Source organism: Gaetbulibacter saemankumensis DSM 17032 (genome assembly GCF_000425645.1).
GTDB lineage: Bacteria > Bacteroidota > Bacteroidia > Flavobacteriales > Flavobacteriaceae > Gaetbulibacter > Gaetbulibacter saemankumensis.
This window is the reverse complement of the sequence record NZ_AUDV01000006.1, coordinates 115,343-173,013: the sequence shown is the minus strand read 5'-3', so window position 1 is coordinate 173,013 and position 57,671 is coordinate 115,343. Positions and strand designations below refer to the sequence as shown.

Annotated in this window: 47 protein-coding genes and 1 tRNA gene (2 of these 48 running past the window's edge); 32 read left to right on the top strand and 16 right to left on the bottom strand. The window is 35.0% G+C overall.

Translation table 11 applies throughout. From position 1 onward, the window contains the following. The 4 genes from rpoB to H611_RS0103025 form a co-directional block, all read left to right on the top strand. Positions 1–2,986, top strand: partial view of a DNA-directed RNA polymerase subunit beta gene (gene rpoB, locus H611_RS0103040; protein WP_027136959.1) — the 3' portion only. Its footprint begins 827 nt before the window's first position; the window shows 2,986 of its 3,813 coding nt (coding positions 828–3,813); its start codon lies off the left edge, out of view; the stop codon is at positions 2,984–2,986. Positions 2,987–3,059: 73 nt separating this feature from the next. Further along, positions 3,060–7,361, top strand: coding sequence for a DNA-directed RNA polymerase subunit beta' (rpoC, locus tag H611_RS0103035; protein ID WP_027136958.1), 4,302 nt, complete (start codon positions 3,060–3,062; stop codon positions 7,359–7,361). 99 nt (positions 7,362–7,460) lie between these two features. Beyond that, positions 7,461–7,778 (top strand): DUF3467 domain-containing protein, encoded by a 318-nt coding sequence (locus H611_RS0103030; protein ID WP_027136957.1) that lies wholly within the window; start codon positions 7,461–7,463, stop codon positions 7,776–7,778. Positions 7,779–8,179: 401 nt separating this feature from the next. After that, positions 8,180–11,494 carry a VPS10 domain-containing protein gene (locus H611_RS0103025; RefSeq protein WP_027136956.1) on the top strand — a complete coding sequence of 1,105 codons (3,315 nt, stop codon included), beginning with the start codon at positions 8,180–8,182 and terminating at the stop codon, positions 11,492–11,494. A 105-nt stretch (positions 11,495–11,599) separates the two neighbouring features. Here H611_RS0103025 and H611_RS0103020 read toward each other — a convergent pair whose 3' ends face one another. After that, the gene (locus tag H611_RS0103020) at positions 11,600–11,833 is read right to left on the bottom strand and encodes a (4Fe-4S)-binding protein (RefSeq protein WP_027136955.1); all 234 of its coding nucleotides are present in this window, start codon (positions 11,831–11,833) and stop codon (positions 11,600–11,602) included. A 128-nt stretch (positions 11,834–11,961) separates the two neighbouring features. Further along, entirely contained in the window at positions 11,962–13,548 is a 1,587-nt protein-coding gene (locus H611_RS0103015) for a peptide chain release factor 3 (RefSeq protein WP_027136954.1), read from the bottom strand. 179 nt (positions 13,549–13,727) lie between these two features. On the opposite strand from H611_RS0103015, the gene idi reads away from it, so the two are divergent. The 3 genes from idi to H611_RS0103000 are packed head-to-tail and all read left to right on the top strand — an operon-like array spanning position 13,728 to position 15,637. Beyond that, positions 13,728–14,255: an isopentenyl-diphosphate Delta-isomerase gene (gene idi / locus H611_RS0103010; RefSeq protein ID WP_027136953.1), complete on the top strand. Its 528-nt coding sequence runs from the start codon at positions 13,728–13,730 to the stop codon at positions 14,253–14,255. Further along, positions 14,252–14,662, top strand: coding sequence for a 6-pyruvoyl trahydropterin synthase family protein (locus H611_RS0103005; protein WP_027136952.1), 411 nt, complete (start codon positions 14,252–14,254; stop codon positions 14,660–14,662). Before idi ends, H611_RS0103005 begins: the two co-directional genes overlap by 4 nt. Before the next feature lie 3 nt (positions 14,663–14,665). After that, entirely contained in the window at positions 14,666–15,637 is a 972-nt protein-coding gene (locus H611_RS0103000; protein ID WP_027136951.1) for a type I phosphomannose isomerase catalytic subunit, read from the top strand. 37 nt (positions 15,638–15,674) lie between these two features. Here H611_RS0103000 and H611_RS0102995 read toward each other — a convergent pair whose 3' ends face one another. Further along, positions 15,675–16,046, bottom strand: a complete 372-nt coding sequence (locus H611_RS0102995) for a hypothetical protein (protein ID WP_027136950.1) — start codon at positions 16,044–16,046, stop codon at positions 15,675–15,677. A gap of 434 nt (positions 16,047–16,480) precedes the next feature. Between H611_RS0102995 and H611_RS0102990 the strand changes: the two genes are divergently transcribed. Then, positions 16,481–16,750 carry a hypothetical protein gene (locus H611_RS0102990; RefSeq protein WP_027136949.1) on the top strand — a complete coding sequence of 90 codons (270 nt, stop codon included), beginning with the start codon at positions 16,481–16,483 and terminating at the stop codon, positions 16,748–16,750. A gap of 60 nt (positions 16,751–16,810) precedes the next feature. After that, positions 16,811–16,884, top strand: a tRNA-Thr gene (locus H611_RS0102985). 68 nt (positions 16,885–16,952) lie between these two features. Here H611_RS0102985 and H611_RS0102980 read toward each other — a convergent pair. Further along, the gene (locus H611_RS0102980) at positions 16,953–17,648 is read right to left on the bottom strand and encodes a DUF4369 domain-containing protein (RefSeq protein ID WP_027136948.1); all 696 of its coding nucleotides are present in this window, start codon (positions 17,646–17,648) and stop codon (positions 16,953–16,955) included. Between the two features lie 715 nt (positions 17,649–18,363). Between H611_RS0102980 and H611_RS0102975 the strand changes: the two genes are divergently transcribed. Next, on the top strand, positions 18,364–18,972 hold the full coding sequence (locus H611_RS0102975; RefSeq protein WP_245574760.1) for a M15 family metallopeptidase: 609 nt from the start codon (positions 18,364–18,366) through the stop codon (positions 18,970–18,972). 40 nt (positions 18,973–19,012) lie between these two features. Here H611_RS0102975 and H611_RS0102970 read toward each other — a convergent pair whose 3' ends face one another. From H611_RS0102970 to htpG, 5 genes are all read right to left on the bottom strand, one after another. Further along, positions 19,013–20,254, bottom strand: a complete 1,242-nt coding sequence (locus H611_RS0102970) for a DEAD/DEAH box helicase (protein WP_027136946.1) — start codon at positions 20,252–20,254, stop codon at positions 19,013–19,015. Between the two features lie 33 nt (positions 20,255–20,287). Continuing rightward, entirely contained in the window at positions 20,288–20,668 is a 381-nt protein-coding gene (locus H611_RS14445) for a hypothetical protein (RefSeq protein WP_051238703.1), read from the bottom strand. A 55-nt stretch (positions 20,669–20,723) separates the two neighbouring features. Next, positions 20,724–21,356: an MOSC domain-containing protein gene (locus H611_RS0102960; RefSeq protein WP_027136945.1), complete on the bottom strand. Its 633-nt coding sequence runs from the start codon at positions 21,354–21,356 to the stop codon at positions 20,724–20,726. A gap of 126 nt (positions 21,357–21,482) precedes the next feature. Further along, positions 21,483–22,307: an FKBP-type peptidyl-prolyl cis-trans isomerase gene (locus tag H611_RS14980; RefSeq protein ID WP_169515976.1), complete on the bottom strand. Its 825-nt coding sequence runs from the start codon at positions 22,305–22,307 to the stop codon at positions 21,483–21,485. Between the two features lie 132 nt (positions 22,308–22,439). Next, positions 22,440–24,350, bottom strand: a complete 1,911-nt coding sequence (gene htpG, locus H611_RS0102950; protein WP_027136944.1) for a molecular chaperone HtpG — start codon at positions 24,348–24,350, stop codon at positions 22,440–22,442. A gap of 177 nt (positions 24,351–24,527) precedes the next feature. On the opposite strand from htpG, the gene H611_RS0102945 reads away from it, so the two are divergent. Beyond that, positions 24,528–25,538 (top strand): 3-oxoacyl-ACP synthase III family protein, encoded by a 1,011-nt coding sequence (locus tag H611_RS0102945; RefSeq protein WP_027136943.1) that lies wholly within the window; start codon positions 24,528–24,530, stop codon positions 25,536–25,538. 416 nt (positions 25,539–25,954) lie between these two features. Beyond that, positions 25,955–26,317 carry a CoA-binding protein gene (locus H611_RS0102940; protein ID WP_027136942.1) on the top strand — a complete coding sequence of 121 codons (363 nt, stop codon included), beginning with the start codon at positions 25,955–25,957 and terminating at the stop codon, positions 26,315–26,317. On the opposite strand, the gene H611_RS0102935 is transcribed toward H611_RS0102940, so the two are convergent. Then, on the bottom strand, positions 26,288–27,736 hold the full coding sequence (locus tag H611_RS0102935; RefSeq protein ID WP_027136941.1) for a sodium:solute symporter: 1,449 nt from the start codon (positions 27,734–27,736) through the stop codon (positions 26,288–26,290). The two genes, H611_RS0102940 and H611_RS0102935, sit on opposite strands and share 30 nt — an antisense overlap. A gap of 108 nt (positions 27,737–27,844) precedes the next feature. Between H611_RS0102935 and recR the strand changes: the two genes are divergently transcribed. The 15 genes from recR to H611_RS0102860 all read left to right on the top strand — a co-directional run bounded on the left by recR (position 27,845) and on the right by H611_RS0102860 (position 42,173). Continuing rightward, positions 27,845–28,465 carry a recombination mediator RecR gene (gene recR, locus H611_RS0102930; protein WP_027136940.1) on the top strand — a complete coding sequence of 207 codons (621 nt, stop codon included), beginning with the start codon at positions 27,845–27,847 and terminating at the stop codon, positions 28,463–28,465. 59 nt (positions 28,466–28,524) lie between these two features. Then, the gene (locus H611_RS0102925; protein WP_027136939.1) at positions 28,525–29,631 is read left to right on the top strand and encodes a glycosyltransferase family 2 protein; all 1,107 of its coding nucleotides are present in this window, start codon (positions 28,525–28,527) and stop codon (positions 29,629–29,631) included. Between the two features lie 85 nt (positions 29,632–29,716). Further along, entirely contained in the window at positions 29,717–31,036 is a 1,320-nt protein-coding gene (locus H611_RS0102920) for a dihydrolipoamide acetyltransferase family protein (RefSeq protein ID WP_027136938.1), read from the top strand. Between the two features lie 108 nt (positions 31,037–31,144). Beyond that, positions 31,145–31,921, top strand: coding sequence for a 3'-5' exonuclease (locus tag H611_RS0102915; protein ID WP_027136937.1), 777 nt, complete (start codon positions 31,145–31,147; stop codon positions 31,919–31,921). 32 nt (positions 31,922–31,953) lie between these two features. Beyond that, positions 31,954–32,565, top strand: a complete 612-nt coding sequence (locus H611_RS0102910; RefSeq protein WP_027136936.1) for a fumarylacetoacetate hydrolase family protein — start codon at positions 31,954–31,956, stop codon at positions 32,563–32,565. Between the two features lies 1 nt (position 32,566). Beyond that, positions 32,567–32,908, top strand: a complete 342-nt coding sequence (locus H611_RS0102905) for an Hpt domain-containing protein (RefSeq protein ID WP_027136935.1) — start codon at positions 32,567–32,569, stop codon at positions 32,906–32,908. Continuing rightward, positions 32,908–34,158, top strand: coding sequence for a competence/damage-inducible protein A (locus H611_RS0102900; protein ID WP_027136934.1), 1,251 nt, complete (start codon positions 32,908–32,910; stop codon positions 34,156–34,158). Before H611_RS0102905 ends, H611_RS0102900 begins: the two co-directional genes overlap by 1 nt. An 82-nt stretch (positions 34,159–34,240) precedes the next feature. Continuing rightward, positions 34,241–34,477, top strand: coding sequence for a 50S ribosomal protein L28 (rpmB, locus tag H611_RS0102895; protein WP_027136933.1), 237 nt, complete (start codon positions 34,241–34,243; stop codon positions 34,475–34,477). Positions 34,478–34,503: 26 nt separating this feature from the next. After that, a complete protein-coding gene (rpmG, locus tag H611_RS0102890; protein WP_007648529.1) occupies positions 34,504–34,686 on the top strand; it encodes a 50S ribosomal protein L33 in 183 nt (60 codons plus the stop codon). A gap of 42 nt (positions 34,687–34,728) precedes the next feature. After that, complete coding sequence (locus tag H611_RS14620; RefSeq protein WP_084158129.1) at positions 34,729–34,881, top strand: DUF4295 domain-containing protein; 153 nt, start codon at positions 34,729–34,731, stop codon at positions 34,879–34,881. A gap of 154 nt (positions 34,882–35,035) precedes the next feature. After that, positions 35,036–35,989: a signal recognition particle-docking protein FtsY gene (gene ftsY / locus H611_RS0102880; protein WP_027136932.1), complete on the top strand. Its 954-nt coding sequence runs from the start codon at positions 35,036–35,038 to the stop codon at positions 35,987–35,989. Positions 35,990–36,076: 87 nt separating this feature from the next. Then, positions 36,077–36,505, top strand: a complete 429-nt coding sequence (locus tag H611_RS0102875; protein WP_027136931.1) for an SRPBCC family protein — start codon at positions 36,077–36,079, stop codon at positions 36,503–36,505. Positions 36,506–36,666: 161 nt separating this feature from the next. Further along, positions 36,667–39,915, top strand: a complete 3,249-nt coding sequence (locus H611_RS0102870; protein ID WP_027136930.1) for a S41 family peptidase — start codon at positions 36,667–36,669, stop codon at positions 39,913–39,915. A gap of 202 nt (positions 39,916–40,117) precedes the next feature. Continuing rightward, entirely contained in the window at positions 40,118–41,422 is a 1,305-nt protein-coding gene (gene rimO, locus H611_RS0102865; protein WP_027136929.1) for a 30S ribosomal protein S12 methylthiotransferase RimO, read from the top strand. 61 nt (positions 41,423–41,483) lie between these two features. After that, positions 41,484–42,173, top strand: a complete 690-nt coding sequence (locus H611_RS0102860) for a peptidoglycan DD-metalloendopeptidase family protein (protein ID WP_027136928.1) — start codon at positions 41,484–41,486, stop codon at positions 42,171–42,173. Positions 42,174–42,307: 134 nt separating this feature from the next. Here the strand turns inward: H611_RS0102860 and H611_RS0102855 are convergent, their stop codons facing one another. The 6 genes from H611_RS0102855 to H611_RS0102830 form a co-directional block, all read right to left on the bottom strand. Then, positions 42,308–43,354: a heparan-alpha-glucosaminide N-acetyltransferase domain-containing protein gene (locus H611_RS0102855; protein WP_157515036.1), complete on the bottom strand. Its 1,047-nt coding sequence runs from the start codon at positions 43,352–43,354 to the stop codon at positions 42,308–42,310. An 85-nt stretch (positions 43,355–43,439) separates the two neighbouring features. Next, positions 43,440–46,793 (bottom strand): preprotein translocase subunit SecA, encoded by a 3,354-nt coding sequence (secA, locus tag H611_RS0102850; protein ID WP_027136926.1) that lies wholly within the window; start codon positions 46,791–46,793, stop codon positions 43,440–43,442. Between the two features lie 162 nt (positions 46,794–46,955). Further along, entirely contained in the window at positions 46,956–47,177 is a 222-nt protein-coding gene (locus H611_RS0102845; protein ID WP_027136925.1) for a DUF2795 domain-containing protein, read from the bottom strand. A 228-nt stretch (positions 47,178–47,405) separates the two neighbouring features. Beyond that, a complete protein-coding gene (locus H611_RS0102840; RefSeq protein ID WP_027136924.1) occupies positions 47,406–47,981 on the bottom strand; it encodes a cob(I)yrinic acid a,c-diamide adenosyltransferase in 576 nt (191 codons plus the stop codon). A gap of 402 nt (positions 47,982–48,383) precedes the next feature. Then, positions 48,384–49,157 carry an O-methyltransferase gene (locus H611_RS0102835; RefSeq protein WP_027136923.1) on the bottom strand — a complete coding sequence of 258 codons (774 nt, stop codon included), beginning with the start codon at positions 49,155–49,157 and terminating at the stop codon, positions 48,384–48,386. 9 nt (positions 49,158–49,166) lie between these two features. Beyond that, positions 49,167–51,029 (bottom strand): ABC-F family ATP-binding cassette domain-containing protein, encoded by a 1,863-nt coding sequence (locus H611_RS0102830; RefSeq protein WP_027136922.1) that lies wholly within the window; start codon positions 51,027–51,029, stop codon positions 49,167–49,169. 151 nt (positions 51,030–51,180) lie between these two features. On the opposite strand from H611_RS0102830, the gene H611_RS0102825 reads away from it, so the two are divergent. The 5 genes from H611_RS0102825 to H611_RS0102790 form a co-directional block, all read left to right on the top strand. Then, positions 51,181–51,933 carry a polysaccharide biosynthesis/export family protein gene (locus H611_RS0102825; protein ID WP_245574759.1) on the top strand — a complete coding sequence of 251 codons (753 nt, stop codon included), beginning with the start codon at positions 51,181–51,183 and terminating at the stop codon, positions 51,931–51,933. A gap of 3 nt (positions 51,934–51,936) precedes the next feature. Then, positions 51,937–54,390 (top strand): exopolysaccharide transport family protein, encoded by a 2,454-nt coding sequence (locus H611_RS0102820; RefSeq protein ID WP_027136920.1) that lies wholly within the window; start codon positions 51,937–51,939, stop codon positions 54,388–54,390. A gap of 1,789 nt (positions 54,391–56,179) precedes the next feature. Beyond that, positions 56,180–57,013 carry an ABC transporter permease gene (locus H611_RS13895; protein ID WP_051238702.1) on the top strand — a complete coding sequence of 278 codons (834 nt, stop codon included), beginning with the start codon at positions 56,180–56,182 and terminating at the stop codon, positions 57,011–57,013. A gap of 87 nt (positions 57,014–57,100) precedes the next feature. After that, positions 57,101–57,451: a four helix bundle protein gene (locus H611_RS0102795; protein ID WP_027136918.1), complete on the top strand. Its 351-nt coding sequence runs from the start codon at positions 57,101–57,103 to the stop codon at positions 57,449–57,451. Between the two features lie 142 nt (positions 57,452–57,593). After that, positions 57,594–57,671, top strand: the start of a protein-coding gene (locus H611_RS0102790) for an ABC transporter ATP-binding protein (RefSeq protein ID WP_051238701.1). The gene runs 1,152 nt beyond the window's last position; 78 of the gene's 1,230 nt are visible here — the first part of the coding sequence; its start codon is at positions 57,594–57,596; the stop codon falls past the right edge of the window.

Here is a 57,671-nt window from a genome sequence, read left to right as displayed (position 1 = left end):
AGATAAAGATAATATTGAGGAAATTCTTGACGCTGACGTTAAGACAATCCTTTTACATAAAGAAACTTCTGAGCAAGGTGATTATGCTATTATTCATAACACACTTCAGAAAGATCCAACAAACTCAGAAAAAGAGGCTGTTGAACATATCTATAGACAATTACGTAATGCAGAACCGCCAGATGAAGAAACGGCACGTGGTATTATAGATAAATTATTCTTTAGTGACCAACGTTACTCTTTAGGAGAAGTGGGGCGTTATAGAATGAATAAAAAATTAGGTCTTGATATAGAAATGGATAAGCAAGTGCTTACCAAAGAAGATATCATTACAATTATAAAATATTTAATCGAGCTTATCAACTCTAAAGCAGAGATTGATGATATTGATCACTTATCTAACCGTCGTGTACGTACAGTAGGTGAGCAATTATCTCAACAGTTTGGTGTTGGTCTAGCACGTATGGCACGTACTATTCGTGAGCGTATGAATGTTCGTGATAATGAGGTGTTTACTCCAATCGATTTGATTAATGCAAAGACTTTATCGTCTGTAATTAACTCATTCTTTGGAACAAATCAGTTGTCTCAATTCATGGATCAAACAAATCCATTAGCTGAGATTACTCATAAACGTCGTTTATCAGCCTTAGGACCAGGAGGTCTTTCAAGAGAGCGTGCTGGATTCGAGGTACGTGACGTTCATTATACGCATTACGGTCGTTTATGTCCTATTGAAACGCCAGAGGGACCAAACATTGGTCTAATCTCTTCACTTTCGGTTTACGCTAAAGTGAATGCTATGGGATTCATCGAAACGCCTTATAGAAAAGTTACCGATGGTGTTGTAGATATTCAAAATGCACCAACTTATTTAAGTGCTGAAGAGGAAGAAGAAAAGTTAATCGCTCAAGCTACTGTAAAAGTAGATGACGATGGTAAGATCTTGCATGATAAGGTTATTGCGCGTATGGAAGGTGACTTCCCGGTAATTGACCCTGCAGAATTACATTATACCGACGTTGCACCTAACCAAATTTCGTCTATCTCAGCATCTTTAATTCCGTTCTTAGAACATGATGATGCGAACCGTGCCTTGATGGGATCTAACATGATGCGTCAGGCCGTACCATTATTACGTCCTGAGGCTCCAATTGTAGGAACTGGTTTAGAGCGTCAAGTGGCATCTGATTCACGTGTATTAATTAATGCAGAAGGAAATGGTACTGTAGAATACGTTGATGCTAACGAGATTAAAATTAAGTACGAGCGTACGGAAGATGAGGCAAAAGTAAGCTTCGATAGTGAGATTAAAACTTATCAATTAGTTAAGTTTAGAAAAACCAACCAAGGGACTTCTATTAACTTGAAACCTATCGTTAAGAAAGGCGATACAGTTACTAAAGGTCAGGTTTTATGTGAAGGATACGCAACGCAGCAAGGAGAGTTGGCACTTGGTAGAAATATGAAAGTGGCCTTCATGCCTTGGAAAGGATATAACTTTGAGGATGCAATTGTAATATCTGAAAAAGTGGTTCGCGAGGATATCTTTACATCTATTCACATCGATGAGTATTCTTTAGAAGTTAGAGACACGAAATTAGGTAATGAAGAGTTAACTAACGATATTCCTAACGTTTCTGAAGAGGCTACTAAAGACTTAGATGAAAACGGAATGATTCGTATCGGTGCTGAAGTGAAGCCTGGCGATATCTTAATTGGTAAAATTACTCCAAAAGGGGAAAGTGATCCAACTCCCGAAGAAAAATTATTACGTGCTATCTTTGGTGACAAAGCAGGTGATGTAAAAGATGCTTCATTAAAAGCTTCACCATCGTTAAATGGTGTTGTTATCGATAAAAAATTATTCTCTAGAGCTGTTAAGGATAAACGAAAAAGAGCTCAGGATAAAGATGATATTATTGCTTTAGAAGCTATTTATGATAGAAAGTTTGATGAGTTAAAAGATGTTTTAATTGAGAAACTTTTCAACATTGTAAATGGTAAAACAGCGCAAGGTATCTATAATGATTTAGGTGAGGAAGTATTACCAAAAGGTAAAAAATTCACACTTAAAATGTTAAACGCTGTTGATGATTATGCGCATTTAGTGTCTGGAAAATGGACAACAGATGATCATACGAATCAATTAGTTGCCGATTTAATTCACAACTACAAAATCAAAGAAAACGATTTACAAGGTTCATTACGTCGTGAGAAGTTTACTATTTCTGTAGGTGATGAGTTACCATCAGGTATTATAAAACTGGCTAAAGTTTACATTGCTAAGAAACGTAAACTTAAAGTGGGTGATAAAATGGCGGGTCGTCACGGTAACAAAGGTATTGTTGCTCGTATCGTTCGTCAAGAAGATATGCCATTCTTAGAAGATGGAACACCAGTTGATATTGTATTAAATCCACTAGGGGTACCATCACGTATGAACATTGGTCAGATTTATGAAACGGTTCTTGGATGGGCTGGTAAAGATTTAGGACGCAAATTTGCTACTCCTATCTTTGACGGTGCTACTATAGATCAGATTAACGAATTAACTGATGAGGCGGGTATTCCACGTTACGGACATACTTATTTATACGATGGTGGAACTGGAGAGCGTTTCGATCAGCCAGCTACTGTAGGTGTGATTTACATGTTGAAGTTAGGTCACATGGTTGACGATAAAATGCACGCACGTTCTATCGGACCTTACTCATTAATTACGCAACAACCATTAGGTGGTAAAGCACAGTTTGGTGGTCAGCGTTTTGGTGAAATGGAGGTTTGGGCACTTGAAGCATATGGTGCATCTAGCACATTAAGAGAAATCTTAACCGTAAAATCTGATGATGTTATTGGTAGAGCCAAAACTTATGAAGCCATTGTAAAAGGTGAACCAATGCCAGATCCTGGACTACCAGAATCTTTCAATGTATTAATGCATGAGTTGAAAGGTCTTGGATTAGACATAAGATTAGAGGAATAATATATTACACACCGTTTGAGTCTTTCAAACGGTGTGTTAAAAGTTTACAAATAATTCGATAGCACCATATATTATGGCAAGAAAACAAGATAAGAATACAGTAAAGAGATTTAATAAAATCTCCATTGGTTTAGCGTCACCAGAGTCTATTTTAGCAGAGTCTAGAGGTGAGGTTTTAAAGCCAGAAACTATCAATTATCGAACTCATAAACCTGAAAGAGATGGTTTATTCTGTGAGCGTATTTTTGGTCCTGTAAAGGATTACGAATGTGCTTGTGGTAAATATAAAAGAATTCGCTACAAAGGGATCGTTTGTGATCGTTGTGGTGTAGAAGTAACAGAAAAGAAAGTACGTCGTGATAGAGTAGGACACATTAACTTAGTTGTGCCAATCGCTCACATTTGGTATTTCCGTTCGTTACCAAACAAAATAGGTTATTTATTAGGCTTACCTTCTAAGAAATTAGATATGATTATTTACTACGAGCGTTACGTAGTAATTCAACCTGGTATTGCTAAAAATGAAGAAGGGGAGCCATTACAAAAAATGGACTTCTTAACAGAAGAAGAATACTTAAACATTCTTGAAACTCTTCCGCAGGATAACCAGTATTTAGATGATTCAGATCCAAACAAATTCTTAGCAAAAATGGGAGCTGAGTGTTTGATCGAATTATTAGCTAGAATTGATCTAGAATCTCTATCATACGAATTACGTCATAAGGCAAATACAGAAACGTCTAAACAACGTAAAACGGAAGCCTTAAAGCGTTTGCAGGTGGTTGAGTCTTTACGTGAATCGAATAAAAACCGTGAGAATCGTCCAGAGTGGATGATCATGAAGGTCATTCCTGTAATTCCACCAGAATTACGTCCGTTAGTACCTTTAGATGGTGGTCGTTTCGCAACGTCTGATTTGAATGATTTATACCGTCGTGTTATTATCCGTAATAACCGTCTTAAGCGTTTAGTTGAGATTAAAGCACCTGAAGTAATTTTACGTAACGAAAAGCGTATGTTACAGGAATCTGTAGATTCGTTATTCGATAACACACGTAAATCTTCAGCTGTAAAAACAGATTCTAACAGACCATTAAAATCACTTTCAGATTCATTAAAAGGTAAACAAGGACGTTTCCGTCAAAACTTACTTGGTAAGCGTGTAGATTATTCTGCTCGTTCGGTAATTGTTGTAGGACCTGAGTTGAAACTATACGAATGTGGTTTACCAAAAAATATGGCAGCCGAGCTTTACAAACCTTTTGTAATTAGAAAATTAATTGAAAGAGGTATTGTAAAAACCGTAAAATCTGCAAAGAAAATTATAGATAAAAGAGAGCCAGTGGTTTGGGATATCTTGGAAAATGTTCTGAAAGGACATCCAGTATTATTAAACCGTGCTCCTACGCTTCACAGATTGGGTATTCAAGCTTTCCAACCTAAATTAATTGAGGGGAAAGCGATCCAGTTACACCCATTAGTATGTACGGCATTTAACGCCGATTTTGATGGTGACCAGATGGCGGTTCACTTACCGCTAGGTCCTGAAGCAATCTTAGAATGTCAGATGTTAATGTTGGCATCACACAATATTTTAAATCCAGCAAATGGTTCTCCGGTAACTGTACCTTCTCAGGATATGGTACTTGGTCTTTACTATATGACCAAGCACCGTATATCTACACCTGAAGTGCCAATTAAAGGTGAAGGATTAACATTCTATTCTCCAGAAGAAGTGGAAATCGCTTTTAATGAGAAGCGTGTTGATTTAAATGCTGGTATTAAGGTAAGAACATTAGATATCAATGAAGATGGTAAGTTAGCTCCAACCATTATAGAAACTACTGTTGGTCGTGTATTATTCAACCAATACGTGCCTCAAGCAGCTGGTTATATCAATCAGGTACTTACTAAAAAATCTTTAAGAGATATCATTGGAAATATCCTAAAATATACATCAGTTCCTGAAACAGCAGATTTCTTAGATGCAATTAGAACATTAGGGTTCAAATTTGCATTCCAAGGTGGTCTGTCGTTTAGTTTAGGTGATATTATTATTCCACCAGAAAAACAAGGAATGATTGATAAAGCTAACGGATTAGTTGATGGTATTACAGGTAACTATAACATGGGACTTATTACCAACAACGAGCGTTATAACCAGGTAATTGATATTTGGACATCAACCAACGCTGAGTTAACCGAATTGTCTATGAAGCGTATTCGTGAAGACCAACAAGGATTTAACTCGGTATTTATGATGCTTGATTCTGGAGCCCGTGGTTCTAAAGAGCAGATACGTCAGCTTACAGGTATGCGTGGTCTGATGGCAAAACCAAAAAAATCGAATGCTGGTGGTGGTGAAATTATTGAAAACCCAATTCTTTCTAACTTTAAAGAAGGTCTTTCAATTTTAGAATACTTTATTTCTACCCACGGTGCTCGTAAAGGTCTTGCGGATACGGCTCTTAAAACGGCCGATGCAGGTTACTTAACACGTCGTTTAGTAGACGTTTCTCAAGATGTTATCATCAACTCTGAAGATTGTGGCACGTTAAGAGGTGTAGAAGTTGAGCCATTAAAGAAAAATGATGAGGTTGTTGAAACACTTCAAGAACGCGTTGTTGGTCGTGTATCATTAAATGATGTTTACGATCCTTTAACTGAAGAGCTGTTAGTAGCTTCGGGTCAATTAATCGACGATAAAATTGCTAAGCGTATTGGAGAATCTCCATTGGAAACTATGGAAGTGCGTTCGCCATTATCTTGTGAAGCATTACAAGGAATTTGTGCTAAGTGTTACGGACGTAATCTTGCAACAGGTAAAATGGTGCAGCTTGGTGAAGCCGTTGGTGTTGTAGCAGCGCAGTCTATTGGAGAGCCAGGTACTCAGTTAACGTTACGTACCTTCCACGTAGGTGGTATTGCAGGTAACATTTCTGAAGAAAATAAACTTGCTGTTAAATTTAACGGTATCGCTGAAATTGAAGATCTTAAAACTGTAAAAGGTCAAGATTCTGAAGGTAATGAAGTTGATATTGTTATCTCGCGTACGACCGAAATTAAATTAATCGATAAGAAAACAGGTATTACTTTAAGTACCAATAATATTCCTTACGGATCTACATTGTTAATTAGCAATGGTGATGAGCTTAGTAAAGGAGATGTTGTATGTACTTGGGATCCATATAACGGTGTAATTATATCTGAATTTGCAGGTAAAGTTAAATTCGAAAACATCGAGCAAGGGGTAACGTACCAAGTAGAAATTGATGAGCAAACAGGTTTCCAGGAGAAAGTAATTTCTGAATCTAGAAACAAAAAGCTTATTCCTACTCTTCATATCGAAGATTCGAAAGGAGAAACAATCCGTTCTTATAACTTACCAGTAGGATCGCACTTAATGATTAACGATGGTGATAAAATTACTGTTGGTAAGATTTTAGTTAAGATTCCTCGTAAGTCCGCTAAAGCAGGGGATATTACAGGTGGTCTTCCACGTGTAACTGAGTTATTCGAAGCACGTAACCCATCAAATCCAGCTGTGGTAAGTGAAATAGATGGTGTTGTATCGTTTGGTAAAATCAAACGTGGTAACCGTGAGATTATCGTTGAGTCTAAATTAGGAGATATTAGAAAGTACTTAGTTAAATTATCTAATCAAATTCTTGTTCAAGAAAACGATTATGTAAAAGCTGGTATGCCATTATCTGATGGTTCTGTAACGCCTAACGACATCCTGAATATTAAAGGGCCTGCTGCGGTTCAGCAATATTTAGTAAATGAAGTACAAGAAGTATACCGTTTACAAGGGGTGAAAATTAATGATAAGCACTTCGAGGTTGTTGTAAGACAAATGATGCGTAAAGTTAGAATTATTGATTCTGGTGATACTTTATTCTTAGAAGATCAATTAGCTCATAAAGCAGATTTCATTCAGGAAAACGATGATATCTTTGGAATGAAAGTTATTGAAGATGCAGGAGATTCTACAAATCTTAAAGCGGGGCAAATTATTTCGCCACGTGAATTAAGAGATGAGAACTCTATACTAAGAAGAGAAGATAAACAATTGGTAGTGGCTAGAGAAGCAAGACCTGCAACGGCAACACCAATACTTCAAGGTATTACAAGAGCATCACTTCAAACAAAATCGTTTATTTCTGCTGCTTCCTTCCAGGAAACAACTAAAGTACTTAACGAAGCTGCAGTAGCAGGTAAAGTTGATTCTTTAGAAGGCTTGAAAGAAAATGTAATTGTTGGTCATAGAATTCCTGCGGGTACAGGTATGCGTAAATACCAAGACATTATCGTTGGTTCTAAAGAAGAGTTCGATGAAATGATGCAAGTAAAGCAAGAATTAAATTATAATTAAAACAAAGGTTTTTACTTATGTAGAAATCTATAAGATAAAAGATCCCGCTAATCGTTATTGGCGGGATTTTTTTGTTAATTTTATAAAAATTTTAAAAACATGTCAGACGAAAAAGATAAGCCAAAACAAGGGCAAATTAATATAGAATTAGATGAAAAGGTAGCCGAAGGAACTTATTCCAATCTAGCAATAATAAACCATTCGGTATCTGAATTTGTGGTTGATTTTGTAAATATCATGCCTGGTGTTCCCAAAAATAAAGTAAAATCCAGAATTATATTAACACCACAACATGCTAAGCGCTTACTCAAGGCATTGGGTGATAATGTGGCCAGATTTGAAAACGCCCATGGGGAAATTAAAGATTACGAGCAACCACCAATACCATTAAATTTCGGTCCAACGGGCCAGGCCTAAAAGGATAGGATCGGTAGGGTTTTTGCTTGAAATAGTTTTCCAAAGCAACCATCAATACCACTAAACCTTGGTTCGACTGGATAGGTATAAAGTGTTAATATAATATTAATTAAACTAACTACTGACCTCTTTAATATTATTAATTTGCTGATGTTAAATAAGAATGACCTTAATTAAATAATGATTGGAATATGGGGGAACATTGAACATCAAAATATTGAATAGGTCTTCAAAATTGATGCGTTTGTGGTTAATATTACTATTTTTTTACTGGGCTGTGATTTTTACCACGCTTATTCATTAATTTATCCACCCTTTTTTATTATATAATCTATAACTTTGTATTGGTTGCTTATCAAAGAATTTGGTTTAAATTATAACTAAAAGCGAACTATTAAAAAATGAAAATTGCTAAAAAATACAGGATTAAGTTTATTATCTTCCCTTTAATATTAGGGTTTATTTTGTTCTCATCTTCTTTTGCTAATGCGCAAAAGTATAAAAGAATGATGTACGATAATAGTGTGAACTTTTATGAGGTTGTTAAAGAAGCTGAAAAGTATTTTAACGGCTTGTCAAAAGAGGAAAAATCCGCAAAAGGTTCTGGTTGGAAAGGATATCAAAGGTGGTTATACAATAACGAATTTAAGTACTATCCATCTGGGGACAGAAGTGGTGTCGATCCTTTTTTCATTAGCAAATCATTCAAAAAAAATAAAAAGGAACATTTAGAAGTGTCTCAAAAACTTGCGGCACAAGGTAAAATGTTAAATACTACGGGCTGGGAAGATTTAGGTCCCTACTATGTCGGTCAGGTTACAGGGCATTATGCAGTTGGTTTAGGAAGGGTAGAAACTTTTTATGTAGACCCAAATAACGACCAGCGTATTTATCTGGGGTCTAGAAGTGGTGGTTTCTGGAAAACATTAGATGGCGGTACAACTTGGTCTGGAGGTTCTACCGATTTTCTTGATGCCAGCGGTGTTAATACGATGGCTGTTTCTCCTACAAATCCTGCCAATATTTTAATAAATGTCAATAATTCTCAAAACCAGTTATCTCATGGTATATACAGATCCAATGATTCTGGAGACAATTGGAGTATAACTAATTTTAACCCCTCAAATCTAGGTTGGGGAGGATTGGGATCCGATGGAAGAATATATCAAATACAATACCACCCAACAACACCAAACATGGTTTTTGTGGGAACAAATAAAGGTTTGTTTCGTTCTACTGATGATTTAGCAACATGGACAAAGGTGGCTAATTATTGGGTAACTTCAATTTTATTTCATCCAACCAACCCTGATATTATATATGCCACAAAGCGAACTGATGCGAACAATATACTTGTTTCAACTAATGGAGGTGCCACTTTCTCTCAAAAAGCGTTTACAGGAAATACTTCTGAGAAGCTTCATTTGTCCGTGAGTGCAGATTGCCCAAATTGTGTTTTTCTATCAACCTCAGATGGGATATGGAAATCAATGGATAGCGGTAATACTTTTTCTAAAGTATCTACACCAGGAATTGGTAATTATGGAGGTTTTGTGGTATGTGATACAAACAGTGATGATATATTATTGGGTAGTATAGATACACATATGAGTACCGATGGCGGAATTAATTTTACAAAGCGAACCAATTGGGGTCAGGGCAATGCCAATTATAAAAATAATAGTAAATATGTACATGCCGATAATAGAGTAGCCAAAAGTATTAATGGTGTTTTTTGGATAGGTACAGATGGTTTCTTATGTAAAAGTACAGATAAAGGAATAAACTGGGAGCGTTTTGAAGGGCAAGGTATTAGGGAGAATTACGCTTTAGGTGTTAGTCAATCCAATAGCGACAGAACTATTACGGGTTCTCAAGATAATGGGACAAGTATTAAAACAGAAACCGGCTGGGTTGAGTTTTATGGCGGTGATGGTATGGAAGGCATTATTCATCCATTGAATGATGACTGGATGATAGGTAGCTATCAAGAAGGAGGTAGAAGAAAAACGCAGGATGGAGGAATTACTCAAAGTAATGCTACACCTGCTGGTCAAACCGGAGCATGGGTTGCGCCCTTAGCATACGACCCTAATAACCATATGAGAGTTTATCATTTTGGAAGTAATGTTTACAGAAGTGAAGATTTTGGCAGTACTTGGACAAATGTTGGTGCGCCTAATTTTACAGGAGTTATATGGAACGCTGCAATTGCTCAAAATAATTCACAAATCATGGTTGTAACAAAAGGTGTAAATATTGAAAAATCTACCGATGGCGGCGCTACCTTTAATAGTATAAGAAGTAATTTACCTAATTATCAAATTACAGATGTTGCTTTTGATCCTAATGATGATAACGTTATTGTGGTTACCTACGGTCGTTATCATGATGATAATGCCAAAGTGTATATAACTACTAATCAAGGAGTATCATGGTCTAATATAACATACAATCTTAATAACATGCCAATTCGATCTGTAGTGATAGACCATACAGATGCGTCTAATATATATTTGGGCGCAGAGATTGGTGTTTACAAAAAAGCCATGGCAGATAATACTTGGACGTTATATAATCCAGGACTTCCAAATACTTCTATCAATGAGTTAGAAATAGTTTATGGCTCAAATACATTAAGAGGTGTCTCTTGGGGCCGTGGGATGTGGCAACATCCTTTAGATGGAAGAGCAAGTTATCCAGCAATAGTTGAAACACAAATTACGCAACAACCAACGGAAAATTTACCAATAGTTGATGTCGATCAGTATGTTACATCTACAATTACATATAATGGCACTTTAACAAACGTATATGTTGCTTGGTCAAAAGATAATCCAACCTTTGAGAATACCATTCCAATGTCTAATATATCTGGAGATGTTTGGGAATCCAACACCCCTATACCTAACTACCCAGAAGGGACAAAAGTTTATTTTAAAGTTTATGCAGAAGGGGCTAATAGCGATATTAGTGAGACCTATAAATTTATGTACACTGTTAAACCTCTTTCATATTGCTCTGCTTCAGGAACCAGTGGTACAGGTGGTGATTATATAAATAGGGTTCAATTGGGCAATTTTGAAAATGGCTCAGGGCAAAGTCTGTATAGCAATTATGATAACTTAGGTCCAATTGCCATAGAAACAGGTCAACAATATACTTTAGAAATTGAATTGGCAGCTGTTTTCAGTCCAGATAAAGCGGGTGCTTGGATAGACTTTAATAGAGATGGCGATTTCGATGATCCTAATGAAGCTATAAGTATGTCTGCGTATAGTAATAGGGTATCAACAGGAACTTTTACGGTTCCAGCTTCCGCACTAACCGATATACCTCTGAAGCTTCGCACAAGAAACACGTATAATGCATCAGTACTGCCCTGTGGTAATGCTTTTGGAGAGGTTGAAGATTATCTGGTTACAGTGAGTTCCCCTTTAAGTATTGACGATACAAAAATTTTAGACAATATTGTATACCCTAATCCCGTTTCCCAAACCTTATATATAGAGTATTCTTCGGTAAACAATGAACCCGTGGAAGCATTTCTATATAGCGCTACTGGGCAATTAGTTAGAAAAGGTAAATTAGGGCAATATAAATATGGAAGTAAAAGTTTTGATGTTAGCAGTTTACTTGATGGCTTGTATTTTTTAAGAATGAAAAATAGCCAGGGATTATTCCTTAAAACAAAGCGTGTTATAATTAAAAATTAGCAAGTTTATTTGTTTCCTTATTCAGATTAATCAATATTGAATTGCTTTTTTTGAATTAAAAAAGGGATAACTAAATTTTAGTTATCCCTTTTTTGTTTAATTATGTTAGCTTGCTTTTTTTTGTTTATTAAGTCTATATTTTAAGGCTCCAGACGGACATTTTTTAATTTGTTCAATAACAGCTAAAGTTTCTGCTGCTTCTAAGTCAATCCAGGGAATAATCGAAATTCTGAAAACATCTGATAATTCTTTGGCACATCGGTCGGCATGGATACAAACACAAGGCTCATATGTTACTGTAATCTCTTGATTACTAAATTGGTTTTTTAGTGTTTCCATAGCGCTTCATATTTGGGGTTATGATTATTGCTAATAGATAATTAAGTTAAACATGCTGTTTATTTCTTAATTATCTACTATAAATTTTATGAATATTTTATTTAATACCAAATATAACCGATAATTTGTTAAAATTCCGAGGTGAAATGGAATTTGATACTTGGATAGGTCTGCTGGGTCATTTGTAAAGAAAATGCAGAATCGGCTAAAAATACCAATTGATCTTGTTTGTCTTTGGCTAAATAACGTTGCTTTACACGTAAGAACTCTTTGTATTCGTCATTCTTAGGATCTGCAGGTTCTACCCAACATGCCTTATGTACATTTAAATTTTCATAGGTACATTTTGCACCATACTCATGCTCTAAACGGTATTGAATAACTTCATATTGAAGTGCACCAACAGTACCAATAACTTTACGGCCATTAAGTTCTAAAGTAAATAATTGAGCTACTCCTTCATCCATTAATTGGTCGATACCTTTGTATAATTGTTTCGATTTTAATGGATCGGCGTTGTTGATATATCTAAAGTGTTCTGGAGAGAAACTAGGTATCCCTTTATAGTTTATATTTTCTCCTTCCGTAAGGGTGTCACCAATTTTAAAGTTACCTGTATCATGGAGCCCCACAATATCACCAGGATATGATACATCTACAATTTCCTTTTTCTCTGCGAAGAAAGCATTCGGACTAGAAAATTTTAATTTTTTATTATTTCTAACATGTAAATAAGGTTTATTTCTTTCAAATTTACCTGAAACTATTTTAATGAAGGCCAGACGGTCACGGTGATTAGGATCCATATTCGCGTGGATTTTGAAAACAAATCCAGTGAATTTATCTTCGTTTGGCTCTACCAAACGTTCTTCACTTTGTTTAGGACGTGGTTTAGGAGCTATTTCAATAAAGCAATCTAACAATTCACGTACACCAAAATTGTTTAACGCTGAACCAAAAAATACGGGTTGTAAATTTCCATCTAAATAGGCCTGTTTGTCAAATTCAGGGTAAATACCTTCTACAAGTTCTAGTTCGTCACGAAGTTGCTGGGCATATTTGTCACCTATTAATGTATTTAATTCTGGTGACTGTAAATCTGAAATTTCAATGGTTTCTTCAATGTTTTTTCTGCTATCACCACTAAATAGATTGATATTTTTTTCCCAGATGTTATAGATACCTTTGAAATCGTAACCCATACCTATTGGGAAACTTAAAGGAGATACTTTAAGACCAAGTTTTTGTTCAACTTCATCTAATAAATCGAAAGCATCTTTTCCTTCACGATCCAGTTTGTTGATGAACACAATCATAGGAATGTTACGCATTCTACAAACTTCAACTAACTTTTCCGTTTGTTCCTCCACCCCTTTTGCAACATCAATTACAACAATAACACTATCTACAGCAGTCAAAGTCCTGAAAGTATCCTCAGCAAAGTCTTTATGTCCTGGTGTGTCAAGAATGTTAATTTTAGTGTCGTTATATTCAAAAGCTAATACAGAAGTTGCTACCGAAATACCACGCTGACGTTCTATTTCCATAAAGTCACTCGTAGCACCTTTCTTAATTTTATTACTTTTTACAGCTCCAGCCTCTTGAATAGCACCTCCAAATAAAAGTAATTTTTCTGTTAAGGTTGTTTTACCAGCATCCGGGTGGGATATAATTCCGAACGTACGTCTTCTGTTTATTTCTTTTATAAAGCTCATAATTAATGTTACAAATGGGCTGCAAAGATACTATTATTAAAATATAATTTAATAAATCTTAACTAGGCATTTCTAGCCCATATATAGATGTTTTATAGCTATATTAAGAAGTTCTCATTTTATAAAAGAAGTTTTCAAAGATTAGCACAGCTCATTCTATTTTGTATTTTTGTTTTACTATGAAAGAAGAACAAGTAATTATTGTAAATGAGCAGGATGAGCCTATAGGAACTATGCCAAAAATGGAAGCTCATGAAAAGGCAGTCCTACATCGGGCTTTTTCGGTGTTTGTTTTTAACAAGAATAACGAATTAATGTTGCAGCAAAGAGCAGCACATAAATATCACACGCCTAATTTATGGACTAATACGTGTTGTAGTCATCAACGAGTTGGGGAATCTAATATTGAAGCCGGTAAACGTCGATTACAGGAAGAAATGGGGTTTGTAACAGACTTGGAAGAATCTATTTCTTTTATTTATAAAGCACCTTTCGAAAATGGTTTAACGGAGCATGAATACGACCATGTATTAATTGGGTATTTTGATGGCGAACCCAATATTAATCCAGATGAAGTAGGTGATTGGAAGTGGATGTCTTTAAATGCAGTTAAACAGGATATAAAGGATCATCCGGAATTATACACTGCCTGGTTTAAAATAATATTTGATAAATTCTACGAGCATATTAATATATTGGAGAAATGAGAGTAACGGTTAGTAGACGCGCACATTTCAATGCAGCACATCGATTGTATCGTAAAGATTGGTCTTTCGAAAAGAATGATGCTGTATTCGGAAAGTGTAATAACCCTCATTTTCATGGTCATAATTATGAACTCGTAGTAAGTGTTACAGGTGAAATTGATCCTGAAACAGGATTTGTAATCGACATGAAAATTCTCAAAGACATCATAAAAGAAGAGGTTGAAGACGCTTTCGATCACAAAAATTTAAATGTTGAAGTTGAAGCATTTAAAAACTTAAATCCAACAGCTGAGAACATTGCTGTAATAATTTATAATAAAATAAAACCACGACTTGAGGCTACTTTAGATTTAGATATTACACTCTATGAAACGCCTCGTAACTTTGTGTCCTATTCAGGAAAATAGCCTATGACGAATGCACTATACCCTTTAAAATTCACGCCCATTTTGAAAGATAAAATATGGGGTGGACAGAAATTAAAAACTATTTTAAACAAGGAAAGCAGCTTGCCAAATATTGGTGAAAGTTGGGAGATAAGTGATGTGGATGGAGACACCTCGATTGTTTGTAATGGGGAATTAAAAGGGCAATCATTAAAGGAATTGTTGAATGCCTATAAATCAGATTTAATAGGTAATAAGAATTATAAGGTCTTTCAAAATAAATTCCCTTTACTTATTAAGTTTATCGATGCTAAAGAAGATTTGTCAATTCAGTTACACCCTAATGATGAGTTAGCAGCTAAAAGGCACAATTCCTTCGGAAAGACGGAAATGTGGTATGTCTTTCAAGCCGATGAAGATTCTAATTTAATAGTTGGCTTTAATCAGGATATGACACCAGAAAAATATTTAGAACATCTTGAAAATAAAACGCTCACTAAAATTTTAAACTTTGATAAAGTTAAAACAGGTGACACCTATTTTATTGAGGTTGGCCGGGTTCATGCTATAGGAGCTGGTGTGATGGTTGCCGAAATTCAACAAACCAGTGATATAACCTACCGCGTATACGATTGGGATAGGGTAGACGATGAAGGCAATGAACGTGAATTGCACAACGACTTGGCAATTGATGCCATCGATTTTAATATGCCAGACAACTTTCGTATTTCTTATGCCAGAACACCAAATCAATCTAACCAGATGGTTAGCTGTCCTTATTTTACAACGAGTTATCTAGTCGTAAATACCTTGTTGCGAAAAGAAAATAATCACGATTCTTTTCTTATTTACATGTGCGTTGATGGTCAGGCAACTATTGTTGCTAATGGATTCAAAGAAAGAGTAAAAAAGGGAGAAACCATATTGATTCCGGCATCCATTAAGGAATACGAGATAAACTCTGATAATGCTACACTATTAGAAGTTTATGTTTAAAAGATAAAATCCCAAGTTATTGACTTGGGATTTTTAGTTAGCAAGCAGTTTTACTTTCTTCAATCTCTAATGATTCTGCTGGGAAGAGAAAAAATGCACTACAAATCATTTCTTGATGATTTAAGGTGTTTTTTTGTTTAGTAACAATAATATTTACTAAATAACCATTGGTGTTTTGTTTTACCAATTGAGCTTGAATAGTAAGTTTATCGTTAATAAATGCATTTTTATGCATTTTAAATTTGTAATCAGTAAAGTTTGGAATGTCCTGTGCATAAAAGCCTTTAACAGGAATTGACGCAATATGTTTTACTTCATTATAAAGTGTGCTTGGTAATAAAAATCCGTTAGCGTTACTTGTTTCTTTCGTTACTTTAAAAGGTGCGTTCGTATGTATTGGAGTACTCATAATATTTAAATTTTAAGGGTATAACAATAGGGGTGTGAGTCTGTAATTATTCGATGCATTTTGCGTATAACGAATGGCACATAAAAACTGAATCATTTTTTTGACTTTTTGAATAATGGTTTTCATAATTTTAATTTTTAGGGTTAAACAGATGTAAAAAAAAAGGTGCTTTTAAAAAAGCACCTTTTGGTTATATATAAATATTCAATTTATTTTAACTTGAGATGCACACGCGAGAATGTTTTTTTAAACATAGCAATAGCGACCAACTTCCACTGTTGTGAAATTCGGGTTGAATAGTGTTTATATGACATACATAATGTGCTCATCGATGTAAATTTAAGAATTAATTTTTAATTATAATTTAATAAAATAAAAATACCTGATTTTATTTAGGATTAATGTAATTTTGTAGCAAATAAATTTATTTAATTATGGCAAATGTAAGAGACCTAAAGAAAGACATTAATTATGTTTTAGGCGATATTATTGAAGCAGTTTATGTGTGGGAATTCGCAAACACAGATAAGGATACTAAGAAGAGTGAAGCAATTATAGATGAAGCTATCGCAACCTTTGATGAATTAATTGTAAAGGTTAATGAAAAAAATGTTGATAATGCAAAGGCACACTTTAAGTCTATAAATCAAGAACTTGAATCTAAGGGAAGGGCATTGATTGAAAAAATTAATAATTTAAGTTAATTTTTTTTTGATTAAAGGCTTGCAAATATAATTATACGTGTTATATTTGCACCCGCAATCGCCGATGTAGCTCAGCTGGCTAGAGCAGCTGATTTGTAATCAGCAGGTCGTGGGTTCGAGTCCCTCCATCGGCTCTTCAAAAGCAAAAAAAAAGACCTTCAATTTGAAGGTCTTTTTTTATACTTATATTTTAAGTGTTTTATTATTCTGATTTTTTTATATCCTCAATATAGGCTTGAAGTTTTTGACCGTATTTTGAGTTTTTTACATTATCTGTAAGCGAGTTGTTAATGGTGTCTAATAAATTAATTTTAGCATTGTATATTTCGGTTAAAGCTAAATAAGGAGCCACTTCACTGTCTTTATTGTTTAAAGCAAAATTTACCGTGAAAAGGTACTTTCTTTTTAAGAGACTCTTATATTGTGCTTGAATACTATCAACTTTAGAACTGTTATTATCCTTTTTAGCTTCAAACTCTGCTTTTATAAGATCTAAATTTTGATGATTAAATCGTGTCATCATTTTTTTGTATTGTGCCAATAGCTCTTGTTGCTTAGAACCGTTAATCTTGGCATCTCCTGTGAAGTTTTTAATCGATGTAGTAATCTCAGTAACTCCTTTGTCAGCAAAGAAAGCGATTCGTTCCGATTCACTAGAATTTTTATCTAAATCTAAAAAGAATATTTCTGGTGATTCAATAGGGCTATATAATTCTATTTGTGGATTTCCACTAACAACAACCGAATCAATAGTAATTAACGAGGTATCCTGCATTTTTTTTAGATATACGATACCTTTTTGTAATCCGGAAATATTTGTCTTTACGGTTAAATCGTGTTCTGTTTTGCTACAGGATATAATTAATAGGGTAAGGGTTAGAATTGATAATTTTTTCATGTATTGTAAATTGGTTTTAGGCTGACAAATATCTTATAATAATCTTTTAAAAGCTAACACCAAATTATAAATAATTTCATATTGAATATTTGGTTTTGGCACGGTAGTTGTGTGTAGTTATGAGATTACATTCTTAAAATTTAGTTTATAGAGTAGTTACCTTAAACTTTAGAAGTAATTCATATTTTTGGTTGGTTAGTTAGTTAAAAAGCATCCGCTATGGATGCTTTTTTTATTAGGTGTATTTATTTTTAAGTTTAGAGATGTTAAAATTGTAATTATTAATCTCAATTAAAAAGAAATTTAGTGATAATGTCACGAGTTTTTAGTGATTTTACACTTGTTTTTTGTCGATTAAAACATGTGTTTTAACCTAAAATGTTAAAAAAAGATGTATTTCATCGAATTATAGTGTTTTTTGTCGTTATGTATTGTTTAATAAATATATATTTGTGGTGTACTAAATAACATACTTTTTAGTTCAATGGATTAATTAATTAATATTTGCATTATGGCGTTGGTATAGAGACCCTAAATCTACATCATAATATAAAAAGCAAATGAAAGAAAGCCGAGTTTGAGGGAACTCGGTTTTTTTTATGCCTTGTTTTTTGCTTACTGTTTATTTTAGTTATTTTCGTTTTTTATAATAATTAACATGGGTCTTCTTTTTCGAATCTTTGTATTTTTTTTTATATCAAAATGTGTTGCTCAGTTGCCAGATAAATTTGTCTATGCAACTGAAGTTATTCCTAATTTAGATGTTGAATTAAGATATTATTCTACTGATAATTTCGTGGGCACATCTATAGAAGGCTATAATGCTAACCGGCTTATTTTGACTTATGAGGCGGCGGTAGCTTTAAAAAGAGTACAGGAAGAGTTAAAAAAGGAAAATTTATGTCTACGCGTATATGATGGTTACAGACCCCAGCGTGCTGTAAATCATTTTATTGACTGGGCTAAAGATTTAAATGATACTATTAATAAAGCTGTTTTTTACCCAGAATTAGGTAAGGAGTTTTTGTTCCAAGAAGAATATATTGCAACACGTTCCGGACATAGTAAAGGTAGTACAGTAGATTTAACTATAATCGATGGTAATACAGGTGAACCATTAGATATGGGGAGCTCCTTCGATTATTTTGGGGAAATATCAGGTATCTATTTCAATAATCTTACCAGTGCCCAAAAGCAAAATAGAAAAAAGCTTTTGAATATAATGCGTAAGCATGGCTTTAGAAATTATCCTAAAGAATGGTGGCATTATACTTTAAGACATGAGCCATTCCCAAGTACTTATTTCGATTTTCCTATTGAATAATGACTAATCTTACTCTGAAAATATTAGGGTTTAGAATTTCTTAATACCAACGCTTCTTTTTCTTTTTAGACCCTTCACTTTTGCGTCCCTTTTTGTGTTTGCTTCCTTGTTTCTTAGATTTATGAACTTCGGGTTTAGCTTTTGGGTTTAGAGGGTAGGGGTGATCTTCAATAACATCCAATTGTAATTGTATAAGTTGTTGGATAGTTTGTATGTATGACTTTTCATCGGCAGAGCATAGGGAATAGGCCGTTCCTGATTTACCAGCTCTTGCAGTTCTACCTATACGGTGCACATAGGTTTCTGGCACATTGGGTAAGTCAAAGTTTATCACAGCATCTAGTTCGTTTATATCAATACCGCGTGCAGCCACATCTGTGGCTATTAAAATATTTACATAACCGTTTTTAAATTTATTTAGAGCCTCTTGTCTTAATAGCTGGCTCTTATCTCCATGGATACTATCTGCTTTATAACCGTTTTTTATTAAAGTTTCTTCAAGTTTATTAACCCCAAATTTTGTGCGTCTGAAAATTAGAATACTCCCTTTAATTGTGTTTCTTAATAAATGTAAACAAAGTTCGATTTTGTTTCGTTTAGGCACATAATATAAGACTTGATTGATGTTTTTCGCTGTGGAAGAATTTTGTGAAACTTCAATACGCTCAGGATCTTTTAAAATACTGTTGGCAAGTTGTTCTACCTTATAAGGGATGGTTGCAGAAAACAGCAAGGTCTGTTTTTCGCGTGTACACAGGCGTTCAATTTTCTTAACATCATCAATAAATCCCATATCTAACATGAGATCGGCCTCATCTAAAACCAAGGTTTCTACATAATCTAAATTTACTATGTCCTGTTTATGCAAATCGAGTAAGCGACCTGGTGTGGCAATTAATATATCAACGCCTTTATTTAAAATGTCTTTTTGAGGTTCAATAGAAATACCTCCAAAAATAACCGCAGTTCTTAAATTAGTATATGTGCTGTAGGTTTTAAAGTTCTCACTTATTTGTAAAGCAAGTTCACGTGTGGGACTTATAATTAAGGCTTTAATTTTTTTGCCTTTTTTGGGAGCGTCCTGATAGTCGAAAAGTTGTTGCAATATAGGTAAGGCAAAAGAGGCTGTTTTGCCTGTTCCTGTTTGTGCCGATACAATGACATCTTTTTTATTTAGTATATGTGGAATAGTTTTTTCCTGTACTAAAGTTGGGTTGTCGTAACCAGCTTCGGCTACTGCTCTTAAAATTGGTTTATTTAATTGTAAGTCTTTAAATGACATATATGAAATTTATGCCACAAAGATAAGTATATTTTAAACGAGGATTTTTTTTATTTTAATGGCGTTCCATGTGTCGTCTACGGTAAATAGCTTAGTGGGTTTTAAGCGGTAATCGCCTAAGAAATCCCAATCGAATTCAATATGCAATTTTGATATTTCACTTATTGTTGTCACGTTGGGGTAGAATACCCAAATAACAGAGTTGTCTAGTAATCTAGGAAACAAGGTAAGCATTTGGTTTACAAAGTCTTCTTTAGTTTCTACAAATACAATGGCGCATTCTACACATGAGGTGGTAACTAAAGATTCCGAATAATCAGTTTCATCAAAAATTTTCGTAAAAGATTCCGGTTTATTTAAAATATAAACGTCTTTAAAATTTTTAAGTTTTAATTTACTCGGTAGTGTTCGCATAATCTAAATATACAAAAAAAATAAAAATGAAAAATGGGAATTTTAATAAAGCTTTTTATAAATATCGTTCTAAACTTTTTCGTTTTTTTAAAGGTAATGCTTCATTGTTAATTATTTTAGCAATTAGATGTTTGTTTTTAATTTCAGCATATAATAATTTGAAAAAATCTGCAATACTAATGCTGGATTCCGCTGATTTTATTAGGGTAAATGTGTCTCCTGTTTTTACGCTTCCGGGTTCTAGAACCTTCACATAAGTTCCAGGTTTACTGTGATTGATAAATTGTTGCAACACCTCCTGGGATTCAAATTTTATACCTAGTTTATAACAGGGTTCTCTAGGTTGTGTTATTTGTACTAAAGTCTCACCTAATTTATAGATATCTCCAATATGAATTTGAGTTTCATCCATATGGTCGATAGTAATATTTTCACCAAACATGCCATTGTTCCAGTCTAAGTTAGGGTAAAGGTTTCGCCAGTATTCGTAATTCGATTTTGAAAATAAGTAACATGCCTTAAATTCACCACCATGAACTTTTTTATCAGACACTTCATCATGTTTAACGGCATTCTTATCTAAGTAGATGCCATTTATGTCTGGGGTTTTATATATGCCCGTGGTAAGTTTTTTGTTATTCCAGATTATGGTTTTGGGTTGGCTAATATTGGTTGATACAACTTTCATGTTAACTTTTTATTAGACAGACTAAGTTAACATTAAATAGTGTTGAAAGCTATTATGTAGGAGTATTTATATAAGTAGGAAGTTAACCTCTTACTCCATAAAAAGTAAGAGGTTTTTTATTTGATATTATTGGATTGAAATTAAATTTATATCAAAAATAAGAACGGAACCACCCGGAATGCTATGAAAATCGTAATTGCCATAAGCTAAGTGGGCAGGAATGAATAATTTACCGGAACTACCTTCGTTAAAATAAGTAAATCCTTCTTGCCATCCTTCAATAACATTATTTAAGTAGAATGTTATATCTGATGTGCTTTCGTCAAAAACAGTGTCATCTAAAAAATACCCTTTATAAGTTACTGTAATGCGATCTGTTGATATTGGATATTCACCAGTTCCTGGAGTTTCAACAACATAATAGAGTCCAGACTCCGTTTTTTCGGCTTCAATGTTGTTTTCTGTCAGGTAGTTTTGAATAGCGATATCATTCTCTGTTTTAAAATTCACGTATACCAATTCAACGTCGAAAATCAACACGGAACCAGCTGGGATGTTATTATGTTGACTGCTGCCATAAGCTAAATGCGCTGGGATAATTAATTTGCCATGACCTCCTTCATTAAATTTTGCCATGCCCTCAGCAAAACCAGAGATAACATATTGCAGGATAAAAGAGGCACCTTCTTCAGAACTTTCATCAAAGACTTCTCCATTAGTGAAGTACCCTTTGTAAATTACTTTTACACGATCGGTTCCAATGGGTTTTTCTCCGGTACCTTGTTCGTTTATCACATAATAAAGACCTGAAGTTGTTCTTTGAGCGTTTAAATTGTTTTCAGCAATATATGCTTGAATTTCTTTTTCATTTTGTTCCGTGTAATCGACATATTCATCTTTACTACAAGAGGTAGCCAGAATTAGTGTTAATACAAATAAAATGTGTTTCATAGTTTCAGTTTTTTTGAACAAAAATAACATCTTAAACAGTAAATTTTAATTTTATGAATAAAAAAACCACTCTAATTATTAGAGTGGTTTTTACATTGTAAAGTATGCCGAATGGTTCAGCGCAAATATGCTTTATTTAATCATAGTATAACTACGCTTAATGAAGTTTGTTAACTCTTCACCTTTTAAAAGACCTTGAGATAAACGTGCTAAATCTAAGCTTTGATTAATTAAACGTTCTTGCTCTGCTTTATCACCTTTATTTAAAATGTCACTTACCAATTCAGAATTGGTGTTAACCACTAAATTGTACATTTCTGGCATATTACCAAACATGTTCATGCCTCCACCACCGGTAGCTTGCATTTCTTTCATACGACGCATAAATTCAGGCTGTGTAATAATGAATGGAGAGGCATCACTATCCATAGCTTCAAGTTGAACCATGAATTTTTCAGAAGGAATAACTTCTTTTAATAATTCATCTAATGCTTTCTTCTGATCTTCATCTAACCTGGAAACTGCGTTTTCTTCTTTTTTGATTAGGTTGTCGATATGATCTCCATCAACACGAGCAAAAGAAATATTCTCTTTGGTAGTTTCTAATTTTTGAATTAAATGAGAAACGATTGGAGAGTCTAATAACAACACTTCATAATTCTTAGCCTTTGCAGCTTCAATATAGCTGTGTTGCGCATCAGTATCGGAAGCGTATAGAATTACAAGTTTACCATCCTTATCGGTTTGATTGGCTTTAATTTTATTGTAAAGCTCGTCGTAAGTGTAATAGGTACCATCAACCGTTGGGTAAAGAGCGAAAGCGTCAGCTTTTTCGAAGAATTTTTCTTCAGAAAGCATACCATATTCGATAACCACTTTGATGTCGTTCCATTTAGCCTCAAAATCTTCACGGTTGTTGTTGAATAACGATTTTAATTTATCGGCTACCTTTCTAGTAATATAAGACGATATTTTCTTAACAGCACCATCAGCCTGTAGGTAAGAACGAGATACATTCAATGGAATATCTGGTGAATCGATAACACCACGTAACATCGTTAAGAACTCAGGTACGATACCTTCAACGTTATCGGTTACGAATACCTGGTTTTGGTATAGTTGAATTCTATCTTTCTGAATATTCATATCCTGTCCTAGTTTCGGGAAGTATAAAATACCGGTTAGGTTGAAAGGATAATCTACATTTAAATGAATGTGGAATAACGGATCTTCGAACTGCATTGGATACAATTCACGATAGAAATTCTTGTAATCTTCATCTTCTAAATCACTCGGTTGTTTCGTCCAAGCCGGATTTGGATTGTTGATGATGTTGTCAACTGTGATTTTTCGTTGAGGCTCTTTAGTTTCTTTACCGTCTTTGTCGGTAATGGTTGCAGGTTCGTGCTCAGGGTCGTTAATTTCCTTAGTTCCAAATTTAATTGGAATAGGCATAAACTTGTTATACTTAGTAAGTAAAGCACTTATGCGAGATTCTTCTAAAAATTCTGTCGAATCTTCGGCAATATGAAGGATGATCTCTGTTCCTCTATCTTCTTTAGTGCCTTCTTCTAAAGTAAATTCTGGAGACCCGTCACAAGTCCAGTGTGCTGCTGGAGCTCCTGTATGCGATTTCGTGATGATTTCAACTTTTTCAGCAACCATAAATGCAGAGTAGAACCCTAGACCAAAATGTCCAATGATTCCTGAATCTTTTGCAGAGTCTTTGTATTTGTCTAAAAATTCTTCTGCTCCGGAAAAAGCTACTTGGTTAATGTACTTCTCAACTTCTTCGGCAGTCATACCGATTCCTTGATCGATGATGTGAAGTTTTTTTCCTTCTTTGTCTATTTTAACTTCAATTTTTGGATCGCCATATTCGGATTTAGACTCACCAATGCTTGTTAAGTGTTTTAGTTTTAAAGTGGCATCTGTACCATTACTGATAAGTTCACGTAAAAAGATTTCGTGATCGCTGTATAAGAATTTTTTAATGAGAGGGAAGATGTTTTCTACCGATACATTAATGTTTCCTTTTGTCATGATATATTGTTTTATTATGTTTATAATTATATGGTTTCAGGGTATTCAACAAAAATGCCAACTCCAAAAAAGTGACAAACTGACATTGATAACTGTAAAAGCTTCAGAATTCTAATGTGTGAATTTGAAATTTAATTTAGATATCGTACTTTGTATTGCACAACTAAATTAAACCTTATGTACAATTCTAGAATTATTGGTCTTGGTAAATATCTACCGGATCGTATTGTAACGAATGCAGATTTATCAACAATGATGGATACTAACGATGCTTGGATTCAGGAACGTACAGGGATTCAAGAGCGACGTTGGGTGAAAGAAGATTCTAGCGACACTACAGCATCGATGGGAGTTGAAGCTGCTAAAATAGCTATCGAACGGTCTGGGATTAATAAAGATGATATTGATTTTATCATATTTGCTACATTAAGTCCCGATATGTATTTTCCGGGACCCGGGGTGCAGGTGCAACATGCTTTAGGTATAAAAACCGTGGGAGCTTTAGATGTTAGAAATCAGTGCTCAGGTTTTGTCTATGCACTGTCTGTCGCAGATAATTTTATTAAAACTGGTATGTATAAAAACATATTGGTTATTGGCAGTGAGTTGCATTCTAAAGGACTCGATAGAACAACTCGTGGTCGTGGTGTATCGGTTATTTTTGGAGATGGAGCAGGAGCAGCAGTCTTAACTCGCGAAGAAAATAATTCTAAAGGTATTTTATCTACACATCTACATTCAGAAGGAGAACATGCCAAAGAATTAGTATTGTTGGCTCCAGGTATGGGGACTCGGTGGGTTAATGATATATTAAAAGACAACGATCCTAATGATGAAAGTTATTTCCCATATATGAATGGGCAATTTGTGTTTAAAAATGCCGTTGTTAGATTTAGTGAGGTTATTATGGAAGGTCTTGTGAAAAACGGATTGGAGGTAAGTGATATAGATATGTTAATACCACACCAAGCAAATTTGAGAATCGCTCAATTTATTCAGAAGAAATTTAAGCTTAAAGATCAACAGGTGTTTAATAATATTCAGAAATATGGTAACACGACAGCTGCATCAATTCCTATAGCCTTAACGGAAGCCTGGGAAGAAGGCAAAATTAAGACGGGAGATCTTTTGGTTCTTGCAGCTTTTGGGAGTGGATTTACTTGGGGAAGCGTGGTTATAAGATGGTAGTTATTTAATACAAAAACCCCGAAATAAATTTCAGGGTTTTTCAGCTATTAATCAACTTCAACTAACACTTACTTCGTGAAGAATCATACTTATTATACGAGCGGAACTCAAAATTTAGTGTCGCTCATTATATATTTAACTTACTTTAACATAATTAACAAAAAACTCGGAGCCATAAACACCGAGTTTTTATGCTTATACAAATCTTTTGTGCGAAATTTTAAAATGTGAAGATGACTAACTCTAAATAATTATTTTTCGACTACGATTGTATATTGTATAGAACGTATAAAATAAATGGGTATTGTGTTAAAAATGAAGTTTTTTAAAATTTTAACATTTTGATACTTAAGTAAGTAGGTTGGTGTTGGTCGAAAATGTTTTTATAGTGTGAAATTTGAAAAAAATAATAAAATATGAATAAAAAGACATTGGTTCTAGGGGCATCATTGAGGCCTAATCGATATTCTAATTTTGCTATACAACAATTGTTGGCAAATCAAGTTGAGGTGGTTGCAATTGGAAATCGTTCGGGAGAAGTTGCTGGTATTATAATTGAAACCAAGCCAATTAAATTTAAAGATATTCATACGGTAACATTGTATTTAAATGCTAAAAACCAATTAGAATACTACGATTATATTTTATCCTTAAATCCATCCCGTGTTATATTTAATCCAGGGACAGAGAATCCGGAACTCCACCAACTATTAAACGCTAACAACATATATTTTGAGTCGGCCTGTACTTTAGTGCTGCTTTCTACGAATCAATACTAACCCTAAAAAGGTAAGTAGTCCGTTAATTAAAAGGATTTCAAAACCTATTTGATAACCATTTAAAATTTCAGCAGAATATTCATTAATTATGTAGGAAAGAATTGGAGCGGTTATACCAATAATCCAAACATATTTATCTTTTAATTCATTTTTAGTAAAAATTCCAAAAGCAAATAATCCAAGTAGCGGTCCATACGTGTATCCAGCAGCTTTAAATAATTCCCAAATAACAGAGACATCTTTAAAAATAGAATCGAAAAGGATAATTACAATAACCAGTAATATACTTATAAATATATGAGCTCGTTTTCGAACTTTTTTTTGTGCGGTTTTAGGCTTTTTATCAAGTTCAATTATATCGATACAGAATGAAGTAGTGAGCGATGTTAATGCAGAATCAGCACTGGAATAGGCAGCGGCTATTAAGCCTAATAGAAAAAATGATGAGGTTAGCATGCCTATTTCGGGCAGCATAGCTATTGCTGGAAATAAATCATCTTTCCTTGCGGTAATACCATTTTTAATGGCGTATTGTGTTAAAAGTAGCCCTAGTATGAGGAATAAAATATTCACGAAAATTAAGACAATACTAAAGGAAATCATATTTTTCTGGGCTTCCTTTAGATTTTTACAGGTTAGGTTTTTTTGCATCATGTCCTGGTCTAATCCTGTCATGGTAATAGTGATAAACATACCGGAAAGAAAACTTTTCACAAAGTATTGAGGATCATTTATATTGTCTAAAAAGAACAGTTTGCTCATGCTGCTGTCCTTCACATTTTGATAAATTTCCGATAAGCTATTGAGGTCTAGAGCTGATGCTAGAAAAGAAATAGTTACAACTACAGAAATCAGCATAAATGCCGTTTGTAGCGTATCGGTAAATATGATGGTTTTAATACCTCCTTTAAATGTGTATAGCCATATTAAGGCAATGGTAATAATAACAGTTATTGAGAATGGAATGTCGAACTGATTAAAAACTAAAAGTTGTAACACTTTGGCAACTAAAAATAACCTGAAGGCGGCTCCTACCGTTCTGGATATTAAAAAAGCAACAGACCCTGTTTTGTAGCTTGTATTACCAAAACGATCCCTTAAATAGGTGTAAATAGAGGTTAAATTGAGCTTGTAATAAATAGGAAGTAAAATGTAAGCTATGACTAGATAACCAAAAAAATATCCGAATACTACTTGCATGTAACCAAACTGCTTGGTTTCTACTGCACCGGGAACTGAAATAAAAGTTACTCCAGAAAGTGAAGCTCCAATCATACCGAAAGCAACCAGATACCAGGGAGCTGATTTATTAGCCTTAAAAAAGGCATCGTTACTATCTTCTTTTCCTGTGAAATAAGAAATTAATATTAAAACGGTAAAATAGGCTACAATGAGCAGAATGATCTGAGTGGCAGACATAGATATTTATTTGACTTGGCCAAAATACAAAATAAGTGTTCCGATTGAAAGTTATATTTAATTCATTAAGCAATGGATAAATTAATTTAAAAAATATAAATTCGCACCATGGAATTTTCATCAAAATTACTTGAGCGTGCAGTAAATGAAATGTCTCAGCTTCCAGGTATAGGAAAGCGGACTGCCTTGCGATTGGTATTACATATGCTTAAACAACCAAAGGAGCAAACATCTGCTTTAACAACGGCTTTGTTGAATATGCGTAACGATTTAAAATTCTGTAAATCATGTCATAATATCAGTGATATGGATTTGTGTGAAATATGTTCAAATCCAAATCGTGATGAAAATACTATTTGTGTAGTTGAAGACATTCGTGATGTTATGGCTATTGAAAGTACAAGTTCTTTTAAAGGATTGTACCATGTGTTGGGAGGGAAGATTTCACCAATGGATGGTGTGGGGCCTCATGAATTAAATATTACCTCGCTGATAGAAAAAGTTAAAGATGGTAAAATAAAAGAGCTCATTTTTGCGTTAAGTTCAACTATGGAAGGTGATACGACTAACTTTTATATTTATAAACAAATTCAGGGATTTAATATCATAACCTCTACTATTGCTCGTGGAATTTCGGTGGGTGATGAATTAGAGTATGCAGATGAAATAACTTTAGGGCGAAGTATTTTGAATCGCGTGCCTTTTGAAAATTCTTTGAAAAATAATTGATAGTTAGAAAAAAACCGGTCAATTCTAAATAACTAATAAAACAAACTGCCAACTCCCTTTTGAAACTCTCAATAATAATTTTAAATTATAATGTTCGATATTTTTTAGAACTCTGTCTAAATAGTGTTGTTGAAGCAACCAAAAATATAGAGGCCGAAATTATAGTGGTCGATAATCATTCCACCGATGCTAGTTGCGCTATGGTGAAATCGGTTTTTCCTCAAGTTATTCTCATAGAAAACCAGGATAATTATGGATTTTCCAAAGGGAATAACATTGGAGTTGCTAAGGCAAAAGGCGAATATATTTGTATTTTAAATCCGGATACGGTAGTAGCCGAGGATACTTTTGTTAAATTATTGCAATTTGCTGAATCTAAAGAAAATCTGGGTGCTATAGGCTGTAAATTAGTGAATGGTTCAGGTGAATTTTTACCTGAAAGCAAGCGAAATATTCCTTATGTGAAGGTTGCATTAAAGAAGATATTAGGTAACTCTGAAGATTATTATGCAGATCACCTGAAACCATCGGATATTGGGAAAGTTGAAATCTTAGTAGGGGCATTCATGTTTATGAAACAAGAGGTGTATAACGAAGTTGGTGGTTTCGACGAAGATTATTTTATGTATGGGGAAGATATTGATTTGTCTTACAGTTTAATTAATGCTGGGTACACTAATTATTATAATGGAGAAATCTCTGTTATCCATTATAAAGGAGAGAGTTCCTTGCGCGATAAAAATTATGCAAAACGTTTTTTTCAAGCTATGCAGATTTTTTATAAAAAGCATTTTAAACGAAATTTCATATTTGATTTTGTGGTTTGGATAGGTATTAAATTAGCCTATACTTTTAATCGAATTCCGAGGAAAAAAAGGAAGCAGAAAGAATTAAAGAATTATATTTTCATTTCAGATGAAATGAAAGATAATTTAAAAGAGGCTTTAGTGAAACCAGTTGTGCTAAGTTCTAAATTTGAAAATTTACAAAAAGGTGACGAAGTTATTTTTGATGCTAATTCAGTTGCATACAAAGATGTTATAGCCTATATGCAAAGTCAACCTTCTGAAGCACGATTAACTTATAAAATCCTTCCAAAAGGTGCGTCGTTTATTATAGGAAGTGAGAATGGAATGACCTGCGGAGAAATTATTGAATTAACTTAGTTTTATTGAAAATAATATAAAAAAATAAATGTTTTTTAAGTAATTTTGCAACGTAAAATTAAAATGTAAGTATTACTTTATAGATATGGCAAAGTTTGAACTTAAATTACCCAAAATGGGAGAAAGTGTTGCGGAAGCAACAATTACATCTTGGTTAAAAGAAGTTGGAGATACAATAGAATTGGATGAAGCAGTTTTGGAAATTGCGACAGACAAAGTCGATAGTGAGGTGCCGAGTGAAGTAGATGGTGTACTGGTAGAGAAGTTTTTTGAAGTTGATGAAGTTGTGCAGGTAGGACAAGTTTTAGCAATTATTGAAACCGAAGGAGAAGATACAAAGGTAGAAGTAACGACCGAACAAAATGATGATGATGAATCGGAAGAATTAGTTCAGGAAGTTGTTGAAAGCATTGATAAAGTAATAGAATCTATCGCACCAGTCGTATCTACAGACAACCGTTTTTATTCGCCTTTGGTTAAAAATATAGCCAAAGAGGAAGGCGTGTCTCAAGATGAATTAGATGCTATTTCTGGTACAGGAAAAGATGGTCGAGTTACCAAAAATGATATATTAGAATATATAAGTAATCGCGGGAAACAAGGGAAACCACAAAAAGTGGTTGTAAATAAAGCTGAAGAGACAAAAGCAGAACCCAATAAGCCAGCATCACAGCCTGCTCCTGTAATAGCAAGTGGAGAAGATGAAATAATTGAAATGACTCGTATGGGTAAAATTATTTCTCATCACATGATGGAATCTGTGAATACTTCTGCTCACGTACAGAGTTTTATTGAGGCCGATGTAACTAATATATGGAACTGGAGAAAAAAGGTGAAAGATGGTTTTGCGAAGCGTGAAGGTGAAAATTTAACGTTCACTCCAATATTTATGGAGGCTATTGCAAAGGCTTTACGAGATTACCCGATGATGAATATTTCTCTTCAGGGTGATACTATTATTAAGAAGAAAAATATCAATTTAGGTATGGCTGCGGCCTTACCAGACGGAAATTTAATAGTGCCTGTTATTAAAAACGCCGATCAGTTAAATTTGGTTGGTATGACTAAGCAGGTTAACGATCTGGCAACTCGAGCTAGAACTGGAAAGTTAAAACCAGACGATACTCAAGGGGGAACTTACACCGTAACTAATGTTGGTACTTTTGGAAGTATTATGGGAACACCAATCATCAATCAACCGCAAGTGGGTATTTTGGCTTTGGGAGCTATTAGAAAGACTCCTTCTGTAATAGAAACACCAGATGGCGATTTCATTGGAATTCGATATAAAATGTACTTATCACATTCATACGATCATCGAGTAGTTAACGGTGCTTTAGGTGGTATGTTTGTGAAGGCTGTAAAGGATTATTTAGAAGCATGGGACGTTAACAGAGAGATTTAAAATGATTATTCAATCAATATAATTTAAACCAACCTAGAAAAGGGTTGGTTTATGTTTTTAATACATAAGCTATTTAGTATATTTAGCACCTTTTTGAAACTTAAAATTATGCAACTTAATTTAGCAAAACCTATTTGTTTTTTCGATTTAGAAACCACAGGGGTAAATATTACAAAAGATAGAATTGTAGAAATAGCCATTCTTAAAGTGTTTCCAAACGGAAAAGAAGAAAATAAAACATGGCTAGTAAATCCAACTATTCCAATACCAAAAGAAGTTACAGCTATTCACGGGATTTCGGATGACGATGTTGCCGATAAACCAACTTTCAAAGAAATTGCTAAAGACGTTTATAATTTAATTAAGGATTCCGATCTGGGTGGTTTTAATTCCAATAGATTTGATATTCCTCTATTGGCAGAAGAAATGCTACGTGCTGAAGTAGATTTCGATATGAAAAATAGATTGGCGGTAGATGTTCAAACTATATTTCACAAAATGGAGCAAAGAACTTTAAGCGCGGCCTATAAATTTTATTGTGAAAAGAATTTAGATGATGCACATAGTGCCGAAGCCGATACCTTAGCAACCTACGAAGTGCTTAAAGCTCAAATAGCCAAGTACGACGATTTAGAAAATGACACCAGGTTTTTAGCTGAGTTTAGTTCCAGAAAGCAGTTTGCCGATTTTGCAGGTTTTATAGCCTATAATAAAAAAGGAGAAGAATGTTTTTCGTTCGGTAAGCACAAAGGGAAATTAGTGACCGAAGTTTTAGAACAAGAACCCGGTTATTTTGGTTGGTTATTAAATGCCGATTTTCCACTTTACACTAAAAAAGTGCTTACAGCAATTAAATTAAGAAGCCTGAATAATAAATTGGGTTAGGTTCTAATCTTTTCGAAATATAATTTTTAAGCATGAAAATAATTTGCATTGGTAGAAATTATACCGAACATATTGCCGAACTGGAAAATGAAAAGCCTACAGATCCGGTAGTTTTCTTAAAACCGGATACTTCTATTTTAATTAAGAAGCAACCATTTTTTATTCCTGATTTCTCGGAAGATGTTCATTATGAGGTAGAGTTGTTAGTGAAAATTAATAGATTAGGGAAATACATCGATAAGAAATTTGCCCATAAATATTATAATGAAATAGGTCTTGGCATTGATTTTACAGCGCGTGATTTACAAAGCAAACTAAAGGCTAAAGGACTACCCTGGGAAAAAGCCAAAGCGTTCGACGGATCGGCAGTAATTGGTCAATGGTTGCCAGTTTCAGAATTTAATGATGTAAATAACATTGAATTTTCCTTAAAAAAGAATGAAAAAATTGTACAATTAGGAAATACAAGCCACATGCTTTGGAAAATTGATGAACTTATAGAATATGTCTCAAAATATTTTACATTAAAGATAGGAGATATTATATTTACCGGAACTCCCTCTGGAGTCGGTAAAGTTGCAGTAAATGATAAACTAAAAGGATTTATTGGAGACAAAGAAATGTTTTCGATAACTGTTAAATAAGATGGAACAACATTACAAATTAGATAGAGTAAAGGAGTTAGCCGATAACGATCAGGATTTTATCGCAACCTTAGCCGAAACATTTTTAGAGGAAGTACCTGAAGATGCAGAGCGCCTTAAAAAGGCGGTAGCCGAAAAAGACTACCATACAGCATATCAGGCCGCTCATAAAATGAAACCTACAATCGATTTGTTCGAGCTTGGTGTATTGGATACACTAATTGAAGTACAAGATTGGGGAAAGTTTACGCAAACCGATATTGATATTAATCCAAAATTAGACATCGTTATTACAGCTGTTGATAATGCGGTGGCTGAAATAAAAGCCGACTTTAATTTGTAATGAATGCCGAAATAATCACCATAGGCGATGAACTTCTAATTGGTCAAGTAATTGACACAAATTCAGCATTTATAGCTAGGCAACTTAATAAAATTGGTATTTCTGTATTTCAGATAACTTCGGTACAGGATGATCGAGACCATATTTTAAAAGCTTTAGCCGATGCAGAATCTCATGCAGATGTAATTATACTTACGGGTGGTTTAGGACCTACAAAGGATGATATTACAAAAAAGACACTTTCAGAATATTTTGATGATGAGCTAGTTCCAGATGCTTCCGTGTTAAAAAATATTGAAGATATTTGGGCTTTGCATGTCCGAGGCGCTTTATTACAAGTGAATAAAGATCAAGCCATGGTACCCTCGAAGTCAAAAGTCTTAATGAATAAGTTGGGCACCGCACCAGGTATGTGGATGGAAAAAAACAATCGTGTGTTTGTGTCACTTCCAGGCGTACCTCATGAAATGCAGGCATTGGTAATTGATGAGTTAATTCCGCAATTAAAGAGTAAATTTAATTGTCCTTACATACTTCATAAAACCTTGTTGGTTTATGGTTTAGGTGAAAGTGCTTTGGCGGATCGTATCGAATCATGGGAAGAGGCTTTGCCAAGTACTGTTAAACTGGCTTATTTGCCAAGTTTAGGTAAAATGCGATTGCGTCTGTCTTCAAAAGGAATGAGCCAAACAGAGGTTATTAAGGGTGTTGAAGAGCAGATTCAGAAGGTTATTCCATTAATAAAGAATGAATTTGCTGGTTTTGAAGAAAACGAGGGTTCAGTTGAAGTAGTTATAGCAAAGCAACTTATTAAGCAGGCCAAGACTTTGGCTATTGCAGAAAGTTGCACAGGTGGAAAAATAGCCGAACAGTTTACCATACATTCCGGTGCATCATCATATTTTAATGGGGGCGTGGTAACCTATTCTACGCAGTCTAAAATAAATGTTTTAGGAGTTTCAAAACGTGATATTGATTCCTATTCTGTAGTAAGTGCTCAAGTTGCAGAGGCAATGGCTCAGAAAGCCTTAAAGTTATTTCAATCGGATTATGCTGTTGCAACTACAGGAAATGCAGGTCCTTCAAAGGGGGATTCTGATGCTGAAATAGGCACGGTTTATATTGCAATTGCAACTGAAGATAGCGTTTATTCTGAGAAATTTATGCTTGGAAATCATCGTGTAAAAGTAATTGATAAAGCTGTAAATAAAGCTTTAGAAATGCTATTGAAAGAAATTTTTAAAAATTGATAAAAATTAAGTTGTTGCATAGTAAAGATTTTGTATATTTGCACCTCGATTTTAAGCAACAAGAAATTTAAAGTTATAAATAATGTCAAGAGTTTGTGAACTTACAGGAAAGAAGGCAATGGTTGGTAACAACGTGTCTCATGCATTAAATAGAACTAAACGCAAATTTAACGCGAATTTAGTAAAGAAACGTTTTTACATTCCAGAAGAAGACAGCTGGATAACTTTAAAGGTTTCTACATCTGCATTAAAAACTATTAACAAAATAGGTATTTCAGCGGCAATTAAAGAAGCGAAATCTAAAGGATTCTTAAAATAATAGCTGCATTTATAAAAGTATAAGAAATGGCAAAGAAAGGTAATAGAATACAGGTTATATTAGAGTGTACAGAGCACAAAGAGTCTGGGCAACCAGGAACTTCACGTTACATCACTACTAAGAATAAGAAAAATACGCCAGACAGAATGGAGATTAAAAAATTTAATCCTATTCTTAAGCGAATGACTGTTCATAAAGAAATTAAATAATTTAGAATTTTACAGAAGCTAAAATTCCAAACACATTGAATCATGGCAAAGAAAACAGTAGCAACCTTACAAACATCTTCTAAAAGATTAACTAAAGCGATAAAAATGGTGAAATCACCAAAAACTGGCGCTTATATGTTTGTAGAGTCTATCATGGCTCCTGAGTTAGTAAACGACTTTTTAAAAGAAAAGTAAGAACTTAGGTTTTTAAGATATACAAAGCTGCTTTCTTATTAAGAGAGCAGCTTTTTTATGTTTATATTTGAATACTTTTCTCGTAAATATGGTTTTAATTTATATTTCGAGTTTAGTATTTTATACAGGCATTGGTAAAATTAAACTTTAAAGAATGAGTTTTTTTAAAAAAATATTTTCTTCAGAAAAAAAGGAAACATTAGACAAAGGATTAGAGAAATCTAAATCGAGCTTTTTTGGCAAATTAAGCAAGGCCGTAGCAGGGAAATCGAAAGTAGACGATGAGGTTTTAGATAATCTTGAAGAAGTCCTCGTAACAAGTGATGTAGGAGTAAATACTACTTTAAAGGTCATCGAACGTATCGAAGAACGGGTTTCAAAAGATAAGTATTTAGGAACTGATGAGCTTCACCAAATTTTACGTGAAGAAATTGCTGGTTTATTGAGTGAAACTAATATAGGAGAAGAGGTTGAATTTACGGTACCTAAAGATAAAAAGCCTTATGTAATGATGGTTGTAGGTGTCAATGGTGTTGGAAAAACTACTACCATTGGTAAATTGGCCTATCAGTTCAAGAAGCAAGGTCTTAAAGTGGTACTTGGTGCTGCCGATACCTTTCGGGCTGCGGCTATCGATCAATTACAGGTGTGGGCCGATCGTGTGGATGTACCTATAGTAAAGCAGGCCATGGGTAGTGATCCGGCTTCGGTAGCTTTCGATACTTTAAAGAGTGCGGTTAGTCAGGATGCCGATGTGGTGATAATTGATACAGCAGGACGTTTACATAATAAAGTAAATTTAATGAACGAGTTAACCAAGGTAAAACGTGTTATGCAGAAAGTGGTTGATGACGCACCTCACGATGTGTTATTAGTATTGGATGGATCTACTGGTCAGAATGCTTTCGAACAGGCAAAACAGTTCACCGCAGCCACAGAGGTTACTTCACTGGCTGTTACTAAACTGGATGGTACAGCTAAAGGAGGCGTTGTTATAGGGATTAGTGATCAATTTAAAATTCCTGTTAAATACATTGGTGTTGGAGAAGGTATTGAAGACTTACAGGTTTTCAATAAGTTTGAATTTGTAGATTCTTTCTTTAAATAGTCCATAAGAATTATAATTAATAATATTTACTTTTAGGATGCTTCAAAAAGATATGGGGCATCCTTTTTTATTGAGTACCTTTAGGAGATGGGGTATAATATTTATCATAATTTTGTTATTAATGTGCCGGCAAAAGCAGTATTCGATGCTGTGTCTTTACCTGATCATTTAGATAATTGGTGGACACTTAAAAGTTCTGGTATCCCTGTGTTGGGAGCAAAATATAATTTAAACTTTACTGATAATTATAACTGGTTTTGTAAAATTTCACAATTAGAAATTAATAGTTCTATTTTTTTTAAAATGACTAAATCTGACACCGATTGGGATTCTACAACCTTTGGGTTCGATTTAGAAGAGAAGCACGGGCAGACTTATGTTAGATTCAGTCATATCAATTGGCCAAAAGATAATGATCATTTTAAATATTCTTCTTTTTGTTGGGCGATGCTTTTAAACGGTTTAAAGAACTATCTTGAGAAAGGAGAAATAGTTCCTTTTCAAAACAGAAATTAGTTTTAACGGTTTTATAGTTTACTTTTTGAATGAGGTCTATTTGAATGAGGTCTATCCATGAATAATCTATTATTTGTGAAGCTTTTAACGTTTCTTTAAAATAGTCAAGCCTTAATTAACGATATTTTTGTTCATAGATTTTTTAAAATACATCTATCAATATGAAAATCAATTTTTTATCTATTTTAGCCTGTCTGGCTTTTTTATTAGGAACTAGTCAGGGTGACGCCCGTTGGTTACGCAATACAAGTATTTCTCCTGATGGTAGTACCATTCTTTTTAGTTATCATGGTAATATTTACACTGTTAGTTCACAAGGAGGACTTGCAACACCCATTACGACTACAAATGCATACGATGGGTACCCGGTTTGGAGTCACGATGCGAAAACGATTGCTTTTGCTAGTGACCGTTATGGGAATTTTGATGTTTTTACTATGCCTGTCGGTGGTGGGGTTCCAACGCGATTAACCTATAACTCTTCCGGTGATTATCCTCAGGATTTTACAGTAGATAATAAATCAGTTTTATTTAGGAGTGGAAGACAGGCACCTGCGAAGAGTGTGCGTTTTCCTATGCCTGGCTTATTTCAAAATTTATATGAAGTTCCGGTAGATGGGGGGCGACCAATTTTGGTAACTGCTGCAGGTGCCGAGCATGCCAATTACAATTCAAAAGGCGATAAAATTGTTTTTCAAGATCGAAAAGGGTACGAGAATCAGTGGCGTAAGCACCATATCTCTTCGATAACGCGCGATATTTGGATTTACGATTTACAGAATAATATCTATAAACAACTTACAGAATTTAAGGGCGAAAATCAAGAGCCCGTTTTTAGTTCTGATGACCTTTCGGTTTTTTACCTGAATGAATCAAGTGGCGATTTCAATATTTACAAAAGGGATTTGGAAAGTGGAACAGAGGTAGCACTAACCTCATTTAAAGATTTTCCTGTAAGGAATTTAAGTGTTTCAGATGATAATACTTTAAGTTTTACATGGAAAGGTGATATGTATACCTTAACAGAAGGTGGAGAGCCTAATAAGCTAAATATAGAAGTTCGTGACGATTCTTCATATGAGCCTGTAAAAACAGTCGATATTAATAGTGTTACTGAGTTTAAAATAAGTCCGAATGGAAAAGAAATCGCTTTTGTAAATCGAGGTGAAATATTTGTCACGGGAGTTAACGATAGCCGCACCAAACGTATCACTAACACTCCAGAGCAGGAACGTATGGTAAATTGGTCGCCAGATGGTAAAACTTTATTGTTTTCAGGCGAACATAATGGTAGCTGGAATATTTATAAAGCAACCATATCGCAACCGGATGAAAAGTATTTTTATGCCAGTACTATAATAGATATTGCTCCATTAAAGGCTTCAATGGCTGAAGAATATCAGGCTGCTTATTCTCCAGATGGTAAAAAAGTGGCTTATATAAAAGACCGTAATATTTTACAGGTTTTAGATTTAGAATCACGTAAGGAATTTACGGTGTTACCTGAAGGAAGAAATCATTCCTACTCTGATGGTGATTGGGGGTATAGCTGGAGTCCGGACAGTAATTGGTTATTGATATCCGACCAAAAGGGCCATGCTTTTACAACCTATACGGCTTTAGTAAAGGCCGATGGTTCAGGAGAACTATTCCATCCCGTAAACAGTGGCTTCGGAGAAAGTCAACCTACTTGGGCTTTAGATGGTAAGATGATGGTTTATACAAGCTCTAGAGATGGAAATAAATCTTTAGCCGTACAAGGCTCCAAAGAGCAGGATATTTACGCCGTGTTTTTTGATCAGGAAGCTTTTGATATTTTTAAATTGAGTGAAGAAGAATTTAAACTTTATAAAGAAAATAAGGAAGCCCAAGAAAAGGATGAAAAGGATTCTGAAGATAAAAAAGGCGATAAAAAGAAAAAGAACGATAAGAAAGAAGACGAAACGGTTGAGGATTTAAAATTAAATCTGGATAATCTTGATTACAGAAAAGTAAAATTAACCATAAATAGTTCAAAACTTAGTGGTTATGTTCTTAATAAGGATGCCTCAAAATTGTATTATTTAGCAAGGTTTGAAAAAGGTTACGATGTTTGGGAAACCGAGCTAAGAACAAAAAAAACAAAGATACTTGCCAAACTAGGTGGTTCGCCAAGTGGTATACAAATTAGTGATGACGACAAGAGTTTGTTTCTTAGCAATAAAGGACGTTTAGTTAAAGTTGATACCGGTAGTGGAGCTATTACTAATATTCAAATCGATGCCGATATGGTTCTGGATCTTTCGGCAGAGCGCAACTATATATTTGACCATGCCTGGCGTCAGGTAAAGAAGAAATTCTACGATCCAAATATTCATGGTATCGATTGGGAAATGTATAGAGATGCTTATGCTGAGTTTTTACCATACATTAATAATAATTACGATTTTGAATATTTATTAAGCGAACTATTAGGAGAGCTTAATGCTTCACATACAGGAGCAGTTTATCGCAGCAAGCATGAAAATGCCGATACCACCGCTTCATTAGGGCTGTTATTTGATGAAACTTATACAGGTGAAGGTATTAAGGTAAGTGAAGTTATTTCTGGTGGACCTTTGGATACCTCTGAAAATAAAATAGAAGCTGGTGCTATTATTGAAAAAATTAACGGTAAGTCTATTGCTTCAAACGATAATTGGAATAAATATCTTAATAACATAGCGGGAAAGAATATCCTGTTAAGTGTAGTAAAAGGAAATAAGACCTTTACGCAAACGGTAAAACCCGTTTCTAAAAGTTTTGAATCTGAACTTATGTACAAGCGTTGGGTGAAAATAATGGAGGAACGTGTGGATAAATTAAGTCAGGGTAAATTGGGGTATGTACATATCAGAGGTATGAACGATGGTAGTTTTAGAGACGTTTATGAAAATGTATTAGGTAAGAATTTAGATAAAGAAGCATTGGTTGTAGATACCAGATTTAATGGAGGCGGATGGCTTCATGACGATTTGAATACTTTCCTTAGTGGTGATGAATATTTGAAATTAGCACCTCAGGGCAATGTGTTAAAGGGAGGCGAATCTTTAAATCGTTGGACAAAACCAAGTATTGTTTTAATGAGTGAAGGGAATTATAGTGATGCCTTTATTTTTCCATACATATATAAACAAAACGGATTGGGTAAATTAGTTGGAAAACCAGTTCCGGGTACAGGAACCGCCGTTTGGTGGGAACATCAAATCGACCCTACTTTAATATTTGGTATTCCTATGATTGCTACTATAGGCAAAGAAGGGCGACCAACAGAAAACCTTGAAATAAATCCTGATATCGAGGTCGATTTACCTTATAATGATTTCCTTTATGGAGAAGACCCTCAGCTGGAAACGGCTGTGAACGAATTGCTTAAAGATATTAAGGAGTAACTCATACATAGATTGTAATTTCTACCCCCAATTTAATACTTCAAATTGGGGGTTTTGTATTTATAGGTGGGTATAACCAATTTTGTTACTTGAAAAAAGCAGGCATGTTATTACCTTAGTTTAGTCTTATTGATACGAAAGGTTAAAATCATCTAAAAATCAACTATCATTATGTATCTTTGCAGCTTTATTTATAAAAACTATGCGTACTAAATCTCTAAAAAAGAATAAGATTAATGTTGTAACCCTTGGTTGTAGTAAAAATGTTTACGATAGCGAAGTGTTAATGGGACAGTTGAAAGCTAGCGGAAAAGATGTGGTTCATGAGGAAGAAGGCAATATTGTTGTTATTAATACCTGCGGATTTATAAACAATGCTAAAGAGGAGAGTATTAATACTATTTTAGAGTATATGCAGAAAAAGGAGGAAGGCGATGTCGACAAAGTTTTTGTTACCGGATGCCTTTCTGAGCGCTATAAGCCAGATTTAGAGAAGGAAATTCCGGATGTCGATCAGTATTTCGGGACAACGGAATTACCGGGATTATTAAAAGCTTTAGGTGCCGATTACAGACATGAATTAATAGGGGAGCGTTTAACTACGACGCCGAAAAATTATGCCTATTTGAAAATAGCTGAAGGCTGTGATCGTCCTTGTAGTTTTTGTGCCATACCTTTAATGCGTGGCAAGCATAAAAGTACACCTATTGAAGAACTTGTTGTTGAAGCTGAAAAATTGGCCGCAAAAGGGGTTAAGGAGTTAATTTTAATTGCTCAGGATTTAACGTATTACGGTTTAGATTTATATAAGAAACGTAACTTGGCTGAACTATTGGAAGCTTTAGTGAAAGTAGAGGGAATTGAGTGGATTCGTTTACATTATGCATTCCCAACTGGGTTTCCTATGGACGTTTTAGAGGTTATGAATCGGGAACCTAAAATTTGTAACTATTTAGATATTCCATTGCAGCATATTTCAGATGCTATTCTTAAAAGTATGCGACGCGGAACTACTAAAGAGAAAACCACAAAATTACTTCAGGAATTTAGAGGGGCTGTACCTAATATGACTATACGTACTACACTAATTGTTGGGTACCCTGGTGAAACTGAAGAAGATTTTCAAATACTTAAAGAGTGGGTTAAAGACATGCGTTTCGAACGTTTAGGTTGTTTTACCTATAGCCACGAAGAAAATACGCATGCCTACACATTAGAAGATGATGTTCCTGAAGAAGTGAAACAAGCGAGGGCCAATGAAATTATGGATATACAGTCGCAAATTTCATGGGAGCTGAATCAGGAAAAGATAGGTCAGGAATTTAAAGTGGTTATCGATAGGAAAGAAGGGAATTACTTTGTTGGTCGTACTGAATTTGATTCACCAGATGTTGATAATGAAGTGTTGATTGATGCCAGTATCACTTATTTAAAAACGGGTGAATTTACTACCGTTAAAGTAACCGATGCCGCAGATTTCGACTTATACGCCCAAGTAGTAAACTAGTGATTTCTTTTTGTATTTATAGGTAATATTATTCTATTTTTGATAGCATAGAAGTATAGCTATGCAATCGATATTATTTTCAGATGTTCTTAAATCGATATGCTCCGAACCATTAGAGGTTTTGAGTATAGATCATACAGGAGATAATTTTGTGTATATTGACTTATCTAAAACCAATAGTGATTTAGATGCCGTTGATGTATCTTCCTCTGAAAAATTTCATAAATATATAGAGGCTTATCTGAGAACAAATAAAGCCGATGTAGCCTATGGTGGATATCTTGAAACCAGAAGCATTTACAAGCGCAGTATTCATTTTAATAAACAGGATGTTGCAACAGAGCGCAATATTCATTTGGGTATTGATTTATGGTGTCAGGATGGAACGGGGGTTTTGGCAGTTTTAGAAGGTATAGTGCATAGTATTAAAAACAATACGAATTACGGCGATTATGGCCCAACCATTATATTGAAACATCATTACCAGGACGTTATTTTTTATACACTTTATGGGCATCTCAGTATAGAATCTATCAATACTTTAAAGGTAGGTGATAGCGTTACTCAAGGGCAATGTATTGGGTATTTGGGAACCTCACAAGTCAATGGTGATTATCCACCACATTTACATTTTCAAGTTATAAAGGATTTACAAGGTTTGGAAGGCGATTATCCCGGGGTTTGTAATAAAAAAGATGTTGATTTTTATGCCCTGAATTGTCCGAATCCAAATATTTTGTTGAAAATTTAATAGTCTATAATTAACTAATTTCAGAATTTATTGCACTAGGTAGTATCAAACTTCGAATCTCATATGAAATTGATTTAATGATTTTAAAAGCTGGAATAAACTCATGGGTTTATTGAGGCTATATGTACTTCGTTTTAAGTGTTTACTGAGACTATTTTTTTAGGATTTTGAATGGTATGGAAGTAATGTAATATAAGCATAATGAGTATCCATACAAACAAAGAGCCTATGAGAGTATATTTTTCAAATTCAATGTAGTTGCTTAGAATAAAGATTAAAATATTACTTCCGAGAAAACAGAATAGGGTATTGTAACCAATAGAAGCAAAGTTTTGAGATAGCTTTTGTATGAGCTTATTTTCTAATGAAATTTTAAAAAATTTATGAATTGTAAAAATGAAAATATTTACAAAACAAATGCATAGTGTTAACCAAACAGGGTTAGGGGGAAATCTTTTGAGACGGAATATATCAACCTGAATTAAAAGTGCAAAAACAATAATGGTGGCAATGCTTATTTTTAGAAACCGAAAATTAGGAAACACATTGTTTTTAGCGCAGTACATGCCATAAATAAAAATAGGTAAGTATGGAATTACTGGAAAATATGGGAATTTAACACCTCTAAATAAAACTCCTATGATAGGAATGAAATCACTTTTAGAAGGTAATAAAAAGGATGTTAATACAATTAGCAAGGTTATTATTAATGCTTTTTTAGATTGCATCCAGGCTTTTATTTTGGTAGCCAAAAGTCCTATAATAATAGCAATAAAAAAATAGAAAACTAGAAATTCACTGTATCCTGGAATGTCAATAAATAAGAAAATATTAATGGATTCTTCAAAGGTTAAACTTTTATCGACAAATAATCGATAGGAACAACCTGAAATGATATAGGCTGTATATATTTTTGCGGCCGTTAAAAAAATTTTTTTCCTGGGTGGAATCGCTTTATCTACATAAGCTTTCCAGCAGGCAAACCCAAAACAAAATACAAAACAAGAAAATGATGTTAGTTTGGATATTAAAATAATTTTATCTCCTATAAATGTAGACTTCGTGAAAAAATGAAGGGTATGAGATAAAATCATTAAACTAATTACGAGTCCCTTAAGGATATCAATTTCATTGATTCTTTGCTGTTGAGGTAATGAAGAAAATAGGTGTTTTGTCGTCAAGGTAATTTTTTTTGCAAAAATAAATAAAAAAATCCCGATAATAGCATCGGGATTTTTTATAAAGGTTTGAATTATAAAACGATATCTAATCTTCAACAAGAACCCAATCACCTTTAGCAATTAATGGCTCAGCTTGTTTGTATTTTAAAGATTTACTTTCACCATTCATAACATTTTTAATGGTAACACGATCGTTACGACCAATTTTTGGTTTGTCTCGAACTATAGTTTCAACAACTTCAGGTTGGCGTTGCGTATTTCCTGCAGTTCTGCTTTGTGCCGAACGCTCATCAAGATTAGGAATTTCTTCTTTTTCAATATTTAATTTTTCCTGTTTGCGAGCACGTGCTTCCTGAATCGTGTTTTGAGTTTCCTGAGGTAATTCGCCTTTAAATAAGAATGAAATAACATCTTTATTCACTTGATCAATCATGCCCTTGAACAATTCGAAAGCTTCAAATTTGTATATAAGTAAAGGGTCTTTTTGTTCGTGAACCGCTAATTGTACGGATTGTTTTAACTCGTCCATTTTACGTAAATGCGTTTTCCACGCATCGTCAATAATGGCTAAGGTAATGTTCTTTTCGAAGTCATTAATTAATTGTTTACCATTGGTTTCGTATGCTTTTTCAAGATCGGTAACCACATTTAAACTCTTAATGCCATCGGTAAAAGGCACGACAATACGTTTGAATTTATCACGCTGTGTTTCGTAAACATTTTTAATAACAGGGAATGCAATTTCTGCATTGCGCGTCATTTTCTCTGTATAATGTTCAAAAGCGGCGCGGTAAACTTTTGAAGTAATTTCCTGTGTTGATAATTTTTCGAATTCAGCTTCTGTTATTGGAGAGCTCATGGAGAAATAACGAATTAATTCAAATTCGAAATTCTTAAAGTCATTCACAGCTTTATTGCTTTCCGTAATCCCTTCAGAAGTGTCGAAAATCATATTGGCTAAATCAACACGTAAACGTTCTCCAAATAGGGCGTGATGACGACGCTTATAAACTACTTCACGTTGGGCGTTCATAACATCATCATATTCTAATAAACGCTTACGAACTCCGAAGTTATTTTCTTCTACTTTTTTCTGAGCGCGTTCAATAGATTTTGAAATCATGGAGTGTTGAATCACTTCACCTTCCTGAAGTCCCATTCGGTCCATCATTTTGGCAATGCGTTCACTACCAAATAAACGCATAAGGTTATCTTCTAAGGATACATAAAATTGTGAACTTCCCGGGTCTCCCTGACGACCTGCACGACCACGTAACTGACGGTCTACACGACGTGAATCGTGACGCTCCGTACCTATAATAGCTAAACCTCCGGCATTTTTAACTTCGTCTGTTAATTTAATATCCGTACCACGACCTGCCATATTGGTTGCAATAGTAACCTGTCCTGGACGACCAGCTTCGGCAACTATATCAGCCTCTTTTTTATGAAGTTTGGCATTTAATACGTTGTGTGGTATTTTACGAATAGCAAGCATTTTACCAAGCAATTCACTTATTTCTACCGATGTGGTACCAATTAATACCGGGCGGCCTGCCTGAGAAAGCTTCGTTACTTCTTCTATTACCGCGTTGTATTTTTCACGTTTGGTTTTGTAAACCAAATCATCACGGTCATCACGCGCAATAGGGCGGTTGGTTGGAATTTCAACCACATCTAATTCGTAAATTTCCCAGAACTCTCCAGCTTCAGTAACCGCTGTACCGGTCATACCAGAAAGTTTACGGTACATTCTAAAGTAGTTCTGCAGGGTTACGGTAGCAAAGGTTTGCGTAGCATCTTCAATCTTTACATTTTCTTTAGCTTCAATCGCCTGATGAAGTCCGTCGCTATAGCGGCGTCCGTCCATAATACGACCTGTTTGCTCATCAACAATCATAACTTTGTTGTCGATAACAACGTACTGAATGTCTTTTTCAAAGAGGGCATAGGCTTTAAGAAGCTGACTTAAGGTGTGAATGCGTTCTGATTTCACACCAAAATCCTTATAAAGTTCTTCTTTTAAAGCAGCTTCCTCTTCCTTAGGTAACTTCTGGTCCTCAATCTTTGCAATTTCTAGTCCTATTTCAGGAAGTATAAAGAAATTTGGATTGTCTTTACCAGAAATGTATTCAATACCCTTATCGGTAAGCTCTACCTGATTATTTTTTTCTTCAATAACATAGTACAATTCCGCATCTACCTTAGGCATTTCACGGTTATTGTCCTGCATATAGAAGTTTTCTGTTTTTTGTAATAATTGCTTAACGCCTTCTTCACTTAAAAATTTAATAAGTGCCTTGTTTTTTGGCATACCACGATATACACGTAATAGTTGGAATCCGCCTTCTTTCGTGTCTCCTTCTTTAATAAGTTTTTTTGCTTCGGCAAGTACTCCTGTTAAATATTTACGTTGAACACCAACAATATCATCCACTTTTGGTTTTAACTCTGTAAATTCGTGGTGTTCTCCACGAGGAATCGGACCAGAAATAATTAAAGGCGTACGGGCATCATCAATTAATACAGAATCGACCTCATCGACAATAGCAAAGTGGTGCGGGCGTTGTACCAGATCGTTTGGTGAATGTGCCATATTATCACGCAGGTAATCGAAACCAAATTCGTTATTGGTACCATAGGTAATATCGGCGTTATAGGCTTTTTTACGGCCTTCAGAATTTGGCTGATGGTAATCGATACAATCGATAGTTAAGCCGTGAAATTGGAAAATAGGTGCCATCCAGGCGCTATCACGTTTTGCTAAATAATCGTTTACCGTTACCAGATGTACCCCATGACCTGAAAGTGCATTTAGATATACAGGAAGGGTTGCTACTAAAGTTTTACCTTCACCTGTTTGCATTTCGGCTATTTTGCCCTGGTGCATGGCAATACCACCAATAAGCTGTACATCGTAATGTACCATATCCCAGGTAACCGGTTTACCTGCAGCATCCCATGAGTTTGACCAGGTTGCTTTATCGTCTTCTAAAGTGACGTAATCTTTGGTGCCCGAAAGTTCGCGATCGTAAGTGCTTGCCGTTACCGTTATCGAGGTGTTATTAGTAAAACGTTTTGCTGTTTCTTTAACTACAGCAAAAGCCTCCGGAAGAATATCGTTTAAAACACCTTCGGTTAATTCATAGGCTTCATCTTTAAGCTTATCGATTTCCGTGTAGATATCTTCTCTTTTGTCTATATCTTCGGTATTCTCGGCCTCTTTTAATAGTGCCGCTATTTTATCATTGATAGGTTTATTCGCTTCGGCTATTTTCGCTTTGAATTCTGCGGTTTTGGCGCGCAGTTCATCATGTGATAAACCTTCTAAAGCTGATTCGAAACTCTTAATTTTATCTACTAATGGTCTGATGGCTTTGACATCCTGTTTGGATTTGTCGCCAACAAACACTTTTAGTACTGAATTTAAAAAACTCATGTGTGTATGTTATTTTTTACCGGTATGAACCGGGTGTTATTTTTGTTAGTTTCAATGTCTTTGAAATCCTTTCAAAGATACATTATGTTGGGTGTTTATGTAAAGTTTAGAAACAAAAAAAAGCCTCTATACGAGACTTTTTAACTATTCTTTTAGCTTTTATTAATATTCATCCTCGTTCCAAAGGTAATCTTCGTCGGTAGGATAGTCTGACCAAATCTCTTCAATAGAATCGTAGGCATCTCCTTCATCTTCAATAGACTGTAAATTTTCAACAACCTCTAGAGGTGCGCCTGTTCTAATAGCGTAATCTATCAACTCGTCTTTTGTTGCTGGCCAAGGTGCATCACTTAAATAGGATGCTAATTCTAAAGTCCAATACATGTTATGTGCGTTTAAATTTTGTGCAAAAATAATTTTTTAGTTTAAACATGCAAGAAAAAAAACAATTATTTAATTATATTTTAAAAGAACGTATTTTTTTACAGCTAAAACTATCAAATTAATAGCATCATTAGATTAATAATTTTTTAGCGTGAAAGATTAAAAGAATTCTGAAATCTGAATAATTGTTAGTCCTAATCTTTCAATTTTAAGAATTCGTGCTCACAATTATTTGTGTTTTTCAGGTATCCATTTTATTTCTTTTGCTCGCAAGTCATAAGACAACTTCCGTGCCAATACAAAAAGGTAGTCAGAAAGGCGGTTTAAGTAAATTAAACAGTTGGCATCGACAGCTTCTATGTCATTAAGTGCCGTTGCTAAACGCTCAGCTCTTCTGCAAACACAGCGGGCTATGTGACAGAATGACACGGTTTGGTGACCGCCCGGAAGCACAAAGTGAGTCATAGGCGGTAAGGCTTCATTCATTGTGTCCATTTCCAGCTCTAAACCTTCAATGTCACTATTGTCTATTTTAGGAATATTTAGGCGTTCTTTGCCGTTTTTCAGTATGGCTTTTTCGGGATCGGTTGCCATGATGGCTCCCACGGTAAACAAACGGTCCTGGATGTGAACTAACACATTTTTGTAATTAAGGTCTATGTTCTGATCACGAATTAAACCTATGTAAGAGTTTAGTTCGTCGACAGTGCCGTAACTTTCAATGCGGATATGATGTTTAGGTACTCTGGTGCCACCAAAAAGTGCTGTGGTGCCTCGATCTCCCGTTTTAGTGTAAATTTTCATTTAATGGGTGTTATGGTTAAAACCTATCTTTTTTCTGATGTTTTATTCGTATTACGAAATTAGGGGTTAATACTTAAATATTAAAGTTTATGTCTTGTTGATTTTATTTTATTAGATTCTTCGGTGCGCTATAGATGACAAGTGATGTCATGCAGCAGTAGGTTATGACTGGAGCATCTTTTAATGAAGGTATTGGGACTAATGAGATCCTTCGATTCTTCGACAAGCTCAGAACAGGCTAAGCTCAGGATGACAATACCGGTTCGTAAGTTTAGGAGGAGATTCTTTCTTTATACCTTAAATGGTGTTTACTTTTCTTAATATCAAATGCACAGAATGACAAGTTGATGTGAGTGTTTCGTTTGTCAAGATTCTTACCGGCGCTCTGAATGACAGGTGCTATTAGATTCTAATAGAAAAGTGTTCTTTACGTTGTTCCTTTCTAAAGAATACCAACCCCCAGTTGAAGGTGTCAATGGTAACAGTTACTTTGGGGTGCTGTTTTATTTGTTCCCAGGCTTCCGTCATGCCTTTAGACCAGTAAATATCGTCGAAAATAAAAACCGAATTGTTGTGAGCGGTATTTAATAAGCGTTCAAAATAATGGCCAGTTGCTTCCTTTTGATGGTTGCCATCAAAAAAGATGAGGTCGTATGAATTTGATTGGACTTTCTCAATGGCCTTGCTAAAATCGGCGTTTATAAAATTAACAGGTCCTAAATTAAACACTTTGGTTTGATTTTGAGCAATTTCATGAATATTGGTGCAGCCTTCTATACTGGTTATGGCTGCCTTTGGGTTGGCCAATCGCATGGCGGTTGTTGCGATTCCCAGAGAGGTGCCTAATTCTAAAATATGCTGGCATTCTAAGTATCTGGTGATTCTAAATAATAATTTAGCTCGTTTTGGTGTGGTACCGGCTGACTTTGCGATTTCAGATATTTGGCGGTTATTGTCCTTGGTTATTACTGAACCTGCTCCTAAATCGGTGACCGTAATACGTGCTTTGTTTTTTAGTAAGGCGGTTCGGTAGGCTTTTAAGGTTTTATATTCGGGATAGCTGCTTTTATGGTAAAAACATTGTGTAACCAAATTATATACAAAGGGCGAATGTACGCCATGCTGATTGGTCGAGCGTCCTAAGAATTTTAAATATTGTCTGAACTGATACAACATGCAAGACTTTTATTCTTCCAGTTTCGATGAGAGTTCGAACCAGCGTTCTTCTTTAGCTTCAATGTCGTCTATAATAGCCTGTAATTTTAATGAGAGCTCGTTAATCTCATCCTGAGTTAAATCGGGATTGTTAAACTTCGCTTCCATCTCTTTCTTGTCGTAGGCTAAAGAGTTGAGTTTACTCTCAATATTTTTGAGTTCTTTTTCTTCATTAAAACTCAGTTTACTGGCCTCGTTTTGTTTCCAGGACGATTTGTCTTTCTTGTTTTCGGTGGTTGCTGAAACGACTGGCTGACTGTCTTCATAAACGCGGTAATCGGTATAGTTTCCCGGGAAGTCTTCAATAACACCTTCGCCTTTAAAAATAAATAAATGGTCGACAATCTTATCCATGAAGTAGCGGTCGTGCGATACCACTATGACACAGCCCGGGAAGTCTAATAGAAAACTTTCCAGTACGTTTAGGGTTACAATGTCTAAATCGTTGGTAGGCTCATCGAGGATTAAAAAGTTCGGGTTCTGAATAAGCACCGTACACAGGTATAAGCGTTTGCGTTCGCCACCACTCAGTTTTTCAACAAAGTCGTACTGCTTTTTCCTGCTGAATAAGAATCGCTCCAGTAACTGCTGCGCACTGATTTGTCTGCCTTTTTTCAGGGGTATGTAATCGCCAAATTCCCTAATAACATCAATAACTTTCTGGTCTGGCTTTACGGTAATGCCTTTCTGTGTGTAATACCCAAATTTAACCGTGTCTCCAATAATCACTTTACCCGAATCAGGTTGGTCACTCTGGGTGAGTATATTTAAAAAGGTGGTTTTTCCGGTACCGTTTTTACCAATAATGCCTATACGCTCGCTTTTCTGGAAATTGTAATCGAATTTATCTAAGATGACCTTGTCTTTATAGGCTTTAGATACTTTATGGAATTCCAGAATTTTGCTGCCCAGGCGTTCCATATTCAATTCCAGCTGTACCTGATGGTCGTTTCTACGCTGGTGGGCACGGTGTTTAATATCCTGAAAATCGTCTATGCGTGATTTAGATTTGGTGGTACGCGCCTTGGGCTGGCGTCGCATCCATTCCAGTTCCTTTTTAAAGAGCTGTTTGGCTTTTCCGGTTTCTACTTCGGTACGTTCAATACGAGCTTCACGCTTTTCGAGGTAGTAGGAGTAGTTGCCTTTGTAACTGTGCATTTCGCCTTCATCGAGTTCGATAATTTCATTACAGACGCGCTCCAGGAAATAACGGTCGTGGGTGACCATAAACAAGGTGATGTTTTCTTTTGCAAAGAAGGCTTCCAGCCATTCAATCATTTCTAAATCGAGGTGGTTGGTAGGTTCGTCGAGAATTAACAGATCTGGTTTATTAATTAAGGCATTGGCCAGTGCCAAACGTTTTTTTTGTCCTCCAGAGAGGGTACTTACTTTCTGGTCCAGATTTTCAAGCTTTAATTTAAAGAGGATTTGCTTGTATAAGGTTTCGAAATCCCAGGCCTGGTGTAATTCCATCTGTTCGAAGGCCTTTTGGTAGGCTTCGGTGTCTTCGGGGTTTTCGAGTGCTTTTTCGTAGGCCTCAATGACTTTAAGGATGTCGTTGTCGCTGGCAAAAATGGTTTGTTCTACCGTAAGATTGTTGTCGAATTTAGGGTCCTGAGACAGAAAAGAAACCGTGATGTCTTTTCGGTAGGTAACGTTACCCGCATCGGGCGTATCTTCACCTGAAATAATGTTTAAAATGGAGGTTTTACCTGTACCATTTTTAGCGACAAAAGCTATTTTCTGATCTTTATGGACACTAAAAGAGATATCCTTGAAGAGGGTAAGTTCTCCATAGGATTTTGCTATATTTTCAACATTTAAATAGTTCAAAAGCACTAGTTTTTTGCAAATAAAAGATAAAAAAGTGAAAATATGGGTATTAGTTTTATTGTTCCGGGCTAAAAGTTATATTTGTGATAAAGCAAATCTTACTATGGTAAAATACGGGTTCCTGATTTTTTGTTTGGTTGTTGCGACGCTTATGACCTCCTGCATAACGAATAAAGATGTGGTATACCTGCAGGATAAGGGAACGGTTCTTAATGATTCCTTGCAAATACAGGCTCTTGCTAAGCCTTATCGTGTTCAGGTAAACGATATCCTTCAGATTAATGTGAAAGCGTTAGACGAAGAATTGGTGGCTATTTTTAATCCCACATCTAATTCCTCAAATAATGAAGGTCGGGGTTCAGAACAAGCTCTCTATTTTAAAGGGTTTACGGTGGATTTACATGGCAATATTAAATTTCCAATTCTAGGAGAATTAAATGTGTTAGGCTATACGGTTGAGGAAATAGAGGCTATGGTTAAAAAAGAATTGTTGGCACAGTATTTTAAGGAAACGGCTCAGTTATTTGTAACGGTTAAACTAGCTGGGTTAAAGTATACTACTTTAGGTGAAATGAAAGCCGGTAATCATGTGATTTACAGAGATCGTGTAAACATTCTGGAGGCTATTGCCAATGCGGGTGATATCAAGGTAACCGGGGACCGTCGTGATGTGATGATTATACGGCAGTATCCACAGGGGCAAAAAATTCATCATATCGATTTAACCGATAAAAATGCGATGGCCTCTGAATTCTATTATATTCAACCTAACGACATCATTATGGTGAAGCCTTTAAAGCGCAAGGCTTTAGGAGGCGGACAGACGGCCGTTCAAAATTTAACGACCTTGGTAAGTGTATTTTCTATTTTAGTGAGTACTTATTTTATAATACGTAGTTTATAAGCCATGACAGACGATTATACCTCCCCACAGTATACTTTAAATTTCGATTTTAAGGCTTTTTTGTTCAGGGCTTTAAGTTACTGGAAGTGGTTTTTACTAGCTTTAATTATCGGTGTTTATGTGGTGTATCAGCAAAATATTAGAAAGGAATTCCCATATACTTTAGATGCTTCTATTTCTGTACAAAATGATAGAAACCCCTTGTTTACGCCAAATACTAGTCTAATCTTTAATTACGGCGGTGTTTCGGGGAAGGTACAGGATGTTTTACTTAATTTAAAATCCAGAAAACATCATGAAAAGGTTGTAGATAGTCTTGAACTGTATTTTAGTTATTTGCAACAGGGCCGTTTTCATAAGAAGGACATTTATAAGGCCGTTCCATTTGCTTTTGAAAGTAATCCTGAGGCGTTTCAGGTTACAGGTTATCCTATTAAAATTACTTTTATTGACGATGAACAGTTTGAGTTGTCTTACGATTTTGGAGACACTGGAGCCGTATCGGTGCAGAATTTTGAAAGCAAAGAGATTAAGACTCTACTTATAACTCGGCCCCAGTTAAAACAAACTTATCACTTTGATGATTATATCGATCTTGATGTGCTTAAGGGGCGTATTGTTAGAAATGACAAGTCGTTTAATTTATCAGGTAAGTCGTTTTATATAGAGTACACTAATTATAATGTTACTGTGACTCAGTTTGTAAAACGATTTTCGGTAGTTAACGAAGGTGGGAGCCCGTTATTAACCCTTCGTTTAACCTACAGGAATAAAGCTAAAATTGTGGATTATCTCAATGCCAGTATTGCTATTCTTGATCGTGATTTATTACAACGTAAAAACCAATATGCTATTAATACCATCGATTTTATTGATAAACAATTGTCGAGAGTAAAGGCAGAGTTAGGTGAGAAGGCAGATTCTTTAAATAGGTTTAAACAGCAGAACAAAATATTAGATTTAGGTAGTGAAAGTCATGTGCTTGTAAATAGAATTACCCAGTATGAAGAAGAGAAACTTGTTTTAGAAGAGTCTTTGTTCTATTATGATTTATTGAAAAACTATCTAGAGACCAGTAAAGATTTTACCAATTTTCCTGCACCGGCGGTTCAGGGGATTTCAGATTCGAATATTACAGGCGCCATTTCTCAAATTATAGCATTATCTGGAGAGAAGTCGAAGTTAGAATATTCTGTGCGTAAAGATGCTGCCGTTTTTGATGATTTAGACCGGCAAATTGAAGGGCTGAAACAGGTTATCTATGAGAGTGTTTCTTCCAATAAGGCCAATATTAAATTTCAAATACAGGCATTAAAAAATAATATTTCTAATTTGGAACGCGAGTTTTCGGTAATTCCTAAACATCAACAAGAGCTTCAGGGAATTGAACGCGCGTATTTGCTAAGTCAAAACACTTACAATTTATATTTAGCGAAGCGTGGTGAAGCCGATTTGATAAAGGCTTCTAATATTTCTGATATTGTATTGATAGAGCCTGCTAAAGATATCGGACAAGGTCCGAGGGTGGTTAATCTGGGGATACGGTATGTGTTTGCCGTTGTAGCTGCTTTTATACCTATTCTTTTGGTTGCTTTTGTTATAACTTTTTTCGATAGAAAGGTTCATAGTCCGGTAGATCTTGAAGCCTTAACCTCCATACCACTATTAGGTGTGGTAGGAAGGAGCCGATTTGATAGTAATTTGGTTGTTTTAAATAAGTCGAATTCAGCTGTTGCTGAAGCCTTCCGAGCTATTCGTACCAGCTTGCAGTTTATTTATAGAAAACAAGATGTTTCTGGTTCTAAAACGGTTATGGTTACGTCTTCGATAAGTGGTGAAGGGAAAACCTTTTGTTCCATTAACCTGGCGTCTGTGTTTGCGTTGAGTGGAAAAAAAACGGTGTTGGTGGGATTAGATTTGCGTAAACCTAAAATATTTGACGATTTTGAAATAGCCAATGATATTGGTGCGGTTAATTATTTAATTGGTCAGGCTTCTTTTGATGCTATTGTGCAAAAAACAAGTATCGATCATCTCGATGTTATTACGTCTGGCGCTGTGCCGCCTAATCCGTCGGAATTATTAATTGGTGATTATGTCGAGTCTTTAATGCAGGAACTTAAAACCCATTACGATTATGTTATTCTGGACACACCACCAATAGGTTTAGTATCTGATGCTTTGGAACTTACGCGTTATGTTGATGCTACCTTGTATGTCTTGCGACAGGATTACACCAAGAAGGATATGCTTAAGTTAATTAACGATAGGTATAAAAAGGGTGAAATTAAGAATATTAGTTTGCTTTATAATTTCTATGATCAATCTTCTAAATATGGTTATGGCTACGGTTATGGCTATGGTACTTATGGGAATGGGTATCATGAGCGTGCTGGTGAGAAGAAGCACGGTTTTTTTGGTAGGTTGAAGCGGGTTTTTGGGAAGAAGCATTCCTGATTGTTTTTTAATGAGATTCTTTGCTTGCACTCTGAATGACAGGTGTGGTTGTTATGTTAATTTTTGGCTTGACCCAAAAAGAACCAAAAAAGTCAAGTCAAAAAGTAGGAAATTGCTAAAGCACCATGCGTTCCCGGAATTTCATGTTTGACGCTTCGCATCGCAGTTCCATTCCTTCACTTATAATTTTTTGATTTTTGACGGGGCGTTGCGTTCCCATTCACGTTTGTTGTAAAGATTAATAATATAGAATCCAAAATCTTTAATTGAAGCTAAACGGCCTATCGAAAGTGTATCGTAAAATTTGAAGTGCAGTTTCCGTAAAATTTTAGGCTGTTTGAGCAAACGTATTTTTTAATGATAATATAGTTTGTAAGGCATTTCTAAATGTTTTAGGTATTGTAAATTTAAAGCGAGTTTCTAAAATTTAGGAAGCAAGCGATAAATTTAGATACAGTTTCGTAAGCCTAGCGTTTTTTGTTACTTTTTTTGGTAATGCAAAAAAGTAAATAGCCCTTTTATTCGCAAATGTTATAATAGATTAAGGAGCTCATGATGTGCTTTGCAGTTGCTTGTCCAAAAGAAACGAACCAAAGAATTTGATGAGATCCTTCGATTCTTCGACAAGTTCAGAACAGGCTGAGCTCAGGATGACAAGTTGATTTCGAATATTTGGTTTTATGAGATTCTTTGCTAATTCGACAAGTTCAGTATAGGTTATGTTCTGAATGATAGGTGTGATTGTTATGTTCGTTTTTGGCTTGACCCAAAAAGAACCAAAAAAGTCAAGTCAAAAACTAGGAAATTGCTAAAGCACCATGCGTTTCCGGAATTTCATGCTTGACGCTTCGTATCGCAGTTCCATTCCTTCACTTATTATTTCTGATTTTTGACGGGGCGTTGCGTTTCTATTTATGTTTTTGGTTAAAATGATTATATAGAATTTTAAGCGGAAGGTGGTTGTAGGTGAAACTTCTTTTTTTTAGTGATTATGGATTGTTTTGTTGAAACTGTCACTTTTTGTTGTTTTCTGTTTTTTAAGGTTACTATACTGTATCTATGCCTTTGGTATACCTTTGGTATGGGTTTGGTAGGGAGGATGACAAGTTGATTTGGAATATTTGGTTTTATGAGATTCTTTGCTAATTCGACAAGTTCAGTATAGGTTATGTTCTGAATGATAGGTGTGATTGTTATGTTCATTTTTGGCTTGACCCAAAAAGAACCAAAAAAGTCAAGTCAAAAACTAGGAAATTGCTAAAGCACCATGCGTTCTCGGCATTGCATGCTTGACGCTTCGTATCGCAGTTCCATTCCTTCACTTATTATTTCTGATTTTTGACGGGGCGTTGCGTTTCTATTTGTCTTTTGTTAAAACCGTTATTTGAAGTTGTTTGTCACACTGAGCTTGTCGAAGTGTGGTTATTTAATAGGATAGTGAGAAGGGGTAAAAGTGAGAGGTTATTTTGATGAGATTCTTCGCTAGCGCTCTGAATGACAATTGGTGTCATGCAGAAGGTTTGATATTAAGAAGGCAAATACGGTTTGTGGTAAATAACGACTGAAACATCTTTTTATGGTTGGTTTTGGGTTCAATGGGATCTTTCGATCCTTCGACTAAGCTCAGAACAGGCTAAGCTCAGGCTGCCATGGGTGAGCAGTGAGTGATATGTAGTGATAAGGTAGGGTGGAAGGTGTTATTTGTCGAATTAATATGTAAATGATTTTTTTGAATGGGTTGAGCTAATTATATTTACTACTTGACAATGCCATTAATCTTTACACGTCCTTGGAAACCCGCGTATACCAGAAAGAACATACTTTAAGTTTTTTAAACCTTTTAAAAAGTAGTTTAAAAGATATTTATAGTTCTCGATTTTTAGCGAGGCAACTTACCGTGCGTGATATTAAGGCGCAGTATCGCCAATCGTATTTTGGATTTTTATGGGCTTTTGTTATGCCATTAACTACCGCTTTTGTGTGGATTTTTTTAAACGGCACGGGTACTATAAAATTATCGGATACCGGAGTGCCTTATCCGGTGTATGCTTTTTCGGGAACATTAATCTGGTCTATTATTACGGGTGCTATTAATGCCCCGCTAAGCAGTACCAAAAGTGCCAGGGGTATTATGAGTAAAATAAATTTTCCTAAGGAGGCTTTAATTATATCAGGTGTTTATAAGTTACTGTTTGACAGTAGTCTTAAAATTTTGTTACTCCTGGTGTTTGTGTTTGTGTATGGTATAGGGTTTCAATGGTCGATGCTGTTATTTCCTTTAGCCATTCTCGGACTTATTTTGTTTGGGGTTACTATTGGTTTGTTTATCACGCCTTTAGGGATGTTGTATAACGATGTGGCGAAAATGATTGGTATGGGCTTAAAACTGGTGATGTATATCACGCCAGTCGTGTATGCAATTCCTAAAACCGGAATGATGCATGCTATTATGAGCTATAATCCCTTAACGGCATTAATATTAACGACACGAGATACGGTTTTGGGTACGACATCAGGTTTTACGATGCCATATGTCTGGGTTATGCTAGCTTGTTTACCCTTGTGCTTTTTAGGACTGGTGTTTTACAGAATGTCGATACCGGTGATTGTGGAACGGGCGTGAGATGTGAGAGGTGAAATGTGAGAGGTGAAGCGTGAAACGTGAGACGTGAGACGTGAATTCGACTCACGATTTACAAAAAATAAAATTATGGATCATAAAGATTTAGATGTGTGGAAATCTGGGATGGATCTGGTCGAACTGGTTTATAAAGTTACTTCAGTTTTTCCTGATGATGAACGTTATGGTTTAACGAGTCAGATGCGGAGAGCAGCCATTTCTATTCCGTCTAACATTGCAGAAGGATGTGGTCGGAAAAGTGATAAGGAATTGAATCAGTTTATATCTATCGCTTTGGGTTCTATTGCCGAATTGGAAACACAGTATTTCATAGCTTTACGATTACATTATTTGGCGTCTGACACCAATGTTACTGACAGGCTTTTAAAAACGAAACAGTTATTATTGGGGTTTAGGAATTATTTAAGGCGTAAGAAGTGAGTGGTGAAGCGTGAGACGTGAAATGTGAGAGGTGAATCGTGAAGCGTGAGATGTGAGATGTGAGTGGTGAAACGTGAAGTGTGAAGTGTGAGAAGTAGGATGGTTTTCGATTTACGTTTTCCGATTCACGATTAATATAGACATGAATAAAATAAACGAACATATAGAAAAACATAACGACGATGTGCTGGTGCGCGTTGAGGGATTGAGCAAGAAGTTT

Coding starts and splice junctions, on each gene's coding strand:
- H611_RS0102845 (WP_027136925.1), bottom strand. CDS start 47,177: ATGTATTGGACTTTAGAATTAGCATCCTATTTAAGTGATGCACCTTGG.
- rpmG (WP_007648529.1), top strand. CDS start 34,504: ATGGCAAAGAAAGGTAATAGAATACAGGTTATATTAGAGTGTACAGAG.
- H611_RS14620 (WP_084158129.1), top strand. CDS start 34,729: ATGGCAAAGAAAACAGTAGCAACCTTACAAACATCTTCTAAAAGATTA.
- H611_RS0102840 (WP_027136924.1), bottom strand. CDS start 47,981: ATGAAAATTTACACTAAAACGGGAGATCGAGGCACCACAGCACTTTTT.
- H611_RS0103015 (WP_027136954.1), bottom strand. CDS start 13,548: ATGAGCTTTATAAAAGAAATAAACAGAAGACGTACGTTCGGAATTATA.
- H611_RS0102945 (WP_027136943.1), top strand. CDS start 24,528: ATGTACAATTCTAGAATTATTGGTCTTGGTAAATATCTACCGGATCGT.
- H611_RS0102905 (WP_027136935.1), top strand. CDS start 32,567: ATGGAACAACATTACAAATTAGATAGAGTAAAGGAGTTAGCCGATAAC.
- H611_RS0102900 (WP_027136934.1), top strand. CDS start 32,908: ATGAATGCCGAAATAATCACCATAGGCGATGAACTTCTAATTGGTCAA.
- H611_RS0102835 (WP_027136923.1), bottom strand. CDS start 49,157: ATGTTGTATCAGTTCAGACAATATTTAAAATTCTTAGGACGCTCGACC.
- ftsY (WP_027136932.1), top strand. CDS start 35,036: ATGAGTTTTTTTAAAAAAATATTTTCTTCAGAAAAAAAGGAAACATTA.
- rpmB (WP_027136933.1), top strand. CDS start 34,241: ATGTCAAGAGTTTGTGAACTTACAGGAAAGAAGGCAATGGTTGGTAAC.
- H611_RS0102940 (WP_027136942.1), top strand. CDS start 25,955: ATGAATAAAAAGACATTGGTTCTAGGGGCATCATTGAGGCCTAATCGA.
- H611_RS0103025 (WP_027136956.1), top strand. CDS start 8,180: ATGAAAATTGCTAAAAAATACAGGATTAAGTTTATTATCTTCCCTTTA.
- H611_RS0102860 (WP_027136928.1), top strand. CDS start 41,484: ATGCAATCGATATTATTTTCAGATGTTCTTAAATCGATATGCTCCGAA.
- H611_RS0102870 (WP_027136930.1), top strand. CDS start 36,667: ATGAAAATCAATTTTTTATCTATTTTAGCCTGTCTGGCTTTTTTATTA.
- H611_RS0102990 (WP_027136949.1), top strand. CDS start 16,481: ATGGCAAATGTAAGAGACCTAAAGAAAGACATTAATTATGTTTTAGGC.
- H611_RS0102910 (WP_027136936.1), top strand. CDS start 31,954: ATGAAAATAATTTGCATTGGTAGAAATTATACCGAACATATTGCCGAA.
- H611_RS0102970 (WP_027136946.1), bottom strand. CDS start 20,254: ATGTCATTTAAAGACTTACAATTAAATAAACCAATTTTAAGAGCAGTA.
- rimO (WP_027136929.1), top strand. CDS start 40,118: ATGCGTACTAAATCTCTAAAAAAGAATAAGATTAATGTTGTAACCCTT.
- H611_RS0102980 (WP_027136948.1), bottom strand. CDS start 17,648: ATGAAAAAATTATCAATTCTAACCCTTACCCTATTAATTATATCCTGT.
- H611_RS14445 (WP_051238703.1), bottom strand. CDS start 20,668: ATGCGAACACTACCGAGTAAATTAAAACTTAAAAATTTTAAAGACGTT.
- H611_RS14980 (WP_169515976.1), bottom strand. CDS start 22,307: ATGAAACACATTTTATTTGTATTAACACTAATTCTGGCTACCTCTTGT.
- recR (WP_027136940.1), top strand. CDS start 27,845: ATGGAATTTTCATCAAAATTACTTGAGCGTGCAGTAAATGAAATGTCT.
- H611_RS0102915 (WP_027136937.1), top strand. CDS start 31,145: ATGCAACTTAATTTAGCAAAACCTATTTGTTTTTTCGATTTAGAAACC.
- H611_RS0102935 (WP_027136941.1), bottom strand. CDS start 27,736: ATGTCTGCCACTCAGATCATTCTGCTCATTGTAGCCTATTTTACCGTT.
- H611_RS0102875 (WP_027136931.1), top strand. CDS start 36,077: ATGGGGTATAATATTTATCATAATTTTGTTATTAATGTGCCGGCAAAA.
- H611_RS0103020 (WP_027136955.1), bottom strand. CDS start 11,833: ATGGAAACACTAAAAAACCAATTTAGTAATCAAGAGATTACAGTAACA.
- rpoC (WP_027136958.1), top strand. CDS start 3,060: ATGGCAAGAAAACAAGATAAGAATACAGTAAAGAGATTTAATAAAATC.
- htpG (WP_027136944.1), bottom strand. CDS start 24,350: ATGACAAAAGGAAACATTAATGTATCGGTAGAAAACATCTTCCCTCTC.
- H611_RS0103005 (WP_027136952.1), top strand. CDS start 14,252: ATGAGAGTAACGGTTAGTAGACGCGCACATTTCAATGCAGCACATCGA.
- H611_RS0102960 (WP_027136945.1), bottom strand. CDS start 21,356: ATGAAAGTTGTATCAACCAATATTAGCCAACCCAAAACCATAATCTGG.
- H611_RS0103000 (WP_027136951.1), top strand. CDS start 14,666: ATGACGAATGCACTATACCCTTTAAAATTCACGCCCATTTTGAAAGAT.
- H611_RS0102820 (WP_027136920.1), top strand. CDS start 51,937: ATGACAGACGATTATACCTCCCCACAGTATACTTTAAATTTCGATTTT.
- H611_RS0102825 (WP_245574759.1), top strand. CDS start 51,181: ATGACCTCCTGCATAACGAATAAAGATGTGGTATACCTGCAGGATAAG.
- H611_RS0102995 (WP_027136950.1), bottom strand. CDS start 16,046: ATGAGTACTCCAATACATACGAACGCACCTTTTAAAGTAACGAAAGAA.
- H611_RS0103030 (WP_027136957.1), top strand. CDS start 7,461: ATGTCAGACGAAAAAGATAAGCCAAAACAAGGGCAAATTAATATAGAA.
- H611_RS0102920 (WP_027136938.1), top strand. CDS start 29,717: ATGGCAAAGTTTGAACTTAAATTACCCAAAATGGGAGAAAGTGTTGCG.
- secA (WP_027136926.1), bottom strand. CDS start 46,793: ATGAGTTTTTTAAATTCAGTACTAAAAGTGTTTGTTGGCGACAAATCC.
- idi (WP_027136953.1), top strand. CDS start 13,728: ATGAAAGAAGAACAAGTAATTATTGTAAATGAGCAGGATGAGCCTATA.
- H611_RS0102795 (WP_027136918.1), top strand. CDS start 57,101: ATGGATCATAAAGATTTAGATGTGTGGAAATCTGGGATGGATCTGGTC.